59 protein-coding genes and 2 pseudogenes (1 of these 61 running past the window's edge) are annotated in these 55,601 nt (G+C 59.7%); 36 read left to right on the top strand and 25 right to left on the bottom strand.

The annotated features are described in order from the left end of the window. Positions 1-1,277: the 5' portion of a quinoprotein ethanol dehydrogenase gene (gene exaA / locus FBY01_RS28870; RefSeq protein ID WP_042932777.1), read on the bottom strand. 616 nt of this gene lie to the left of the window's left edge; 1,277 of the gene's 1,893 nt are visible here — the first part of the coding sequence; it begins with the start codon at positions 1,275-1,277; its stop codon lies beyond the left edge, outside the window. A 254-nt stretch (positions 1,278-1,531) separates the two neighbouring features. On the opposite strand from exaA, the gene pedF reads away from it, so the two are divergent. The 12 genes from pedF (at position 1,532) to FBY01_RS28805 (ending at position 14,833) form a co-directional block, all read left to right on the top strand. After that, on the top strand, positions 1,532-1,993 hold the full coding sequence (gene pedF / locus FBY01_RS28865; protein WP_010455137.1) for a cytochrome c-550 PedF: 462 nt from the start codon (positions 1,532-1,534) through the stop codon (positions 1,991-1,993). Positions 1,994-1,996: 3 nt separating this feature from the next. Next, positions 1,997-2,875, top strand: coding sequence for an ABC transporter substrate-binding protein (locus FBY01_RS28860; RefSeq protein ID WP_010455135.1), 879 nt, complete (start codon positions 1,997-1,999; stop codon positions 2,873-2,875). Further along, the gene (locus FBY01_RS28855) at positions 2,872-3,633 is read left to right on the top strand and encodes a quinoprotein dehydrogenase-associated SoxYZ-like carrier (protein WP_145310581.1); all 762 of its coding nucleotides are present in this window, start codon (positions 2,872-2,874) and stop codon (positions 3,631-3,633) included. Before FBY01_RS28860 ends, FBY01_RS28855 begins: the two co-directional genes overlap by 4 nt. A 16-nt stretch (positions 3,634-3,649) precedes the next feature. Further along, a complete protein-coding gene (locus tag FBY01_RS28850) occupies positions 3,650-4,588 on the top strand; it encodes a quinoprotein relay system zinc metallohydrolase 1 (RefSeq protein WP_145310583.1) in 939 nt (312 codons plus the stop codon). Between the two features lie 272 nt (positions 4,589-4,860). Further along, entirely contained in the window at positions 4,861-6,639 is a 1,779-nt protein-coding gene (locus tag FBY01_RS28840; RefSeq protein ID WP_010455128.1) for a PQQ-dependent methanol/ethanol family dehydrogenase, read from the top strand. A gap of 262 nt (positions 6,640-6,901) precedes the next feature. Then, entirely contained in the window at positions 6,902-8,422 is a 1,521-nt protein-coding gene (locus FBY01_RS28835; RefSeq protein ID WP_077749287.1) for an aldehyde dehydrogenase family protein, read from the top strand. A gap of 247 nt (positions 8,423-8,669) precedes the next feature. Beyond that, entirely contained in the window at positions 8,670-8,741 is a 72-nt protein-coding gene (gene pqqA, locus FBY01_RS28830) for a pyrroloquinoline quinone precursor peptide PqqA (RefSeq protein ID WP_010455123.1), read from the top strand. Positions 8,742-8,794: 53 nt separating this feature from the next. Then, entirely contained in the window at positions 8,795-9,709 is a 915-nt protein-coding gene (pqqB, locus tag FBY01_RS28825) for a pyrroloquinoline quinone biosynthesis protein PqqB (RefSeq protein ID WP_145310587.1), read from the top strand. Positions 9,710-9,848: 139 nt separating this feature from the next. Further along, complete coding sequence (gene pqqC / locus FBY01_RS28820) at positions 9,849-10,601, top strand: pyrroloquinoline-quinone synthase PqqC (RefSeq protein WP_145310589.1); 753 nt, start codon at positions 9,849-9,851, stop codon at positions 10,599-10,601. Beyond that, on the top strand, positions 10,598-11,731 hold the full coding sequence (gene pqqE, locus FBY01_RS28815) for a pyrroloquinoline quinone biosynthesis protein PqqE (protein WP_145310591.1): 1,134 nt from the start codon (positions 10,598-10,600) through the stop codon (positions 11,729-11,731). The genes pqqC and pqqE overlap by 4 nt, the downstream gene beginning before the upstream one ends. Positions 11,732-11,958: 227 nt before the next feature. Then, complete coding sequence (ercA, locus tag FBY01_RS28810; protein WP_010455114.1) at positions 11,959-13,122, top strand: alcohol dehydrogenase-like regulatory protein ErcA; 1,164 nt, start codon at positions 11,959-11,961, stop codon at positions 13,120-13,122. Continuing rightward, positions 13,106-14,833: a NahK/ErcS family hybrid sensor histidine kinase/response regulator gene (locus FBY01_RS28805; RefSeq protein WP_010455112.1), complete on the top strand. Its 1,728-nt coding sequence runs from the start codon at positions 13,106-13,108 to the stop codon at positions 14,831-14,833. Before ercA ends, FBY01_RS28805 begins: the two co-directional genes overlap by 17 nt. On the opposite strand, the gene FBY01_RS28800 is transcribed toward FBY01_RS28805, so the two are convergent. From FBY01_RS28800 to FBY01_RS28770, 7 genes are all read right to left on the bottom strand, one after another. Further along, the gene (locus FBY01_RS28800) at positions 14,818-15,702 is read right to left on the bottom strand and encodes an aldose 1-epimerase (RefSeq protein WP_145310593.1); all 885 of its coding nucleotides are present in this window, start codon (positions 15,700-15,702) and stop codon (positions 14,818-14,820) included. The genes FBY01_RS28805 and FBY01_RS28800 overlap by 16 nt on opposite strands. A gap of 125 nt (positions 15,703-15,827) precedes the next feature. Then, on the bottom strand, positions 15,828-17,108 hold the full coding sequence (locus FBY01_RS28795) for a TRAP transporter large permease (RefSeq protein ID WP_109630287.1): 1,281 nt from the start codon (positions 17,106-17,108) through the stop codon (positions 15,828-15,830). Next, positions 17,109-17,636: a TRAP transporter small permease gene (locus tag FBY01_RS28790; protein ID WP_010455106.1), complete on the bottom strand. Its 528-nt coding sequence runs from the start codon at positions 17,634-17,636 to the stop codon at positions 17,109-17,111. A 78-nt stretch (positions 17,637-17,714) separates the two neighbouring features. After that, a complete protein-coding gene (locus FBY01_RS28785) occupies positions 17,715-18,686 on the bottom strand; it encodes a TRAP transporter substrate-binding protein (RefSeq protein WP_010455104.1) in 972 nt (323 codons plus the stop codon). A gap of 61 nt (positions 18,687-18,747) precedes the next feature. Then, the gene (locus tag FBY01_RS28780; RefSeq protein ID WP_145310595.1) at positions 18,748-19,641 is read right to left on the bottom strand and encodes an SMP-30/gluconolactonase/LRE family protein; all 894 of its coding nucleotides are present in this window, start codon (positions 19,639-19,641) and stop codon (positions 18,748-18,750) included. A 53-nt stretch (positions 19,642-19,694) separates the two neighbouring features. Next, positions 19,695-20,513 carry an NAD(P)-dependent oxidoreductase gene (locus tag FBY01_RS28775; RefSeq protein ID WP_145310597.1) on the bottom strand — a complete coding sequence of 273 codons (819 nt, stop codon included), beginning with the start codon at positions 20,511-20,513 and terminating at the stop codon, positions 19,695-19,697. A gap of 185 nt (positions 20,514-20,698) precedes the next feature. Next, positions 20,699-21,994 carry an OprD family porin gene (locus FBY01_RS28770; protein ID WP_010455098.1) on the bottom strand — a complete coding sequence of 432 codons (1,296 nt, stop codon included), beginning with the start codon at positions 21,992-21,994 and terminating at the stop codon, positions 20,699-20,701. A 318-nt stretch (positions 21,995-22,312) separates the two neighbouring features. On the opposite strand from FBY01_RS28770, the gene FBY01_RS28765 reads away from it, so the two are divergent. After that, the gene (locus FBY01_RS28765; RefSeq protein ID WP_010455096.1) at positions 22,313-22,933 is read left to right on the top strand and encodes a TetR/AcrR family transcriptional regulator; all 621 of its coding nucleotides are present in this window, start codon (positions 22,313-22,315) and stop codon (positions 22,931-22,933) included. Between the two features lie 147 nt (positions 22,934-23,080). Here the strand turns inward: FBY01_RS28765 and preA are convergent, their stop codons facing one another. From preA to hydA, 3 genes are all read right to left on the bottom strand, one after another. Then, positions 23,081-24,355, bottom strand: coding sequence for an NAD-dependent dihydropyrimidine dehydrogenase subunit PreA (preA, locus tag FBY01_RS28760; protein ID WP_010455094.1), 1,275 nt, complete (start codon positions 24,353-24,355; stop codon positions 23,081-23,083). Continuing rightward, positions 24,356-25,723, bottom strand: a complete 1,368-nt coding sequence (locus tag FBY01_RS28755; protein WP_010455093.1) for an NAD(P)-dependent oxidoreductase — start codon at positions 25,721-25,723, stop codon at positions 24,356-24,358. A gap of 157 nt (positions 25,724-25,880) precedes the next feature. Further along, entirely contained in the window at positions 25,881-27,320 is a 1,440-nt protein-coding gene (gene hydA, locus FBY01_RS28750) for a dihydropyrimidinase (RefSeq protein WP_145310599.1), read from the bottom strand. Between the two features lie 554 nt (positions 27,321-27,874). Here hydA and FBY01_RS28745 point away from each other — a divergent pair. Both FBY01_RS28745 and FBY01_RS28740 read left to right on the top strand, forming a co-directional pair. Then, entirely contained in the window at positions 27,875-29,359 is a 1,485-nt protein-coding gene (locus tag FBY01_RS28745; RefSeq protein WP_145310601.1) for an NCS1 family nucleobase:cation symporter-1, read from the top strand. Between the two features lie 131 nt (positions 29,360-29,490). Continuing rightward, positions 29,491-30,774 carry a Zn-dependent hydrolase gene (locus FBY01_RS28740; RefSeq protein WP_145310603.1) on the top strand — a complete coding sequence of 428 codons (1,284 nt, stop codon included), beginning with the start codon at positions 29,491-29,493 and terminating at the stop codon, positions 30,772-30,774. 152 nt (positions 30,775-30,926) lie between these two features. On the opposite strand, the gene FBY01_RS28735 is transcribed toward FBY01_RS28740, so the two are convergent. The 4 genes and pseudogenes from FBY01_RS28735 to FBY01_RS28715 all read right to left on the bottom strand — a co-directional run bounded on the left by FBY01_RS28735 (position 30,927) and on the right by FBY01_RS28715 (position 33,165). Beyond that, positions 30,927-31,151, bottom strand: coding sequence for a hypothetical protein (locus tag FBY01_RS28735; protein WP_010455083.1), 225 nt, complete (start codon positions 31,149-31,151; stop codon positions 30,927-30,929). Positions 31,152-31,417: 266 nt separating this feature from the next. After that, on the bottom strand, positions 31,418-31,843 hold the full coding sequence (locus FBY01_RS28725; protein ID WP_145310604.1) for a hypothetical protein: 426 nt from the start codon (positions 31,841-31,843) through the stop codon (positions 31,418-31,420). Positions 31,844-32,060: 217 nt separating this feature from the next. Then, positions 32,061-32,402: pseudogene (locus FBY01_RS32030) on the bottom strand (two-component sensor histidine kinase); the annotation flags it as partial. A 22-nt stretch (positions 32,403-32,424) separates the two neighbouring features. Beyond that, positions 32,425-33,165: a response regulator gene (locus FBY01_RS28715; protein ID WP_077749277.1), complete on the bottom strand. Its 741-nt coding sequence runs from the start codon at positions 33,163-33,165 to the stop codon at positions 32,425-32,427. A 233-nt stretch (positions 33,166-33,398) separates the two neighbouring features. Here FBY01_RS28715 and FBY01_RS28710 point away from each other — a divergent pair. Beyond that, positions 33,399-33,545, top strand: a pseudogene (locus tag FBY01_RS28710) (DUF2790 domain-containing protein); the annotation flags it as partial. A 178-nt stretch (positions 33,546-33,723) separates the two neighbouring features. Here the strand turns inward: FBY01_RS28710 and ppnN are convergent. Then, positions 33,724-35,097 carry a nucleotide 5'-monophosphate nucleosidase PpnN gene (ppnN, locus tag FBY01_RS28705; RefSeq protein WP_010455076.1) on the bottom strand — a complete coding sequence of 458 codons (1,374 nt, stop codon included), beginning with the start codon at positions 35,095-35,097 and terminating at the stop codon, positions 33,724-33,726. A 226-nt stretch (positions 35,098-35,323) separates the two neighbouring features. Here ppnN and FBY01_RS28700 point away from each other — a divergent pair, with 226 nt between their 5' ends. Together FBY01_RS28700 and FBY01_RS28695 are read left to right on the top strand one after the other, a co-directional pair. Then, positions 35,324-35,851 carry a DUF3087 domain-containing protein gene (locus FBY01_RS28700; protein ID WP_077749275.1) on the top strand — a complete coding sequence of 176 codons (528 nt, stop codon included), beginning with the start codon at positions 35,324-35,326 and terminating at the stop codon, positions 35,849-35,851. Between the two features lie 165 nt (positions 35,852-36,016). Then, positions 36,017-37,594, top strand: a complete 1,578-nt coding sequence (locus FBY01_RS28695) for a sensor domain-containing diguanylate cyclase (RefSeq protein WP_077749274.1) — start codon at positions 36,017-36,019, stop codon at positions 37,592-37,594. A gap of 146 nt (positions 37,595-37,740) precedes the next feature. Here the strand turns inward: FBY01_RS28695 and FBY01_RS28685 are convergent, their stop codons facing one another. Continuing rightward, complete coding sequence (locus FBY01_RS28685; protein WP_010455070.1) at positions 37,741-38,115, bottom strand: DUF2784 domain-containing protein; 375 nt, start codon at positions 38,113-38,115, stop codon at positions 37,741-37,743. A 168-nt stretch (positions 38,116-38,283) separates the two neighbouring features. Between FBY01_RS28685 and FBY01_RS28680 the strand changes: the two genes are divergently transcribed. The 3 genes from FBY01_RS28680 to FBY01_RS31620 are packed head-to-tail and all read left to right on the top strand — an operon-like array spanning position 38,284 to position 39,511. After that, positions 38,284-38,982 (top strand): AzlC family ABC transporter permease, encoded by a 699-nt coding sequence (locus tag FBY01_RS28680; protein WP_042932778.1) that lies wholly within the window; start codon positions 38,284-38,286, stop codon positions 38,980-38,982. Further along, positions 38,982-39,293, top strand: a complete 312-nt coding sequence (locus FBY01_RS28675) for an AzlD domain-containing protein (protein ID WP_010455066.1) — start codon at positions 38,982-38,984, stop codon at positions 39,291-39,293. Before FBY01_RS28680 ends, FBY01_RS28675 begins: the two co-directional genes overlap by 1 nt. Before the next feature lie 59 nt (positions 39,294-39,352). Then, positions 39,353-39,511 (top strand): hypothetical protein, encoded by a 159-nt coding sequence (locus FBY01_RS31620; RefSeq protein WP_167362281.1) that lies wholly within the window; start codon positions 39,353-39,355, stop codon positions 39,509-39,511. Between the two features lie 124 nt (positions 39,512-39,635). Here FBY01_RS31620 and FBY01_RS28670 read toward each other — a convergent pair whose 3' ends face one another. From FBY01_RS28670 to FBY01_RS28660, 3 genes are all read right to left on the bottom strand, one after another. Next, positions 39,636-39,863, bottom strand: a complete 228-nt coding sequence (locus tag FBY01_RS28670; protein WP_077749272.1) for a DUF6555 family protein — start codon at positions 39,861-39,863, stop codon at positions 39,636-39,638. A gap of 181 nt (positions 39,864-40,044) precedes the next feature. Continuing rightward, entirely contained in the window at positions 40,045-40,317 is a 273-nt protein-coding gene (locus tag FBY01_RS28665; RefSeq protein WP_077749271.1) for a hypothetical protein, read from the bottom strand. A gap of 251 nt (positions 40,318-40,568) precedes the next feature. Then, entirely contained in the window at positions 40,569-41,249 is a 681-nt protein-coding gene (locus FBY01_RS28660; protein WP_010455060.1) for an SOS response-associated peptidase, read from the bottom strand. A gap of 279 nt (positions 41,250-41,528) precedes the next feature. On the opposite strand from FBY01_RS28660, the gene FBY01_RS28655 reads away from it, so the two are divergent. Together FBY01_RS28655 and FBY01_RS28650 are read left to right on the top strand one after the other, a co-directional pair. After that, complete coding sequence (locus FBY01_RS28655) at positions 41,529-42,428, top strand: polysaccharide deacetylase family protein (protein ID WP_145310610.1); 900 nt, start codon at positions 41,529-41,531, stop codon at positions 42,426-42,428. A gap of 118 nt (positions 42,429-42,546) precedes the next feature. Continuing rightward, positions 42,547-42,789, top strand: a complete 243-nt coding sequence (locus FBY01_RS28650; protein ID WP_145310612.1) for a DUF1652 domain-containing protein — start codon at positions 42,547-42,549, stop codon at positions 42,787-42,789. Here FBY01_RS28650 and FBY01_RS28645 read toward each other — a convergent pair. After that, positions 42,786-43,667 carry a LysR family transcriptional regulator gene (locus tag FBY01_RS28645; protein ID WP_145310614.1) on the bottom strand — a complete coding sequence of 294 codons (882 nt, stop codon included), beginning with the start codon at positions 43,665-43,667 and terminating at the stop codon, positions 42,786-42,788. The genes FBY01_RS28650 and FBY01_RS28645 overlap by 4 nt on opposite strands. A gap of 127 nt (positions 43,668-43,794) precedes the next feature. Between FBY01_RS28645 and FBY01_RS28640 the strand changes: the two genes are divergently transcribed. The 8 genes from FBY01_RS28640 (at position 43,795) to FBY01_RS28605 (ending at position 51,477) form a co-directional block, all read left to right on the top strand. Continuing rightward, a complete protein-coding gene (locus FBY01_RS28640) occupies positions 43,795-44,943 on the top strand; it encodes a muconate cycloisomerase family protein (protein ID WP_177346248.1) in 1,149 nt (382 codons plus the stop codon). Between the two features lie 10 nt (positions 44,944-44,953). Further along, on the top strand, positions 44,954-45,244 hold the full coding sequence (gene catC / locus FBY01_RS28635; RefSeq protein ID WP_010455050.1) for a muconolactone Delta-isomerase: 291 nt from the start codon (positions 44,954-44,956) through the stop codon (positions 45,242-45,244). A 55-nt stretch (positions 45,245-45,299) separates the two neighbouring features. Next, a complete protein-coding gene (gene catA, locus FBY01_RS28630) occupies positions 45,300-46,229 on the top strand; it encodes a catechol 1,2-dioxygenase (RefSeq protein WP_145310616.1) in 930 nt (309 codons plus the stop codon). A gap of 268 nt (positions 46,230-46,497) precedes the next feature. Continuing rightward, positions 46,498-47,457, top strand: a complete 960-nt coding sequence (locus FBY01_RS28625; RefSeq protein WP_145310618.1) for an AraC family transcriptional regulator — start codon at positions 46,498-46,500, stop codon at positions 47,455-47,457. A 283-nt stretch (positions 47,458-47,740) separates the two neighbouring features. Then, a complete protein-coding gene (benA, locus tag FBY01_RS28620) occupies positions 47,741-49,105 on the top strand; it encodes a benzoate 1,2-dioxygenase large subunit (RefSeq protein ID WP_145310620.1) in 1,365 nt (454 codons plus the stop codon). After that, positions 49,102-49,590 (top strand): benzoate 1,2-dioxygenase small subunit, encoded by a 489-nt coding sequence (benB, locus tag FBY01_RS28615; RefSeq protein WP_083376537.1) that lies wholly within the window; start codon positions 49,102-49,104, stop codon positions 49,588-49,590. Before benA ends, benB begins: the two co-directional genes overlap by 4 nt. A gap of 10 nt (positions 49,591-49,600) precedes the next feature. Continuing rightward, positions 49,601-50,614 carry a benzoate 1,2-dioxygenase electron transfer component BenC gene (gene benC / locus FBY01_RS28610; RefSeq protein ID WP_077749264.1) on the top strand — a complete coding sequence of 338 codons (1,014 nt, stop codon included), beginning with the start codon at positions 49,601-49,603 and terminating at the stop codon, positions 50,612-50,614. An 89-nt stretch (positions 50,615-50,703) separates the two neighbouring features. Next, on the top strand, positions 50,704-51,477 hold the full coding sequence (locus FBY01_RS28605; RefSeq protein WP_010455044.1) for a 1,6-dihydroxycyclohexa-2,4-diene-1-carboxylate dehydrogenase: 774 nt from the start codon (positions 50,704-50,706) through the stop codon (positions 51,475-51,477). Positions 51,478-51,492: 15 nt separating this feature from the next. Here FBY01_RS28605 and FBY01_RS28600 read toward each other — a convergent pair whose 3' ends face one another. After that, positions 51,493-51,855, bottom strand: coding sequence for an NUDIX hydrolase (locus FBY01_RS28600; RefSeq protein ID WP_077749263.1), 363 nt, complete (start codon positions 51,853-51,855; stop codon positions 51,493-51,495). Between the two features lie 212 nt (positions 51,856-52,067). Between FBY01_RS28600 and FBY01_RS28595 the strand changes: the two genes are divergently transcribed. Together FBY01_RS28595 and FBY01_RS28590 are read left to right on the top strand one after the other, a co-directional pair. Then, a complete protein-coding gene (locus FBY01_RS28595; protein ID WP_010455040.1) occupies positions 52,068-52,268 on the top strand; it encodes a hypothetical protein in 201 nt (66 codons plus the stop codon). A 118-nt stretch (positions 52,269-52,386) separates the two neighbouring features. After that, positions 52,387-52,734 carry a hypothetical protein gene (locus FBY01_RS28590; RefSeq protein WP_077749262.1) on the top strand — a complete coding sequence of 116 codons (348 nt, stop codon included), beginning with the start codon at positions 52,387-52,389 and terminating at the stop codon, positions 52,732-52,734. Between the two features lie 142 nt (positions 52,735-52,876). Here FBY01_RS28590 and FBY01_RS28585 read toward each other — a convergent pair whose 3' ends face one another. Further along, entirely contained in the window at positions 52,877-53,116 is a 240-nt protein-coding gene (locus FBY01_RS28585; protein WP_077749261.1) for a hypothetical protein, read from the bottom strand. 178 nt (positions 53,117-53,294) lie between these two features. On the opposite strand from FBY01_RS28585, the gene FBY01_RS28580 reads away from it, so the two are divergent. The 3 genes from FBY01_RS28580 (at position 53,295) to FBY01_RS28570 (ending at position 54,266) form a co-directional block, all read left to right on the top strand. Beyond that, entirely contained in the window at positions 53,295-53,504 is a 210-nt protein-coding gene (locus tag FBY01_RS28580) for a hypothetical protein (protein WP_042933086.1), read from the top strand. 72 nt (positions 53,505-53,576) lie between these two features. Continuing rightward, entirely contained in the window at positions 53,577-53,912 is a 336-nt protein-coding gene (locus FBY01_RS28575; protein ID WP_042932783.1) for a hypothetical protein, read from the top strand. 105 nt (positions 53,913-54,017) lie between these two features. Continuing rightward, complete coding sequence (locus FBY01_RS28570; RefSeq protein ID WP_010455032.1) at positions 54,018-54,266, top strand: hypothetical protein; 249 nt, start codon at positions 54,018-54,020, stop codon at positions 54,264-54,266. Here FBY01_RS28570 and FBY01_RS32385 read toward each other — a convergent pair. Both FBY01_RS32385 and FBY01_RS28555 read right to left on the bottom strand, forming a co-directional pair. Next, positions 54,258-54,488 carry a DUF6555 family protein gene (locus FBY01_RS32385; RefSeq protein WP_077749260.1) on the bottom strand — a complete coding sequence of 77 codons (231 nt, stop codon included), beginning with the start codon at positions 54,486-54,488 and terminating at the stop codon, positions 54,258-54,260. The genes FBY01_RS28570 and FBY01_RS32385 overlap by 9 nt on opposite strands. A gap of 486 nt (positions 54,489-54,974) precedes the next feature. Then, positions 54,975-55,163, bottom strand: a complete 189-nt coding sequence (locus tag FBY01_RS28555; RefSeq protein ID WP_010455030.1) for a hypothetical protein — start codon at positions 55,161-55,163, stop codon at positions 54,975-54,977. Positions 55,164-55,601 lie beyond the last annotated feature (438 nt).

Here is a 55,601-nt window from a genome sequence, read left to right as displayed (position 1 = left end):
GGATTCTCCACCGGTTTGCCGGTCTTGAGGTCGATGTGGCTGGCCCAGGTGATGTTGTCGACGAAGGGGAATGCGTTCTGCAATTTGCCGTTGTTGCGATCGACCACGTAGAAGAAACCGTTGCGGTCCGCGTGGCCGGTGGCCTTGATCGTTTTGCCGTCCTTGTCCTTGTAATCGAACAGCACCAGTTCGTTGTTGCCGGAGAAATCCCAGGCATCGTTTGGCGTGTGCTGGTAGAACCATTTCACCTCGCCGGTGCTCGGGTCGACGCCGACCTGGCCAGAAGTGTAGAGGCTGTCATAGTCGTGGGGATTGCCATCCTTGGCGGTGCGCGCCCAGGTATTCCACGGGCCGGGGTTGCCGGCGCCGACGATGATGGTGTTGGTGTCCGGATCGAAACTGGCGCTCTGCCAAGGGGCACCGCCGCCGTGGCTCCAGGCTTCGACCTTGCCGGTTTCGGTGGTCGGGTCATCCGGCCAGGACGGTGCCTTGACGTCGCCGGTGGTGGTGCTGTCCTTGCCGTTCAGCCGGCCCATGTGGCCTTCGACGAAGGGCCGCATCCAGACTTCTTCACCCGTATCGGGGTCGCGCGCAAACAGCTGGCCGACCACGCCGAACTCATCGCCGGAGCTGCCGTGAATCAGCAGCACCTTGCCGGTGGTCTTGTCTTTGATCAGCACCGGGGCGCCGGTCATGGTGTAGCCGGCGGCGTGATCGCCGAACTTCTTGTTCCACACCACTTTGCCGGTGTTCTTGTCCAGGGCGACCAGCCGCGCATCGAGGGTGCCGAAGTAGATCTTGTCGCCAAAGATCGCCGCCCCGCGATTGACCACATCGCAGCACGGACGAATGTTGTCCGGCAGGCGATGGTTGTAGGTCCACAAGCGTTTGCCGGTCTTGGCATCCAGAGCAAACACCCGCGAATAGGAACCGGTGACGTAGACCACGCCATCGCTGACGATGGCCTGGGATTCCTGGCCGCGCTGCTTCTCATCGCCGAACGAATAGGACCAGGCCGGCGTCAGCTTGAACACGTTCTTGTCGTTGACCTGCGCCAACGGGCTCCAGCGTTGAGCGTTGGTGCCCATACCGTATTGCAGCACGTCCTTGGTGGTCAGGTGATCGTTGGCAATGTCTTCCCACGTCACGTTGCGGGTGGGCGTGGCCGGAGCGGTTGCGGCGTGACTTGCAGCACTCAGGGACAGGCTGCCCACCAGCAGAAAAGCCTGCACGGCGATAGACAGAGGGGAAAGGGCGGGTAGCGATCTTATTGTCATGGTTGCGGTTCCCAGTGGAGGTTTTGGCCTGCACAGGGTGGTGCGCCCGGCCAGTTGCCGGATACGGAAAAAGTCCCGCTGTGACCGGGAAGACTTCCCGAACGGCACCTGATTTGGGTGTGCGTCACAAGCCCTACTACCAAGGGACTAGAAGGCGACCACCAAAGCAGCATGGGGATTGCGCGAGGCCGGTACCAATATGGGTGCCATAGCCTCTTCAAAGAGGTTTTGCGTGCAATCTTGAGGGCATAACAATGACAACAAAACGCAACGCCTTGCTCGTTGCCGGACTGCTGGCCGGCTTTATCAGTGCAGGCTCCGTCTGGGCCCACGGCAACGTGGTACCGCAGGCGATCGCCACCCCAGGCCTGACCCCGATCAAAGACGCCGGCGTGCAGGTGGATGCCGACGGTTGGGCGGCGGTGAATCCGTATCGCGCCTCCCCGGAACATGAGAAAGCCGTGGAAATCGGCTCCTCGGCCTATAACCAGAACTGCGCCGCCTGTCATGGCCTGGAAGCCAAGTCCGGCGGCATCGCCCCCGATTTGCGCATGCTCGACGTCGGTGAAGCGGGTGATGAATGGTTCGTCGAACGCGTGCGTCACGGCGCTGTGCGGGATGGCCGGGTCTACATGCCGAAAATGGCCGATTACCTGAGCCAGGAAGCTCTGTGGGCTGTGCGCACCTACCTGGACACCGTTCGCGTCGAGGAGTAACCCATGCGCCTGCTCGCTGTGTTGATCAGCGCTGTGTTGCTGTGCTGCCAGGTCGTGCAGGCGCAGGTCCGTACCTATGACGAAATGATCGCTGCCGGGGAGTTGAAAGTGGCGGTCTACAAGGACTTCGCCCCCTACAGTTTTGAAGACGCCGGCCAGCCGCGCGGGGTTGATGTCGAGCTCGCCGGAGCCTTGGCCAAAGCGCTGGGCGTGCGCCTGACGCTGATCTGGGCGCCCGCCGGCGAGAAGCTCGATGACGACCTGCGCGACTACATCTGGCGGGCCAGTCAGCTGCATGATCTGCAACTCGCCGACCTGATGATGCGCGTGCCGTATGACCGCGATTACGCACAAAAACGCAACGAACTGGGTGAGCTGGAAAACGGCCATGTGGTGATGTTCGGGCCGTACCAGAACGAACAATGGCAGGTCGCCTATGATCGCCGCCGTCTCGACAAGGTAGGCAGCGTCGCCGTGTTCGAACACCATCCGATTGGCGTCGAAGTCGACAGCGTGCCGTCGTTCTACCTGACGTCGGTATTTAACGGCATGCTCGCCGGCAAAACCCACCACTATCCCGGTGTACCGCAAGCCTTCGCCGCGATGAAGGCCGGTGAAGTCGATGCGGTGATGGCCATGCGTGGCGAGATCGACTGGCAAGTTCACCAAGCCAACGATCCACAAGTGGCGCTGGCGCAAAACGCTTACCCGAACATGGGCAAGCAACTCTGGGAGATCGGCATGGCGGTGCATGAAAGCAACCGGCAACTGGCCTATGCCGTGGAAGAGGCGCTGGAGGGCTTGATCCGTGAAGGGGCGGTCAACACCATTTACGGTCATTACGGCCTGCGCTATGACGTGCCCGAGATGTACCAACCGTGAACTGGCGAGCGAGTTGCCTGTTGCTCTGCTGGTTGCCCCTGGCGGCGCACGCTGCCGGTATCGAACCGGGCAAAGACCCGGTGCCCTCGGTGATGTGGGCCTTCTACCACAAGCAGATGCTCGGCAATGCATCGTTCGTGTTCGATGACCGGGTCAAGCTGCTGGCGCCGCCGTTCGCCGAAGATGCCCGGCAAGTGCCATTGGAAATCGACGCCCGGGCGTTTAAAGGCGAGGTGGTGAAAATCCTCGCTTGGGCGGAACTCAATCCGTTGCCGAAAATAGTCGATTTCCAACCGCTGGATCGTGTATTGCCGTGGCTGTCGATCCGCATCCGTATCGAACAAGCCACGCCGTTGCGCGCGGCGGTGCTGACCCGTGACGGCCTCTGGCATGTCGGCTCGACACTGATCGATGCGGCGGGCGGTGGTTGCACTGCGCCCAGCGTCGTGCGCACCGAGCCTGGCTGGGAAGAGCATATCGGCGAAGTACTGGGCGGTCGTTATCCGCGCGGTGAGTTCAGCCGGGTGCGCTTGCAAGTGGCGCATCCGATGGACAACGGCATGGTCAGCGGCATCCCTGAATTCTTTATCAACCATGCTGAACTGCGCGACGGGAACGATCAGCTGCTGGCCCGACTGGAGCTGTTTCCCGCCGTCAGCGAGAACCCCAACCTGGCCTTCGACATCGAAGGGGCAGGGCAGACGCGCCTGGTGCTGCGCGACAACAGCGGCAATCAATTCGATGCGGCCATACCCTGACCCCAAGGAGCGCGTGATGCGCTGGATGCTGCTGTTGTTCATGAGCCTGAGCCTGCCGGCCCTGGCGGACCTCGATTACGTACTCAAGCCCCGGCAAATCGCCGAAGACACCTGGCTGCTCGAAGGCAGCACCGACAATTTCGCCAAGGCCAACGGCGGCAACATCGTCAATACCGCGTTCATCGTCACTGACCGCGGGGTGGTGGTGATCGACACCGGGCCGTCCAGGCGCTACGGCGAAGCGATGCGCAAAGCCATCGCCGCGACCACTGATAAACCGGTGATTGAGGTGTTGCTGACCCATCACCACCCGGACCATGTGCTGGGCAACCAAGCCTTCAGCGACGTGCCAATCGGTGCGTTGGCCGGCACCACCGAGCTGTTGCATCGGCAGGGTGACGCCATGGCCGAAAATATGTATCGACTGGTGGGGGACTGGATGCGCGGCACCGAAGTGCTGCTGCCGACCCGGACGCTGGAGCCTGGCGTATTGAATTTTGGGAATCACGATCTGCGCCTGCTGAGCCTGGGTGGGCACACCGGTGCAGATCTGGCTATTCTCGACCAGAAAACCGGCGTGCTGTTTGCCGGGGACCTGGTGTTTTATCAAAGGGCGCTGACCACGCCCAACAGTCCGGGGCTGTCGGTGTGGCTGGCGGACATCGTCACGCTACAAGGCCTGCCGTGGACGCTGATCGTGCCCGGCCATGGACCGGTGGCCACGGACACAAAACCGTTCGAGCAAATGCGCGACTACCTCACCTGGCTCGATCAGCTCATGCGCGACGGCGCCGCCAATGGCAGTGACATGAGCGAGATGATCCGCAGCCCCATTCCCGAGCGGTTTGCTGGCATCAGCCTGAGTCGCTATGAGCTGATTCGCAGCGTCAGCCATCTGTATCCGCGCTATGAGCGCGCGCAGATGACCCGAGTCGATTCCACCGCAAACAAATGACCCACACACTTTTTTGTGGGAGCGAGCCTGCTCGCGAAAGCAGTGTGCCGATTGACAATAAGGTTGCCTGACACGGCGCCTTCGCGAGCAGGCTCGCTCCCACAGGGGCCGGTGTCGACCTACATAACCGGTGTTCATTTGCTCCGACCCGCTACTAAGGAACTAGCAATCTCCACACTGCGGGCAATTGTTGCGAGGGCGGCGGCGCCCAAGAATCTGCACCAGACCGGGAAAATTTCCCGGGTATAACAAAAACCGCAGAGGCAGCCGTCATGACCCAACCCGCACGTCGCCAACCCTTCGTCTTGAGCCTGTTGCTCAGTGCCATGCTGTTGTCCGGCCAGGCATTGGCCGGCGTCACCGACCAGGACATTCTCCAGGACCCCAAGAACCCGGAGCAGATCGTCACCAACGGTCTGGGCGTCCAGGGTCAGCGCTACAGCCCGCTGGACACCCTCAACGTCAGTAACGTGAAGGACTTGCGCCCGGTCTGGGCGTTCTCCTTTGGCGGGGAAAAACAGCGCGGTCAGCAAGCACAGCCGATGATCAAGGACGGCGTGATGTACATGACCGGTTCCTACTCGCGGGTGTTCGCCGTGGATGCACGCACCGGCAAGAAACTCTGGCAATACGATGCGCGCCTGCCCGATGACATCCGTCCTTGCTGTGATGTGATCAACCGTGGCGTTGCGCTGTACGGCGACCTGGTGTTCTTCGGCACCCTCGACGCCAAGCTTGTGGCCCTGAACAAGGACACCGGTAAAGTGGTCTGGAGCAAGAAAGTTGCCGACCACAAAGAAGGTTATTCGATCAGCGCCGCGCCGCTGGTCATCAACGGCAAACTGATCACGGGCGTGGCCGGTGGCGAATTCGGCGTGGTCGGCAAGATCGAAGCCTACGACCCGAAAAACGGCGATCTGCTGTGGACCCGACCTACCGTCGAAGGCCACATGGGTTACACCTACAAGGACGGCAAAGCGGTAGAGAACGGTATCTCCGGCGGTGAAGCCGGCAAGACCTGGCCCGGCGATCTCTGGAAAACCGGCGGCGCGGCGCCTTGGCTCGGCGGCTACTACGACCCGGAAACCAACCTGCTGCTGTTCGGCACCGGCAACCCGGCGCCATGGAACTCGCACCTGCGTCCTGGCGACAACCTCTACTCGTCGTCGCGCCTGGCGCTCAACCCGGACGACGGCACCATCAAATGGCACTTCCAGAGCACGCCTCACGACGGTTGGGACTATGACGGCGTGAACGAGCTGGTGTCGTTCAACTACACCGAAGGCGGCAAAGAAATCAAAGCCGCCGCCACCGCTGACCGTAACGGTTTCTTCTACGTGCTGGACCGCACCAACGGCAAATTCATCCGTGGCTTCCCGTTCGTGGACAAGATCACCTGGGCCACTGGCCTGGATAAAGAGGGCCGGCCGATCTACAACGAAGCCAGCCGCCCTGGCGCACCGGGCACCGAAGCCAAAGGCAGTTCGGTGTTCGTCGCCCCGGCGTTCCTCGGCGCGAAAAACTGGATGCCGATGGCCTACAACAAGGACACCGGACTGTTCTACGTGCCGTCCAACGAGTGGGGCATGGACATCTGGAACGAAGGGATCGCCTACAAGAAAGGCGCGGCGTTCCTCGGTGCAGGCTTCACCATCAAGCCGTTGAATGAAGACTACATCGGTGTGCTGCGTGCCATCGATCCGAAGACCGGCAAGGAAGTCTGGCGCCACAAGAACTTCGCGCCGCTGTGGGGCGGGGTGCTGACCACCAAGGGCAACCTGGTGTTCACCGGCACGCCGGAAGGTTTCCTCCAGGCGTTCAACGCCAAGACCGGCGAGAAAGTCTGGGAATTCCAGACCGGCTCCGGCGTTCTCGGCTCGCCTGTGACCTGGGAAATGGACGGCGAACAATACGTTTCGGTGCTGTCCGGCTGGGGTGGCGCCGTGCCGTTGTGGGGCGGCGAAGTAGCCAAGCGCATCAAGGACTTCAACCAGGGCGGGATGCTCTGGACCTTCAAGCTGCCCAAAGACCTCGTCGTGGCCAAACACTAACCCTGAATCCACCGCATTGATCGTTCCCACGCTCTGCGTGGGAATGCAGCCCGGGACGCTCTGAGTCCCAAGAGCCGAACGCGGAGCGTCCGTTGAGGCATTCCCACGCGGAGCGTAGGAACGATCAAGAACCGAAGCGTTTTCTACGACCAAATAACGAGAGTCCCCCTGCCAACGGCGCATTCGTCTGGCACGCGGGGCTCTCTACTATCGGTTCATCGCCTGTTTGCCCGACAGGCATCGACCCAGACAGAGGCCCACCATGATCTACGCACAACCCGGAACACCCGGCGCCGTCGTTTCCTTCAAAGCGCGCTACGGCAACTTCATCGGCGGCGAGTTCGTTGCCCCGGTCAATGGCGAGTACTTCACCAACACCTCGCCGGTCACCGGTGAAGTCATCGCCGAATTCCCGCGTTCCAACGCCGCCGACATCGAAAAAGCCCTCGACGCTGCCCATGCGGCGGCGGATGCCTGGGGCAAGACCTCGGCTCAGGATCGCTCGTTGGTGCTGCTGAAAATTGCCGACCGTATCGAACAGAACCTGGAAATCCTCGCTGTCACCGAAACCTGGGACAACGGCAAGGCCGTGCGCGAGACCCTGAACGCCGACGTGCCGCTGGCCGCCGACCATTTCCGTTATTTCGCCGGCTGCATCCGCGCCCAAGAGGGCGGCGCCGCCGAGATCAATGAGCTGACCACCGCCTATCACTTCCACGAGCCGCTGGGCGTGGTCGGGCAGATCATTCCGTGGAACTTCCCGCTGCTGATGGCCGCCTGGAAACTCGCCCCGGCCCTGGCTGCCGGCAACTGCGTGGTGCTCAAACCCGCCGAACAGACGCCGCTGTCGATCATGGTCTTCGCCGAGCTGATCGCCGACTTGCTGCCACCCGGCGTTTTGAACATCGTTCAGGGCTTCGGCCGTGAAGCGGGTGAGGCGCTGGCCACCAGCAAGCGCATCGCCAAGATTGCCTTCACCGGTTCCACGCCGATTGGCGCGCACATCATGAAATGCGCGGCCGAGAACATCATTCCGAGTACCGTCGAGCTGGGCGGCAAGTCGCCGAACATCTTCTTCGAAGACATCATGCAAGCCGAGCCGCAGTTCATCGAGAAGGCCGCTGAAGGCCTGGTGCTGGCGTTCTTCAACCAGGGTGAGGTCTGCACCTGTCCGTCCCGGGCCCTGGTGCAGGAGTCGATCTACGACGACTTCATGAAAGTGGTGATGACGAAGATCGTCAAGATCAAGCGCGGCAACCCGCTGGACACCGAAACCATGGTCGGCGCCCAGGCGTCCGAGCAGCAATACGACAAGATCCTCTCGTACCTGAAAATTGCCCAGGAGGAGGGTGCCGAACTGCTCACCGGCGGCGCGGCCGAGCGTCTGGAGGGCGACTTGTCCAGCGGCTATTACATCCAGCCGACCCTGCTCAAGGGCCACAACAAAATGCGCGTGTTCCAGGAAGAAATCTTTGGCCCGGTGGTGGGTATCACCACCTTCAAGGACGAGGCCGAAGCTTTGGCGATTGCCAACGACAGCGAGTTCGGTCTCGGCGCCGGCCTGTGGACCCGCGACATCAACCGCGCCTACCGCATGGGCCGGGCGATCAAGGCCGGGCGGGTCTGGACCAACTGCTACCACCTGTACCCGGCGCATGCGGCGTTCGGTGGCTACAAGAAGTCCGGTGTCGGCCGTGAAAACCACAAGATGATGCTCGACCATTATCAGCAGACCAAAAACCTGCTGGTGAGCTACGACATCAACCCGATGGGCTTTTTCTGATCCCCTAGGCACACCGCAATCCCCTGTGGGAGCGAGCCTGCTCGCGAAGGCGGCCTGACAGTCAACATCCATGTTGAATGTGCTGGCCTCTTCGCGAGCAGGCTCGCTCCCACATTGGTTTTTGTGCGCTTGAAGACCCCCTACCAACGCACGCCGCCACCTCGTTCGAAAGTAGCATTCGGTCGTCTCGCGCCCCGTGCATTAATGGCTTTACCGGAATGTCCCGGCACAAGAAGAGGATTGACCCATGTGGAATAAACCCGCGTTTACCGATCTGCGCATTGGTTTTGAAGTGACGATGTATTTCGCCAACCGTTGATTGTCCACCCGGCCAGCCGTCGCGTTGGCCGGGCCTGCCTTCTGGAGCCTCCCATGCACATCCGCGTTCTCGGTTCCGCCGCTGGTGGCGGTTTTCCGCAATGGAACTGCAACTGCCGCCAATGCGCCGGGATGCGCAATGGCAGCCTGCGGGCGCAACGGCGCACGCAGTCGTCGATTGCCCTGAGCGACAACGGTGTGGAGTGGGTGCTGTGCAATGCGTCACCGGACATTCGCGCGCAGCTTGAAGGTTTCCCGGAGCTACAACCGGCCCGCCGCTTGCGCGATACGGCGATCGCCGCAGTCGTCCTGCTGGACAGCCAGATCGACCATTGCACTGGTCTGTTGAGCCTGCGCGAAGGCTGCCCGCATTCGGTCTGGTGCACGGAACGCGTGCATCAAGACCTGAGCAGTGGTTTTCCCTTATTCACCATGCTTGAGCACTGGAACGGCGGGTTGCACTGGCAACCGGTCGGGCTGGACCGTGAACCATTCCGCATCAAAGCCTGCGAACACCTGCAATTTCGCGCGATTCCGCTGGTGAGCAACGCGCCGCCGTACTCGCCCAATCGTGGCCATCCGCAACCGGGCGACACCATCGGTTTGTTTATCGAAGACCAGCGCAGCGGCGCCAGCGTGTTCTACGCCCCGGGCCTTGGGCAAATCGACGACGAAGTGCTGAGCTGGATGCAGCGCGCCGATTGCCTGCTGCTGGACGGCACCCTGTGGCGCGACGACGAGATGCGCGTGTGTGAAGTCGGCCAGAGCCTGGGCAGTGAAATGGGGCATCTACCGCAAAGCGGTGCTGGCGGGATGCTTGAAGTGCTGGAAGGGTTTACCCGTCAACGCAAAGTGCTGATCCACATTAACAACACCAATCCGATCCTCGATGAAGACTCGGCTGAGCGCGCGTTGCTGGCGCGGCGGGGGATTGAGGTGGCTTTTGATGGCATGAGTATTGAGCTGTAGCTCATGGCCTCTTCGCGGGCGAGCCTCGCTCCTGCAAGTTTTGTGTCGTGCGCCACTTATGCCGTCGGCGAAACCTTGCAGGAGCGAGGCTTGCCCGCGAAGGTGTCAGCCGTAACACCGAGAAATCCGGAGAACCGCAATGACTGACCAACCCATGTCCCCCGCCGAGTTCGAGCAAGCCCTGCGCGCCAAAGGCGCCTATTACCACATCCACCACCCGTTCCACCAAGCCATGTACGCCGGCCGTGCTACCTGCGAGCAGATTCAGGGCTGGGTCGCCAATCGCTTCTACTACCAGGTGAACATCCCGCTCAAGGATGCCGCGATCCTCGCCAACTGCCCGGACCGCGACGTGCGCCGTGAATGGCTGCAACGCATCCTCGACCACGATGGCGTCCCCGGCAGCGAAGGCGGCATTGAAGCCTGGCTGCGTCTGGGTGAAGCGGTGGGGTTGGACCGTGAGCAAATCCTTTCTCAGGAATTGGTGCTGCCTGGCGTGCGCTTCGCGGTGGACGCCTACGTCAATTTCGCCCGTCGCGCCTGTTGGCAGGAAGCGGCCAGCAGTTCGCTCACCGAACTGTTCGCGCCGCAGATCCATCAGTCCCGACTCGACGCCTGGCCCACCCATTACCCGTGGATCGACCCGGCCGGTTACGACTATTTCCGCACGCGCCTGAGCCAGGCGCGGCGCGACGTCGAGCATGGTTTGCGCATCACCCTGGCGCACTACGTCACGGTCGAAGGCCAGCAACGCATGTTGGAGATTCTGCAGTTCAAGCTCGACGTGCTGTGGAGCATGCTCGATGCGATGAGCATGGCCTATGAGCTGGGTCGGCCGCCGTATCACACCGTCTCCAAGCAGAATGTCTGGCACCGGGGGATCGCCCTGTGAACCTGATCGAACAGCCACCCGGTCCGCCCTTGTGGTTATTGGCCGAGCTGACCTATCGCTGCCCGTTGCAATGCCCGTATTGCTCCAACCCGCTGGATTTCGCCCAGCAAGGCGAGGAATTGAGTACCGAAGAATGGATTCGGGTGTTCCGCGAAGCCCGGGAGATGGGCGCGGCGCAACTGGGTTTTTCTGGCGGTGAACCATTGGTGCGACAGGACCTGGCCGAGCTGATCAAAGCGGCGCGGGACATGGGTTATTACACCAACCTCATCACCTCGGGCATCGGCCTGACCGAGCAGAAAGTCCGCGACTTCAAGGTCGCCGGGCTGGACCACATCCAGATCAGCTTTCAGGCCGCCGACGAGCAGGTCAACAACATGCTCGCCGGCTCGCGCAAGGCCTTCGCCCAGAAGCTCGCCATGGCCCGAGCAGTCAAGGCCCAGGGTTACCCGATGGTGCTGAATTTCGTCACCCACCGGCACAACATCGACCAGATCGCGCAGATCATCGACCTGTGCCTGGAACTGGAAGCGGACTTCGTCGAGCTGGCCACCTGTCAGTTCTACGGCTGGGCCGAACTCAACCGCGTCGGCCTGTTGCCAACCCGCGAGCAATTGCAGCGTGCCGAGCGCATCACCAACGAATACCGCGAGCGACTCAAGGCCCAAGGGCATCCCTGCAAGCTGATCTTCGTCACCCCGGATTACTACGAAGAACGCCCCAAGACCTGCATGAACGGCTGGGCCAACCTGTTTCTCGACATCACCCCGGACGGCACGGCACTGCCTTGTCACAGCGCCCGCCAGTTACCGGTGGAGTTTCCCAACGTGCGCGAACATAGCGTCTCGCACATCTGGACCGAATCCTTCGGCTTCAATCGCTTTCGTGGCGATGACTGGATGAAAGAGCCGTGCCGCTCCTGCGATGAGAAGCACAAGGATTTGGGTGGGTGTCGCTGCCAGGCGTTCATGCTGACCGGTGATGCCGAAAACGCCGACCCGGTGTGCAGCAAGTCGGCGCACCACGGGGTGATCCTCAAGGCCCGCGACGAAGCGGAAGCGCCGGGGCAGGGCATGGAACACCTTACGTTGCGTAACGAGAAAGCATCGCGGCTGATCTATCGCGGATAAACCAAGGACAACACAAATCCCCTGTAGGCGTGAGCCTGCTCGCGAAGAGGCCTGCACATTCAACATCCACATTGCCTGACCCACCGCTTTCGCGAGCAGGCTCGCTCCCACAGGGGATTTACGGTGAATACAATATCGGCCTGCTTGCTACCCATTGGTCTGATTGCATTCGCGTCGGGATGGGTTAGTGTGGTTCTACCTTCAAAACAATAAAAACAGGCTTTCCAATGAGCCAGAGTCTCAGCCAGCTGCGTAAATTCGTTTCGCCTGAAATCATCTTCGGTGCCGGTTGCCGGCACAACGTCGGCAACTGCGCCAAAACCTTTGGTGCGCGCAAGGTGCTGGTGGTCAGCGACCCCGGTGTGATTGCCGCCGGTTGGGTGGCCGATGTCGAAGCCAGCCTGCAAGCCCAGGGCATCGATTACTTTCTCTATAGCGACGTGTCACCCAACCCGCGGGTCGAGGAAGTCATGCTCGGCGCCGAGTTGTACAAGGAAAACCACTGCGATGTGATCGTTGCGGTCGGCGGTGGCAGCCCGATGGATTGCGGCAAAGGCATCGGCATCGTCGTCGCCCACGGGCGCAACATCCTTGAATTTGAAGGCGTGGACACCATTCGTGTGCCCAGCCCGCCGTTGATCCTGATTCCGACCACCGCCGGCACCTCGGCCGATGTCTCGCAATTCGTGATCATTTCCAACCAGCAAGAACGCATGAAGTTCTCCATCGTCAGCAAGGCCGTGGTGCCGGACGTGTCGCTGATCGACCCGGAAACCACCCTGAGCATGGACCCGTTCCTGTCGGCCTGTACCGGCATTGATGCGCTGGTGCATGCCATCGAAGCGTTCGTCTCCACCGGCCACGGGCCACTGACCGACCCGCACGCCCTGGAAGCGATGCGCCTGATCAACGGCAACCTGGTGCAGATGATCGCCAACCCGGGCGACATCGCCCTGCGCGAAAAAATCATGCTGGGCAGCATGCAGGCCGGACTGGCGTTCTCCAACGCGATTCTGGGCGCGGTGCACGCGATGTCCCACAGCCTCGGCGGCTTCCTCGATTTGCCCCACGGCTTGTGTAACGCGGTATTGGTGGAACACGTGGTGGCGTTCAACTACAGCTCGGCGCCGGATCGCTTCAAGGTGATCGCCGAGACCCTCGGCATCGATTGCCGTGGCCTCAATCACCGGCAGATCAGCGGACGGCTGGTCGAGCACCTGATAGCCCTGAAACACGCGATCGGCTTCCATGAAACCCTGGGGTTGCACGGGGTCAGCACCGCGGACATTCCGTTCCTGTCGCAACACGCCATGCACGACCCCTGCATCCTCACCAACCCGCGCGAATCCAGTCAGCGTGATGTCGAGGTCGTCTATGGCGAAGCCCTCTGACGAGCAGCAACGCGCGCTCGCCGGGCTACTGGGATTAGGCAGCCACTCGGCGCGCAAGAGCCATTACCCGGAACTCGCCGCACGGCTGGACGAGTTGGAAGCCGAGCGCAACCGCTACAAGTGGCTGTTCGAAAACGCCGTGCACGGGATCTTCCAGGCCAGCCTGCTGCAAGGCATGCGCGCCGCCAACCCGGCGCTGGCACGAATGCTCGGCTATCAGGACCCGCAAGAAGTGTTGTTTTCGCTGGCGGACCTGGCGAGCAACCTGTTTGTCGGCGGTGCCCGGGAGCTGGAGAACATCGGCGAAATCCTCCGCCACCAAGGCAGCCTGCACGGTTATGAAACCCAATTGCGGCGCAAGGACGGCAGCAGCCTCGACGTGTTGATGAACCTGTTGCTCAAACCCGATCAGGAAGGGCTGGTAGAGGGCTTTGTCGCCGACATCACCGAACGCAAAATCGCCCAGCAGCGCCTGCAACAACTCAATGACGAATTGGAGCAGCGGGTGACCGCGCGCACCGACGAACTGCTCGAAGCCAATCGCAACCTGCAACAGCAGATCACCCAGCGTAAACAGATCGCAGAAGCGTTGCGCGACGCCCGGGACGCCGCCGAAGCCGCCAACCGCAGCAAGGACAAATACCTCGCTGCCGCCAGCCATGACTTGCTGCAACCGCTCAACGCCGCCCGTTTGCTGATCTCGACGTTACGCGAGCGCAAATTGCCGGATGTCGAGCAGGTGCTGGTGGAGCGCACGCACCAGGCCCTGGAAGGCGCTGAAGATTTGCTCACCGATTTGCTCGACATCTCCCGACTCGATCAGGCTGCCGTCAAGCCGGACGTCGCGTTGTACCGCCTCGACGAATTGCTCGCGCCGCTGGTCTCGGAGTTCCAGTCGGTGGCCGAGGCCGCCGGGTTGAACCTGCGGGTGCACATGGGCGACTACGCCATTCACACCGACTTGCGCTTGATGACCCGAATCCTGCGCAACTTTCTCAGCAACGCCTGCCGATATACCGATGAGGGCTGCATTCTGCTGGGGGCCAGACGGCGCGGCAACATGCTGCGCCTGGAAGTGTGGGACACCGGGCGCGGGATCGCGGCGGACCGGCTGGACTCGATCTTCCTCGAATTCAATCAACTGGACGTCGGGCGCGCCGCTGACCGTAAGGGCGTGGGGCTCGGACTTGCGATTGTCGAGCGTATCGCCAAGATCCTCGGCTATAAAATCGGCGTACATTCGCGCCCGGGACGCGGTTCGATGTTCAGCATTGACGTGCCGATTTCCCATGAGATTCCGCTACCGATCAGTCTGGCCGCGCCGCAGCCGGGTACGGGTAACCCGTTGCCGGGCCGGCGCCTGCTGGTGCTGGACAACGAAGTGAGCATTCTGGAGAGCATGAGCGCGTTGCTCGGGCAGTGGGGTTGCGAGGTGGTCATTGCCACGGATGAACACTCAGCGCTGGCGGCCTTGCAGGGGCGGGCGCCGGAACTGATTCTGGCGGACTACCACCTCGATCACGGGGTGGTGGGCTGTGATGTGGTGCGGCACTTGCGCGAGCATTTCAACCGGACGATTCCAGCGGTGATCATCACCGCCGACCGCACCGACCAATGTCGGCGCTCGTTGCAGCGACTCGACGCGCCGCTGCTGAACAAGCCAGTGAAACCCGGCAAGTTGCGTGCAGTGCTCAGTCAGATGTTGGGCTGATCAAGCCGGCGATAGTGCAGGCTGAAACCCAGTTCGGTGGATTGACCTTGCTCCAGCAGACGCAGCCCCGGCCGACCCGGCAAGTGGTGGGCGTTGACCGGATGGCTGACCGGTTCGATGCAGAAAAAACCCAGGCCCACCGGGCAGTAGAGCAGGTAGTTATCGCTGCCGGTGGCCTGGCATTCCAGTTCATAACCGAGCTCGGGTTGCTGGATCAGGCAATGACCGTCCCATTCGCAGAAACCGTTGTCGATCAGCGTGTCCGGCAGGGTTTTGAGCTGATGAAAGTCCCACTCGTCGGGCACGTCCATCCGTTCGGTCGGCAGTTTAGATTGATCGCATAACCAGACTTTTTCCGCTTGAGCCTGTAGTCGCGTGCCGGCGGTGCGCGGAAAGTACGGGTGCAGGCCGAGCCCATGCCACGCGGGGTGTTTGGCCAAGTGGGTGACGTGCAGATCGATACTCAATCGGCCCTCTTTCAGATGAAACCGCTGCCGGGCGCGATAGGCGAAGGGGGCAATGCTGTTGAGTTGCAGGACGACTTCGTCATGGGTCTGCGACATCACCTGCCACGGTTGTTGCCAGGCGCTGCCGTGAATCGGTAACGGATCGGTGAGGCTGTTGGGCGTCAAGGCGAGCCAGCCTTCGGGGCAGTCAAAACCTCCTTCGGCGATGCGGTTAGACCAGGGGACCAGGGGATAGCAGCCCAGCTTGCCCGGCAGGCCGGTGTTCAGCGCATGGGCGTCGTTGTGGCGCAGCAGCGGTTGCCCGGTACTGCGAACGGTCCAGTTGACAACGCTGCCGCCGAGTCCGGGGGCGAGGGTGAGGTGGGTGAGTTCGTCTTTGAGTTCGAGAATTTCTGGCGTCATGTTGACCCGCGATATTCAGGTTTTTCGGTAATGGGTGAACAGGCTGTTTGTAGGCGCCAGGCTTGCCGGCGAAGGCGCACTCAGGGACGCTTTCGCCGGCAAGCCTGGCGCCTGCAGAAAAAGTTTTACAACACCAAATGTGGCAACCACAGCGACAGCGCCGGAATGTAGGTCACGCCCAGCAGCACCAGGAACAGCACGGCATAGAACGGCAGCAGTGCCTTCACGGTTTTTTCGATACTGACTTTGCCCACGGCCGACCCCACAAACAATACCGCGCCCACCGGCGGCGTGATCAATCCGATCCCCAGGTTCACCAGCATGATCATGCCGAACTGCACCGGGTCCACGCCAATGCCCAGAATCACCGGCATCAGGATCGGCGTCAGGATCAGGATTAGCGGCGCCATGTCCATCACGGTGCCGAGCAACAGCAGCATGACGTTGATGCACATCAGAATCACGTAACGGTTGTCCGACAGGGTCAGGAACATCGTGGTGATCTTCGACGGAATCTGCATCAGCGTCATGATGTAGCCGAAGCTCGCCGCGAAGCCGATCAGGATCATCACGATCGAAATCGTCCGCACGGTGCGGTGCATCAGCTTCGGCAGTTCACTCCACTTGTAGTCGCGGTAGATGAACATGGTCACGAAGAACGACCACAGCACCGCAATCGCCGCCGATTCGGTAGCGGTGAAAATACCCGAGAGAATCCCGCCGAGGATGATGACCATCGCCATCAGGCCCCACATGGCTTCGCCGCAGATTTTCAGCGCCTGCTTCAAGGGGATGACTTCGCCCTTGGGGTAGTTGCGCTTTTTCGCGAAGATCAGGCACAGCACCATCAGGCACGCGCTCATCAGCAGGCCCGGGACGACGCCGGCCATGAACAGCGACGCAATCGACACCGTGCCGCCAGCGGCCAGGGAGTAGAGCACCGAGTTGTGGCTGGGCGGGGTCAGTAGCGCTTGCACCGAGCCGCTGACCGTGACGGCCGTGGCAAACTCCCGCGGGTAGCCGCGGCGTTCCATCTCAGGAATCAGCACCGAGCCGACCGAGGCGGTGTCCGCCACCGAAGAGCCGGAGATTGCGCCGAAAAAGGTCGACGCCATGATGTTGACCAGCGACAAGCCGCCACGGACAAACCCGACCAGCACACCGGCAAAGGCCACCAGCCTGCGGGACATGCCGCCCTCGGCCATGATCGCGCCGGCCAGTACGAAGAACGGAATCGCCAGCAACGAGAATTTGTTCACGCCGCCGGCGACCTGAATCATCAGCGCCTGGAACGGGATGTCGATCCACCACGCACCGATCAGGGCGGAAAGCCCCAGTGCGTAAGCGACCGGCATGCCGATCAGGATCAGTGCAATAAAACTGCCCAACAGAATCAACGCGTCCATTCAGGCAGCCCCTTCGCTTTCTTCAACCAGGTCGAAACGCACGACCCGACGGTTGCTCTGGTCACCGAGCAAGAGTTTTTCCAGGACAAAGATCAGCGTCAGCAACCCGCCAATCGGGATCGGCATGTAGGTGATGCCCACGCGCAGCGTCGGCATGGCGCTCATGAACTGGTTCCAGGTCGACAGGCAGAGCTTGGTGCCCCAGATAGTCATGAACAGGCAGATGGTCGCCATCAGCAGTTGCGAGACAATCGCCATCGCATTGCGCACTCCGGGGGGCATGCGGTCGGTGAGCATGGCCACGGCCATGTGCGCGCCGGCGCGGTAGCTGGCAGCGGCGCCGATGAAGGTGAAGACCATCATCAGCAAGATGGCGGTGGGCTCCGGCCAGCTTGAGCCGGTGCCGAGGACGTAACGGGCAAAGACGCCCCAGGGAATGATCAGGGAAATGGTCAGGACTGACAGACCGGCTACCCAGATGCAGGTCATGTAAATTTTGTCGTTGATGCGTAGCAGTAGATTCTTCATCGGGTTTCACCGTAACCGGGCGCGCACTGACATATACCCACGTCAATGGCGCCGGGCCTTTCATGAGGGCAAGGAGGGTTACTGAACGGCTTCGATGCGCTTGATCAGGTCGGCATAAGGTGCGCCGTATTTTTCGCGGATCGAGGCGGTTGCCTCATAGAAAGGTTTCTTGTCGACGGTGATGAACTTGACCCCGGCGGCCTTGAGTTTTTCTTCACTGCTGGCCGTCTTCGCGTCCCACAAGATGCGTTCTTGCGCCTGTGCGGCTTTGGCGGCTTTCTTCACCAGCGTCTGCTGCTCGGGGGTGAGTTTTTCCCAGGTGATTTTCGACATCACGATAGGCTCGGGCAGGATCAGGTGGCCGGTCAGGCTGTAGAACTTGGCGTTTTGATAGTGGTTGTGCTCAAGCAGCGTTGGCGGGTTGTTTTCTGCGCCATCGATCACACCGGTCTGCAAGGCACTGAAGATTTCGCCAGTGTCCATCGCGATACCGTTACCGCCCATGGCGTTGATGGTTTCGATGAACATGGGGTTGCCCATTACGCGGATCTTCATGCCTTTGAGATCCTCGGGGTTGTTGACCGGTTTTTTGGTGTAGATGTTGCGAGTACCGCCATCCATCCAGGCCAGGGCAACCAGGCCAAACTCGGAATCGGTGATTTTGGCCAGGATCTCGTCGCCGACTTCACCGTCAATGACCTTGCGCATGTGCGCCTGGTCGCGGAACACGAACGGCATGTTGAACACGTTCACGTCCGGCACCACCGGCCCGACGATACCGAGGCTGACCCGCGCCATCTGAATGGCGCCGACCTGGGCTTGTTCAACCACTTCTTTTTCCGAGCCGAGCACACCGCCGGCGAACATCTTGAAGGTCAGGGCGCCGTTGCTGTCGGCCACCAGAGTTTTGCCCAGTTGCTCCTCGGCCACCACGGTCGGATAACCAGTGGGGTGGATGTCGGCGAACTTGATTTCCAGCGCCTGAGCGGCACTGCTGAGGGTGAAGGCCAAAGGGAGTGCAGCGGCGAGCAAGGTGCGTTTGAAGTCCATGGGGGTGTCTCCAGTTTGTTATTTTTTTTGTATTCAAGGCGCAAGGGTGTAGCAGAAGCGGTTAAAGCAGATCGTTGAACAGCGGTTCCGGTAAACCTTTGACGCCGGGATTGAGCGCAAACACGCCGCCGGCCAGTGAGTGCGGGTCATCGTCGTCACCGGGGCGGATCGAGGTCACGAACAGCGTGTCCAGTCGACTGCCACCGAAGGCGCACATGGTGGGTTTTTTCACGGGTACGGCGAGGGAACGGTCCAGTCGGCCATCCGGGGTGAAGCGGTGAATCAGCCCGGCGTCGTTAGCGCAGATCCAGTAGCCGCCTTCGGCATCGACCGCAGCGCCGTCGGGGCGTCCGGGGAACTGATTCATGTCGACGAACAACCGCCGATTGGATGGCGTGCCGCTGTCGATGTCGTAATCGAAGGCCCAGATCTGCTGGACCAGGGGATGGGAATCAGACAGGTACATCGTCCGGCCGTCCGGGCTGAAGCCCAGGCCGTTGGGCACAATGAACCCGCCGAGTTGCGCTTCGAGCGGTCCGCGTTGCCCGGCGCTGTAGCGATACAACGTGCCATCGGCGGCGTTGGCGCCCATGTTCAGCACCATGCTGCCGGCCCAGAAACGGCCCTGAAGATCACAGCGACCGTCGTTCAGGCGCATGTCGACGCGGGCGTGATCGACGTGGGCCAGCAGTTCGCTGTCGAGGCTGCCGTCGTTGTGCGGCTGCAAATGGAAGAAGCCGCTTTCCATCCCGGCCACCCAACCGCCATTGCGGTGACGGGCGATGCAGGCGAGCATCTGCGGGGCTTTCCAGGCATTGACATGACCGCTGTCGGCGCTCCAGCGCTGCAATCCACCGGCAGGAATATCCACCCAGTACAGGGCGTTTTCCTCGGGGACCCAGACTGGGCTTTCTCCTACCGCGTTACGGGCATCAACAATCAATTCGGCTTGCATGGCAACTCATTCCCTTGGATTTTTGTTGTGGGGATCAAGTGAAGTCAGCGGTTTCAGTCACCGAACGGGCCGGACGCCACAAACGCGCCGCCCTGGTAAACCATGCCCGGGTCGTCCGCCGCAGGCATCTGCTGCGCTTCGACTTTTTCGCGGAACACTTCAGAGCTGTCCTGCGGTGCATAGCCCAAGGCGGTCGCGAAACGGTTGTCCCACCAGACGTTCTTGTTGTCGGACATGCCGTACACCACGGTGTGCCCGACGTTCGGCGCGTACAGCGCGCGTTCGAGCAAGTGGGTCAGGTCGCCGAAACTCAGCCAGGTGCTCATCATTCTGCGGTTCTGCGGTTCCGGGAACGAGGAGCCGATGCGGATGCTGACGGTCTCGATGCCGTAGCGATCGAAATAGAAACTGGCCATGTCTTCGCCGTAGGACTTGGACAAGCCGTAATAGCTATCCGGGCGGCGAGGGCAGTGGGCGTCGATGATTTCGCCTTGCTTGTAGAAGCCGATGACGTGGTTGGAACTGGCGAAAATCACCCGTTTCACGCCATGGCGGCGTGCGGCCTCGTAGATGTGGAAAACCCCACAGATGTTGGCACCGAGGATCTCTTCAAACGAGTGCTCCGTCGAGACGCCGCCAAAGTGCAGGATCGCGTCCACCCCTTCGACCAGTTGGTGGACGGCCTGCTTGTCCGCCAGGTCGCATTTGACGACTTCTTCGCGGTCATCGGTGGCGGGGGGCATGTCGGCGATGTCCGACAGGCGAATGACATTGGCATAAGGGCGCAGGCTTTCGCGTAGCACTTTACCGAGGCCACCGGCGGCACCGGTCAGCAACAGGCGATTGAAAGGGGCTGTGGAAGTGGTGGTCATGGGAGTCCCTTGGGGCGCTATTATTGTTGTAGGTTGTCGTATGACTTTGTTGAAGTATCGTAAGGCTTTCCGAGTCTTGTCAACGCGACTTTGGTTGAAAATGACGGAGGGTCATTTCACACATCCCTGTGATAAGAGGATCTTCTGACCACAGGATTGATGTGAGCCTGCAAGGGATGTCTGCCTTACAGCAACGAAATCGGGTAACTGATGAAAATGCGGTTTTCATCGAATTCGTTGGTGCTGAAGCTCTTGCGGATGGTCGCGTTGCGCCATTTGACGTTGAGGTTCTTCAGCGGGCCGCTTTGCACGGTGTAGGCCAGTTCCGACTCGCGGCCCCACTCCTTGCCATCGGTGATCGTCCCGGTGTGCACGTTATCGCCGCTGATGTAGCGGTTCATCATCGTCAGGCCCGGGACGCCGAGGGCGACGAAGTTATAGTCGTGACGCAACTGCCAGGATTTTTCCTTGGCGTTGTCGTAGCTGGAGTTGTAGCTGTCGTTGGCCAGGGTGCCGCCGCTGGTGCCGTTGACCCGCATCCAGACATCGTCGCCGCTGAGTTTTTGCAGGCCGACGTAGAAGGTGTTGCCGCCATATTTGGCCGAGAGCATGGCGAATGCGGTTTTGTTGTCGAGGTCGCCAGCGAAGGCGCTGCCGTCTTCCTTGCCGATGAAGTAACCGAGGTTGGCGCCCAGGGTCCAGTCGCCGATGGGCTGGCTGTGGCTCAGGTTGAAATATTGCTGCTGGTAAATGTCGCTGAGTTCCGAGTACCAGACGCCGACCTGGGTGCGCTTGTCGTTGAACGCGTATTCGCCGCCGCCGAAGTTGAAGCGGTCCGAGGTGAACGCGGCCTTGGTGTTCATGGACATGTCTTCCATGCTCGCATCGTTGCGCGGGCTGTTCTGGCGGAACTGGCCGCCGTAGAGCGTCAGGCCGCTGATCTCGGTGGACGTCACCTGGCCGCCACGGAAGGTTTGCGGCAGCGAGCGGCCGTCGTCGGAGCGCAGGATCGGCAGCACCGGCATCCATTCCCCGACCTTCACTTCGGTTTTGGAGATTTTGCCTTTGAGGGCCACGCCCATGCGGCCGAAATTGTCGGCCGGGCGGCCGTCGTCGTGGATCGGCAGCAGCTGGGTGCCGCCTGTGCCTTTGCCGCCGTCGAGTTTTTGCGAGTACAAGCCCAGCACATCCACACCGAAACCGACCGGGCCCGGGGTGAATCCGGACCTGGCGTCGAGGATGAAGTTTTGCGTCCATTCCTCAGCCTTGCCCTGGGGATAGGCCGGGTTGGTGTAATTGCGATTGATGTAGGCGTTACGCAGGTTCAACGTGGCTTTGGCGTCATCAACGAAACCTTCTGCATAGCTGGTCATCGGCAAGGCGAAGGCCAGGCCGCTGCAACCGATCAGGCTCAGGGTGGTGCGGCATACAAAGGTCGGGCGAGGGGTGCTGGCGAAGGAATTGCGGACGAGTTTGCTCACAGTGACGCTCCCTTGTTTCTTGTTGTTTTTATTTTTTGTCATACGTCGTCGTACAACATTGGGGCGATTATTTGCGGGGCTTTCAGGGATTGTCAATCAGAAGTTATACGATGACTTGCGCCGGTGTGCTCGAATCCCTGTGGGATCCGGTTCGGCTCACGATTGTCGGGGGCAAGGAGCCGAGGAGACACCGCTGCTGCCTCGGAGGCCGGTCGAAAGGAGCGCCAGTTTACCTGCGAGTGAAGTTTCGTTTTTCCCTTGTCGCCGCGAGCTAGAGCGGATGCTAGTCTTGGCCAACGCTGTTGTCAGGGAGCCCTCATGGGCAATCACAAGATCGAGATTCGTCGCAGTAACGTCGAGAAGATTTTGCTGGGGGCCGAAAAGGTCTTCGCCGAAAAAGGCTTCGGCGGCACCGCCATGGCCGACATTGCCGCCGAAGTGCAACTGCCGCGCTCCAACCTGCATTACTACTTCAGCACCAAAAGCGAGCTGTACAGCGCCGTGCTGTTGGGTTTGCTGGAAGTGTGGAAGCAGGACGCGCTGTGCTTCGAGATGTTCGACGATCCGCGCGTGGTGCTCAGCAGCTACATCCGCGCCAAGATGAACCACTCGCGCAGCCGGCCTTATGGGTCAAAAGTCTGGGCCAATGAAATCATCCACGGCGCCCCCACCCTGGGCGTAGCGCTGGACGCGAGCCTGTACGACTGGGCCAAGATGAAAGAAGCGAAAATCCGCCAGTGGGTGGACGACAAACGCATCCTGCCGGTGGAGCCTTCAAGCCTGCTGTACATGATCTGGGCGTCGACCCAGCATTACGCGGACTTTGATCATCAGGTGAATATCCTCAACGACCATCAGCCGCTGTCGGACATGCAGTTCGAACGGGCGGTGCAGACGGTGACGAGTGTGATTTTGCGGGGGATCGGGTTGGAGCCTTGAGGTTTGCGGTGGAGCTGACGGACTCTTCGCGGGCAAGCCTCGCGCCTACAGGGCCAGCGTCGATTAATTAATCGTGGATCGACACAAAACCTGTAGGAGCGAGGCTTGCCCGCGAAGACGCAGGCGAAGGCTCAGGCGACGCAGATCTCAAACGGCAACATGGTAGGGATTTCGTGGGTCATGATTCCAATCCAGAAACGGCTTGCCGTTCTCCATCGGCACCATCTCGATGCAATCCTCCACCGGGCAGGTGATCTGGCACAGGTTGCAGCCGACGCACTCATCATCAATCACTTCATACTTATGCGTTCCGTCCGCTTGCTTCAAACTGGCCACCGCCTGGTGCGAGGTATCTTCGCAAGCAATGTGGCAGCGTCCGCAGCCAATGCACGCGTCCTGATCAATCTTCGCAATCACTTGATAGTTGATGTCCAGGTACTTCCAGTCCGTGGTATTGCCCACTGCGCGACCGGAAAACTCCGGGATGCTGGCGTAACCCTGACTGTCCATCCAGCGTGACAGACCGTCCTTCATCTCCTCGACAATCCGGAAGCCATGCAGCATCGCCGCGGTGCACACCTGGACCGAGCCGCTGCCCAGGGCGATGAATTCCGCGGCATCACGCCAGCTGCCAATGCCGCCAATGCCAGAGATCGGCAAACCCTGAGTCTGCGGATCACGAGCGATTTCGGCGACCATGTTCAGCGCAATCGGCTTCACTGCCGAACCGCAATAACCACCGTGGGTGCTTTGGCTGCCCACGGCGGGATTGGCGACCATGCGCTCCAGATTGACGCTGGTGATCGAGTTGATGGTGTTGATCAGCGACACCGCATCGGCCCCGCCGCGATGGGCCGCACGGGCGGCGACGCGGATGTCGGTGATGTTCGGCGTGAGCTTGACGATCACCGGCAGCGAGCAATAGGTCTTGCACCAACGGGTGACCTGCTCGACGTACTCCGGCACCTGGCCGACCGCCGCGCCCATGCCGCGTTCCGGCATGCCGTGGGGACAACCGAAGTTCAATTCGATGCCGTCGGCGCCGGTGGCTTCCACCAGCGGCAGGATGAACTTCCACGACTCTTCGACGCAGGGCACCATCAGCGACACGATCAGCGCGCGGTCCGGCCAGTCCTTTTTGACCTGGGTGATTTCCCGCAGGTTGATCTCCAGTGAGCGGTCGGTGATCAGCTCGATATTGTTGAAGCCCACCACTTCACGGTTGGCACCGAAGAGCGCGGAGTAACGCGACGACACGTTCACCGCTGCCGGGTCTTCACCCAGGGTTTTCCAGACCACGCCGCCCCAGCCAGCCTCGAAGGCACGAACCACGTTGTAGGCCTTGTCGGTCGGCGGCGCGGAGGCCAGCCAGAACGGATTCGGCGATTTGATGCCGGCGAAGACAATCGAAAGATCGGCCATTTACGCAGCCTCCACGTTGAGCATCAGTTGAGCGTTGATGGCCTCGGCCGCCCGTTTGCCATGCTGCACGGCTTGCACGGTGAGGTCCTGATCGAGGCTGGTGCAGTCGCCACCGGCATACACGCCGGGAATGCTGGTACGCAGCTGTTCATCGACCTGGATTCGATCACCCTGGCGTCTGAGTTCGCGTGCCAGCGGATCGGCGAGGGCGCTGGCATCGAAGGCCTGGCCGATGGCTTTGAAGATCGCGTCGGCGGCCAGCTCGAAGGTTTCGCCGGTGGTTTGCAGACGACCGTCCACCAGGTGCGTGCGGGCGAAGCGCATGCCGCGCACGTTGCCTTGGTCATCGAGCAGCACTTCTTCGGGTTGCGCCCACGTCAATAAGCGCACCTGATTGGCCTTGGCAATGTCCTGCTCGTGACCGGTGGCGCCCATTTCCTCGACACCACGGCGGTACACCAGATTCACGTCGTGAGCGCCGAGGCGGGCCATTTGCACGGCCATGTCGATGGCCGTATTACCGGCGCCGAGGACGATGCAATGATCGGCCAGCGGCAATTGGCTCAGGTCATCGGCCTGACGCAGTTCGCGGATGTAATCGGTGGCAGCGAGCAGGCCGGGGGCGTCTTCGTGAGGCAAACCGAGTTGCTTGCTGGCGGCCAGGCCGAGGCCAAGGAACACCGCGTCGAATTGCTGATGCAGTTCGCTGAGGGTCAGGTTTTCGCCGAGTTTTTGGCCGTGACGGATTTCGATGCCGCCAATCTGCAGCAGGAACTCAAGCTCCTTCTGCGCATAGTCATCCACCAGTTTGTACTTGGCGATCCCGTATTCGTTGAGGCCGCCAGCCTTTTCCCGTGCTTCGAAAATCACCACGTCGTGGCCATGCATCGCACTGCGGTGAGCGCAGGACAACCCGGCCGGGCCGGCACCGACCACAGCGATGCGTTTGCCGGTGGTGGCGGCGCGCTGGAAGGGGTGTTCGCTGAAGTGCGCGTTGTCGACGGCGTAACGTTGCAACAGGCCGATCAATACCGGTGCGCACTCGTGGTCGTTGTTGCGCACGCAGGCTTGCTGGCAGAGGATTTCCGTCGGGCACACCCGTGCGCAGCTGCCGCCGAGGATGTTCGCCGAGAGGATTTTCTGCGCGGCGCCCTGGACGTTGTCCTGATGGATATTGCGGATGAATGACGGGATATCGATCTCGCTCGGGCAGGCATTCACGCACGGCGCGTCGTAGCAATACAGGCAGCGCGAAGCTTCCAGATGCGCCTGACGGTCGTTGAGTGGCGGTGCCAGGTCGGTGAAGTGGCCGGCGAGGGCGGCCGCATTCTCATAGGGATGCGGGAGGTGGTTCAGGGACTTGATCACGGTGTTGGCCTCACGGTTATTGAGGTACTGCCTCTGATGGGCATTGGTTTTGTGTTGTCGCTGCCGGCCTCTTTGCGGGCTAGCCTCGCTCCTGTTTTTTGGAATGCGTGCCACTGTAGGAGCGAGGCTTGCCCGCGAAGGCCGAAGGCCTCGATTTTCAGCGTTTCACGGCAGTCGGCTTATTCTGCTCAGCCCGCTTGCTCAGCAAGTCAAACACCGCCGGATACGCCGGCCGTTCGACATACCGCCCGGCACCACGCTCAGCGCGCAGATCACCATCGGCCCACACCACCCGGCCCTGGCTCACGGTATGGCTCGGCACACCGCGCACGGTCTTGCCTTCGAAGATGTTGAAGTCGACCTGCTGGTGGTGAGTCTTCGCCGAAATGGTCCGCGTGCCCTCCGGATCCCACAGCACCAGGTCCGCATCAGCGCCCACGCGGATCGCACCTTTACGCGGGTAGAGGTTGAAGATCTTCGCGGTGTTGGTGGAGGTCAGCGCCACGAAGTGCTGCATCGACAAACGGCCGGTGTTGACCCCTTCATCCCAGAGCACAGCCATGCGGTCTTCGATACCGGCAGTGCCATTGGGGATTTTGCTGAAGTCATCTCGCCCGGCGGCTTTTTGTTCGGCACAGAAGCAGCAGTGGTCAGTGGCGGTGGTGTGCAGGTTGCCTGATTGCAAACCGTGCCAAAGCGCTTCCTGGTGGCCGCGAGGACGGAAGGGCGGGCTCATTACGTAACCGGCGGCGGTCTGCCAGTCCGGGTGTTGGTAGACGCTGTCGTCCAGCAGCAGATGCCCGGCCAACACTTCGCCGTAGACCTGCTGGCCCTTGCTGCGGGCGTAGGTGATTTCGTCCAGCGCTTCCTTGGTCGAGACATGCACCAGGTACAGCGGCGTGCCCAGGGTTTCAGCAATGCGGATTGCCCTGCTCGCGGCTTCGCCTTCCACTTGAGAAGGTCGCGACAATGGATGCGCTTCGGGACCGGTGATGCCCTGGGCCATCAACTTGCGTTGCAGGTGATAGACCAGCTCACCGTTTTCCGCGTGCACGGTCGGAACCGCGCCCAACTCCAGGCAGCGCTCGAAACTTGCTACCAGGGTGTCGTCGGCGGCCATGATCGCGTTCTTGTACGCCATGAAATGCTTGAAGCTGTTGACCCCGTGCTGGCTGACCAGCTCCGCCATTTCCTCGCGCACCTGGTCACTCCACCAGGTAATGGCGACATGGAAACCGTAATCCGACGCCGACTTCTCGGCCCAGCCGCGCCACTGATGAAACGCCTCCATCAAGGATTGCTGTGGGTTGGGAATCACGAAGTCGATAATCGACGTGGTGCCACCGGCAAGGCCTGCCGCAGTACCACTGAAAAAGTCTTCACTGGCCACGGTGCCCATGAAGGGCAGTTGCATGTGCGTGTGCGGGTCGATGCCGCCGGGCATCAGGTATTGGCCGCTGCCGTCGAGCACTTCGGCGCCGGCCGGAACATCAAGATTGTCGCCGATGGCTTTTATCACGCCGTCGGCGCAATAGACGTCGGCGCGATAACTTTCATCATGGGTAATAACGGTGGCGCCACGGATCAACAGAGACATTCCGAGTTCCTCGCAGGCAATGACCGACTTATGTCAGTTCTAAATGTTTTATATGAAGCCGGCGCAAACAGGTGTATTCCTGTCAGCGCTGTCAGGAATAGAAACTAGTCTGAGTTTATGGAATGAGCAAGAATATTTTTTATAAGCTTATTGCTGTTTTAACATATTGATAAATAACGATTAAATTGTGAAATCACCAAAATGGTGTGGTCCTGAACCATTTTGACGCACTTGACAGGTTCTCAAAATGAACGAGATTTCTTATGTGAAATCAGCTGCTTGAGGATGGTCTATGGTTGATGCGCAACTTTGAAAAAAAAGACCCATGCACCAGATTGAGCCCTGACGGTTCGGACAACTTGCCCGGCATTCGGCCTGAGTGAACAGGCAAGTAACCGAGGGACTATTTGGACGGTATATAAAAACTGATAAACATCAGTTGGTTGCGAAGTTTTTGTGGAACTGCCCGATGCGCAAACGGGGTGCCCGGCACGCTTATTGATGCCAACAGCCCCTGATGAGCAAAAAATAATTCAAAGAACAGTGGAGCGGCCATGCAACAGATCAGATCGCAAGTGACCGAGCGCGACGGCTTGTTTGAGCTCGAAGCCGGCAGCGACGTCCTCGACAGTCCCCGTTACAACCACGACATGGCACCGACCAAGGTGCGTGAACGAACCTGGAACAAATGGCACATTACCGCCCTGTGGGTTGGCATGGCGATCTGCGTGCCGACCTACACCCTCGGCGGCGTACTCACCGCTTATTTCGGTCTGAGTGTCGGCGAAGCACTGCTGGCGATTCTGTTCGCCAATATCATCGTACTGATCCCGCTGACCCTGAACGCCTTCCCCGGTACCAAGTACGGCATTCCGTTTCCGGTGCTGCTGCGTTCGTCCTTCGGCATCCTCGGCTCCAACGTTCCTTGCCTGATTCGGGCGCTGGTGGCGTGCGGCTGGTTCGGCATTCAGACCATGTTTGGCGGACTGGCCATTCACCTGTTTCTCGGCTCGGTGTTCGACGGCTGGAAAGCCCTGGGCGGCACCGGCGAGGTGATTGGCTTCATGGTGTTCTGGGCCTTGAACCTGTGGGTGGTGATTCGCGGTGCGGACTCGATCAAATGGCTGGAAACCCTTTCGGCGCCGCTGTTGGTGCTGGTGGGTGCAGGGCTGCTGGTGTGGGCCATGCCGAACGTGTCGATGACCGAACTGATGGCGATCCCGCCCAAGCGCCCGGAAGGCGCCAGCGTGGTCAGTTACTTTGCCGCCGGGCTGACCGCGATGGTCGGGTTCTGGGCCACGTTGTCCCTGAACATTCCGGACTTCAGTCGTTATGCGAAAAGCCAGAAGGACCAGATCGTCGGGCAAATCATCGGACTGCCCCTGACCATGTTCCTGTTCGCCTCGCTGGGCGTGGTAATGACGGCGGCCTCGGTCAAACTGGTGGGCGTCAGCGTCTCCGATCCGGTCACCCTGATCGGTCACATTCAGAGCCCGGTCTGGGTCGCGGTGGCCATGGCGCTTATCATCATTGCCACGTTGTCCACCAACACGGCGGCCAACATCGTGTCGCCGACCAACGATTTCCAGAACGTCGCGCCCAAGCTCATCAACCGCACGAAGGCGGTGATCCTCACTGGCCTGGTCGGCCTGGCGCTGATGGCCCATGAGCTGTTGAAGAAGCTTGGATTGATCGTTTCGGACCTGAGCCTGGAGACGGTTTACTCCAACTGGTTGCTGGGTTATTCGAGCCTGTTGGGCCCGATCGCCGGGATCATGGTGGTGGACTATTTCCTGATCAAGAAACAGCAACTGGACTTGGCCGGTCTGTATCGCGATGACGTGTACCCGGCGTGGAACTGGTTCGGGTTTATCGCGTTTGGCGTGCCGGTGGCGTTGACGCTGCTGTCCCTGGGCAGCGATGCGTTCAGCTGGTTCTACAGTTATGGCTGGTTTACCGGCTCGGCGCTGGGGGGGCTGATTTATTACGGGTTGTGCTCAATGCGGCCTAGCGCGTCAATCGCGAAATCTGCGGTGTGAGCACTGGCCTCTTCGCGGGCAAGCCTCGCTCCTACAGGTTCGCGTATTCCTTGCAGGAGCGAAGCTTGCTCGCGAAGACGGCCTCAAAAACACCAAACAAATATTCATAAGAACTGCCTGAGGAGATCACCATGAACGCTGCTGTAGACGTTCTGCAGTCCACCCATCAGCACATCAACCGCGACCGCCTGTGGCAGTCGCTCATGGACCTGGCCAAACTCGGCGCCACGGTCAAGGGTGGCGTCTGTCGCCTCGCCCTGACCGACCTCGACCGCCAGGCCCGGGACATTTTCGTCAACTGGTGCGAGGAGGCCGGTTGCACCGTCAGCGTCGACGCCGTCGGCAACATCTTCGCTCGCCGCCCCGGCCGCAACCCGAACCTGCCCCCGGTGATGACCGGCAGCCACATCGACACCCAACCCACCGGCGGCAAGTTCGATGGCTGCTTCGGTGTGCTGGCCGGCGTCGAGGTGCTGCGTACCCTCAATGACCTCGGCGTTGAAACCGAGGCGCCGCTGGAAGTGGTGGTCTGGACCAACGAAGAAGGCTCGCGCTTCGCCCCGTGCATGATGGGCTCCGGCGTGTTCGCGGAAAAATTCACCCTCGAAGAAACCCTGGCCAAGGTCGATGCCGATGGCGTCACCGTTGGCGAAGCGTTGAATGCCATTGGTTACGCCGGCCCACGCACGGTCAGCGGCCATGCCGTCGGTGCCTATTTCGAGGCGCACATCGAGCAAGGCCCGATCCTCGAAGACGAACACAAAACCATCGGCATCGTCATGGGCGCCCTCGGCCAGAAATGGTTCGACCTGAAACTGCGCGGCGTTGAAGCCCACGCCGGCCCGACGCCGATGCACCTGCGCAAGGACGCCCTGGTCGGCGCTGCCGTGATTGTCGGCGCAGTGAACCGCGCCGCTCTCGGCCATCAACCTCATGCCTGCGGCACCGTCGGATGCCTGCAAGCCTATCCCGGCTCACGCAATGTCATCCCCGGCGAAGTGCGCATGACCCTGGATTTCCGTCATCTGGAACCGGCGCGCCTGGACTCGATGATCGTCGAAGTCCGTGAAGTCATCGAAACCACCTGCGAGGAGCACGGCCTGACCTTCGAACTGACACCCACCGCCGACTTCCCGCCGCTCTACTTCGACAAGGGTTGCGTCGAAGCGGTACGCGGGGCTGCGCAAGGTCTGGGGCTGTCGCACATGGACATCGTCAGCGGAGCAGGTCACGACGCGATCTTCCTCGCTGAACTCGGCCCGGCCGGGATGATCTTCGTGCCGTGCGAAGGCGGCATCAGCCACAACGAAATCGAAAATGCCGCGCCGGATGATCTGGCGGCAGGGTGTGCGGTGTTGTTGCGGGCGATGCTGGCCGCGTCGGCGGCGATTGCCAGCGGCCAGATGGCGGCCTGAAACGCGAACATGATCGTAGACTTTGGCAGCGCCTGCGCCGCTGGAGCCTACGATCTACAGTGATTCGGTTACACGCCTGCCCGGATACGAGAAACCCCGGGTAGATAGGATCTACCCGGGGTTTCCTGTTTCAAACGGCCCAAAGCCATTAATCAATAGCGCTGATACTTCGAACCAAACTCAGGGCGGTTTTCCGCGACGTAGAGTTTGCTGGCCTGACTGTCTTTGTGATCAACGCCGACAGTGTTCACGTTCAATGTTGCCGGTTGGCTGACTTTGGCTGCCGCAACGACTTGCGAGGTGGCATGTGGGGCGGCGATGGCGGATGTTGCGCCAAGAACCGACAGGGCGAAACCAAGACCAATGATGCTTTTCATGATGTTGCTCCAGTAGAGTGGGGAGAAGATGTGGCCACTGTAGTGCTGGAGCGTCGCGATGAGAAAACACCCTTGCGCATAGTTGATATCGAGCGCGTTGATCCACTGTCAGCGGGGGGTGGTGTCGCTGGGCCAACGCTGCCTGAGTCGTTCGAGACGTCCGTCGCGTCTCATTTCATCCAGCGCCTGTTACCAGCGCGCCACCACCACGCCGCCCGGGGCCGGCTCGCTTCCACATTTGATCTCTGGCGGTTTGCAGAGTTTGATCAGTAACGCTGATATTTGGAACCGAACTCAGGGCGATTCTCCGCGACGACAACACCCCCTTGTACGGCATTCTTCGGGCTGATCGACGCGACACGTTCGCGCAGTTCTTGCAGGCGATCCGCGCCGCCTTCAGCCACACGCTCACGAAGCTCTTGCAGGCGATCAGCACCGCCTTCGGCAACGCGGTTCTCGATCAGGCGATCGGAACCACCTTCAGCAACACGATTGTTTTGCAGGTTTTCAGAGCCATATTCAGCGACGCGATTCTGTTGCAACCGGTCCGAGCCACCTTCCACCAACAGTTGCTGGATCTGGCTGTGGGACGCAGCGCTTACGGTATTGGCCGACGCCAGGTTCGACAGGCCGAGGCCGCCAACCAATGCCAGACCGAGTACCAGGGACGAGACTTTCGGGAAGTTGAACATGGGTGATTCTCCGTGCGCTTGAATGTGTGTGGGTCGGTAGCTGCTGCTATCCGGTGAACACAGTTAAACGCCCGGGTGTATCGGTGATGTGTACTTGAACGCGCTGAAATCGGCTTATACGTATCCGTTCGGGGTTCTTATACAGACGGATACAAAACCCTTGCCTCAGAGTTGCTACAAGGGTTGTGCCGCGAGGGTGAGCTCGGCGCACAGGCCGCCGCCTTCGCATGGCGTTGAACGCCTTGGCGGAATGGGCGACTTCGGTCGGGCCTTTTTCGTCCAGATGCACCGCGTGGGTGTTCGGATCCAGGGTGTCCACTGCCTGGGCGAGGCGGGTGAGGGGGCGGATGGCGACCCTGACCGCCAGCCAGGTGCAGATCAATAAAAGGGTCAGTTGCACCAGCAGCACCATCGGCAGCCACGAGGACAACGGCATCACCGATGGCCGGACGTCGATGGTCAGCGGGCTGCCGTCGGCGAGTTTCAGGTGTGCCTGGAAGTGCTGTTGCGCACCTTGGATGCGAGTAAACGCCAAGGCATATTGCGCACCGACAGCGTCCGTGGCCAATGCAGGTAGCGTTTCATGATTCGGCGCCGAGCAATTCCACGGGATAGGAGAACACGTAGCCTTCGCTGCGCACGGTTTTGATGTAGGTCGACTCCCGGGAGTCATCCATCAGCCGTTGGCGCAGACGGCTCACCAGCAAGTCGATGGAGCGGTCGAACAGGTCGGCGTCGCGGCCCTGGGTGAGGTTGAGCAACTGGTCGCGACTGAGCACGCGCTGCGGGTGATCGAGGAATACCCGGAGCAAGCGGTACTCGGCGCCACTGAGTGCAACCATCGTGTCGTCTTCGTCCAGCAAGTGGCGGGCGGTGGTGTCCAGGCGCCAGCGGCCGAACCCCAGCAACCGGCCGCTTTCGGTGATGAGCAGGTTGGGCGGCAGCATCCGGGTGCGTCGCAGTACGGCGTTGATCCGCGCCAGCAGTTCGCGGGCGGAGAACGGTTTGGTCAGGTAATCGTCCGCGCCCATTTCCAGGCCGAGGATGCGGTCGGTTTCGTCGTTGCGGGCGGTGAGCATCAGGATCGGCGTGGCCTTGTGTTTGCCTGAGCGCAGTTCGCGGCACAGCAGCAGGCCGTCATCGCCGGGCATCATGATGTCGAGCACAATCAGGTCTACGGTGTTGGTTTCAAGAAAGCTGCGCATCTGCCGGCCATCGGCAACCACGGTGGTGCGCAGGCCGTTCTTTTTCAGGTAATTACCGACCAGTTCACGGATCTCGCGATCGTCATCGACGATCAGGATGTGGTTCACGTGTTCCATTGCTCAAACCTCTTGTTATTCGCACGTCGCGCATTCTAGGGAGCCACGCCGCACCTGCCTGCCGGCCTTTGTATCTCACTGTATCTGGAGATGACTTTGATACAGGGGCATACAAGTCGGTTTTTTTCAGGGGCGGGTGTATTGAACTGTATCGGTTGCCCTGTGTGACACCTTACGCCTTAGTAGTCCCGGTTTTACGACACATGGAAGATACCTCCGGCCGTTTAAATGGGGATATCAAGAAGGTGATTTCCACTGTAGAAGACGGCGGGGAAAATTGCGGGATTGTGAATGCGCGGATGACGTATCTGGATTCGAGCGGTACGCAGAAGGTGTTGGATTACAGCAAGTTTGCGGCGTGTGGCAATCAGGGTGGCTGATCTTGGCGGCCTTCGGGCCGAACAGATTCCCCGGATTTACCCGTTCAACCTGTAGGAGCGAGCCTGCTCGCGGATAGCGGTCGTACAGGCAACAGCACAGTTGGATGTACCGGCCTCATCGCGAGCAACCTCGCTCTCACAAGGCCGACTCGCGATGTTACAGCTCACATAAGCTTCGTTATGCAACCACCTGATAACACGGAACATAAGCCGCGCCACCCGGCAGTTTCATCCGGTGCTGCGCAACGAAGGCCTTGAGCAATTGATCAAGCGGATGCATGACCGCCGCATCGCCCCGGATCTGGTAAGGGCCGTGTTCTTCGATCAGGCGGATGCCCTTGTCCTTGACGTTGCCGGCGACGATGCCGGAGAACGCGCGGCGCAGATTGGCCGCCAGTTCGTGGGGTGGCAGGTCGCGGCTGAGTTTGAGGTTGGCCATGTTTTCGTGGGTCGGGTCGAACGGGCGCTGGAAGCCTTCGTCGATTTTCAGCAGCCAGTTGAAATGGAACGCGTCATTGCGCTCGCGGCGGAACTGTTTGACCGCTTTGAGGCCTTGGGTCATCTGGCGCGCGACTTCGGCCGGGTCGTCGATGATGATTTCGTAGTGTTGTTTCGCGGCGTCACCCAGCGTTGCGCCGACAAACGCGTCGAGTTGCTCCAGATACGGCGCCGCATGTTTCGGCCCGGTGAGCACCACGGGGAAGGGCAGGCCTGCGTTGTCCGGGTGCATGAGGATGCCGAGCAGGTACAGGAACTCTTCGGCTGTGCCGGCGCCGCCCGGGAAAATGATGATGCCGTGGCCCACGCGCACGAAGGCTTCCAGGCGTTTCTCGATGTCCGGCAGGATCACCAGTTCGTTGACGATCGGGTTCGGCGCTTCGGCGGCGATGATGCCGGGCTCGGTCAAACCGAGGTAGCGGCCACCGTGGATGCGTTGCTTGGCGTGGGCGATGGTCGCGCCTTTCATCGGGCCTTTCATCACGCCGGGGCCGCAACCGGTGCAGATGTCGAGGCTGCGCAGGCCCAGTTCATGGCCGACTTTCTTGGTGTATTTGTATTCTTCGGTGTTGATCGAGTGGCCACCCCAGCACACCACGATCTTCGGCTCGACACCGGGGCGCAGGGTGCGGGCGTTGCGCAGCAGGTGGAAGACGTAGTCGCTGATGCCCTGGGAGGTGCTCAGGTCGATGCGCTGGGCGTCGAGCTCGTTTTCGGTGTAGACGATGTCACGCAGGGCGCTGAACAGCATTTCCCGGGTGCTGGCGATCATTTCGCCGTCGACGAAGGCGTCAGCGGGGGCATTCAGCAGTTCCAGGCGGACGCCGCGGTCCTGCTGGTGGATGCGGATTTCGAAATCTTTGTAGGCTTCAAGGATGGTCTTGGCATTATCAACATGGGCGCCGGTATTGAGGATGGCCAGGGCGCACTGGCGGAATAAGGTGTAGGTGCTGCCGGATCCGGCTTCGCTCAGTTGCTGTACTTCACGTTGAGAAAGGGTTTCCAGGCTGCCTTTAGGGCTGACGGAGGCGTTGATTACTTGTCGTTGGGTCATTCAATGATCCTTAAAACGATGCCGTTCAAACAGGCAAATGGCATCCGAATAGTGTGTATCCAAGAAAGAAGATGGCACGAACTGCGCTGTATCGCCATGTTCCCCGTTTGACGATGAAAAGATGAAGAGGCGCCCAGCATAGCTAAATCCTGCACAGGGGCGATAATGCCCCGCAGTCTTTTCGCTCACCGAGCCTTTTACCATTGATGCAAGGAACCCCGTCACGATGTTCGAAATCCAGCCGATGAACGCCGAACTCTTTCGAAAGCAGACGCGGCGCAGCACGGTCATTATTGCGCTGATATTTCTGGCGCTGGCGATGGTGCTGTCCACTGCGGCGGTGGCGTTGTTTGGCGAGCCGGGGGGCGACAATCTGCGATTTAACGTCGGCGGCGTGTTTGTCGCGGTGCTGCTGATGGTGGCGCTGATGCGTGGCATGTTCTGGTCTCAGGCCTGGATGGCGCCGGCGGTGTACGGCTGGCAGCTCAAGCGCAGCCTGATGAGCATCACCAATGTGATGCATCAAGTGACGGCGGCGGTGGAGGCGGGTGATCCGACGGCCATGAAACTGCTGCGTTTCTACCATCTGGGCTTGAGCCAGATGCACGAACTGGACGGCAACTCCAGCGACCATGGGCAATTGAGCCGGGAAGTGGAGCAACACAAGGCGCGGATGGAAGCGCTGGGCCTCGATACCGAACAGACACAACTGAACCCGGCCTGGCTTGAAGCAGTGAAGCAGACACCGACGTAAATCCCGTGGGGTCGCATCCTCACCCCACACAAACCCGTCACAACGCGAGCAAATCGCCTATCTTGTTTCTGGTGGAGCATAGCGGTCCGAGTGTCAGGCACGACTGGATGGCGCTAAAAGGGCGAACGGGAAAAGTCGCCATGTCATAACGAGTCAGGGAGCGTCATGGGGCATCCGTCCATCAACGACCGAATTGAACACAGCCGGCCCGTCGCGCCTTGGGGGGCCGAGCAAATCGAGTCCCGGCGCAGGGTCCGCTACGCGGTTGTCCTGCTCGTGGCGGTGTGCCTGTCCTTGACGGCCATTGTGATCTGGGAAGCCTGGAACTCGCGCCAGTACCATTTGCATGACAAAGAAGTGGCAATGTCCAACCTTGCCCAGACCCTGACGTCGCAAGCGCAGTCGTCAATCAAACAGGCCGATACGCTGCTGTTTGCCTTGGTGGACCGCGTCGAAAACGAGGGCGTGGCCTCAGCGCAGCTGCCCAGATTCAGACGTTTGCTCGCCGCCCAACGCAGTGAGCTGACCCAGCTCCATGGTCTGTTCGTATTTGACGAAAAAGGGGGGTGGATCGCCAATTCCAACGGTGCGGATATACCCGGTGCGAACAATTCCGACCGTGAATACTTCATCTACCATCGTGATCATACTGACCGGGGACCTCATATCGGACCGTCGATCAAGAGTCGATCGACCCGCGAATGGATCATGACCGTGTCACGCAGGATCAATCATCCAGATGGCAGTTTCGCCGGTGTGGCGCTGGCAACGATCTACCTCGACCATTTTCTCGCGCTGTACGACAGCATCGACATGGGCCAAAACGGCGTGATCAACCTGATCGCCGACGATGGCAGCATCGTCGTTCGCCGGCCATTCAACGAAGCCGACGTCGGCACCAGCGTCGCCAAGGGGCCGCTGTTCATGCAGCTGTTGCCCAAGGGCAATTCCGGCACGGCCACCGTCAAGTCATATGTTGATGGTGTGGAGCGAGTGGTGGGGTTTCGGCGGGTTGATGGTTATCCGCTGATCGTCTTTGCCGGCCTGGACAAGCGAGACGTCCTGGCCGGCTGGCGCGAGGAGTCCATCCTCAGCGCTGGCATCGTGCTGTTGCTTTTGGTGTTTCTGGGAGGGCTCGGCTATCGCCTCATTCGCTTCATGAAGCAGCAGAATCATTTTCAGAGCGTGCTGCTTGATGCCCGGGAAAAGCTCATCGAGGTCAACCGCAGCCTTGAACTGCTGGCGCTCGAAGACGCACTCACCGGGCTCTCCAACCGGCGTCAGTTCGATCTGTTCATCCTCGCGGAAATGGGCCGGGCCCGGCGCACGGTGACCCACCTCGCCATGCTGATGATCGATGTCGATCACTTCAAGAGCTTCAATGATCGTTATGGGCACGTGGCGGGTGATGACTGTCTGCGCAAAATCAGCGCGATTATCAAGGACAACATCAAACGCCCCGGCGATCTGGCCGCCCGCTATGGCGGCGAGGAGTTCACGGTGGTGCTGCCCGGCACCGACTATGTGGGGGCGTTTCTGGTCGCCGAAAAAATTCGTCGCGGGGTGCAGCAGGCCGGCATCGTACACAGCGAATGCCCTGAGGGTATGGTGACGGTCAGCGTGGGGGTTTGCGCCTACAACCCGGCCTCGCAGGATCAGCCCGACGACCTGGTCACCGCTGCGGACAAAGCGTTGTACGTGGCCAAGGCCAGTGGGCGGAACATGAGCGTCATCGCCAACTGACTTGAAACGAAGCGGTCACTGCCCTGGACCGCAGGACACGGTAGAAGGCGCTTTGCCCAGGTCCGCGACAGGCTGCCGGTTTCGCGGATGGCTTGAAGCAACGTCAGGTCTTCAATCGACAGCATTTTCGATTCTCGGCGGGTATTTCAGGCTGCCCGGCGTAACTTCCACAACCTGATCAGCCGAAGATAGACCATGACGTTGATCACCAGCACCACGCTGCCCAGCGCCAGTTGAATCGCCGGTGTCAGCCCTGCGGGGTAAATGACCGGCCACACGTAGTGTTCGATGAAGCCACCGCCGTAACCGGTTTGCCCAGCGGCCTGGCGCATGACGTTTTCCCATTGAGTCAGGGGACACATCAGGTGGAAGACTTCCACACTCACGCCCCACACAGCAGCGGGCAGGTGCCACCAGATCAGCGGTCGCCATTTGAGCACCAGCAGCCCGCCGAATAGCACGAACAGAATGAACAGCAAATGAAACAGCACCAGCCCATCGGCGGCGATCCGGTAAAGCATGTCGACTCCCTGACGCGTTAGGCGAATGGCTCCATGGTACTCGGGTTCTGTTCCTTGCTGCTGCCCAGAGCCATTCGGCAAGTGCTGCCCGCAAGTGCGCAAGATTGTTCAAGCCATCGAACGCAACTGCTGGCACAGTCTGGCGTCTTCCCCTGGTTGTAGAGCTTTATGTCGAACTCACTCATGCCGCGCAGTGCCTTTCTTCGCGGCGCTGTAGCGATCATGCCGTTGTCCCTGGCGACCGCGCCCTGGGGCCTGCTGGCCGGGTCCATGGCCATCGAGGCCAATCTCACGCCGCTGCAAGGTCAAGGGTTGTCGAGCATCGTGTTTGCCGGTGCCGCGCAATTGGTCGCCATCGGCATGCTTAAGGGCGGTGCCGGGATCTTTTCGATTTTGCTGACCACGCTGTTACTGACCTCCCAGCATTTGCTGTACGGAATGAGTATGCGTTCGGTGATTTCACCGCTGCCGGGTCGCTGGCGCGTGGGGCTGGGGTTTTTGCTCACTGACGAGCTGTTCGCCCTGACCAGCCAGCATGACAAACAGCAGTTCAATCGCTGGTACGCCCTGGGCGTTGGCCTGACGTTTTACATCGCCTGGAACCTGTTCACGCTGGCCGGCATCGTCCTCGGCAGCAGCATTCCCGGCCTCGAACACCTGGGGCTGGACTTCTCCATCGCTGCGACCTTCATTGCCCTGATCACCCCGGTGGTACGCAACGTTCCGACGGTGGTCTGCGTCGCGGTTTCGCTGTTTTGTTCCGTGTTGTTCAGCTACTGGCAATGGGGCTCGGCGCTGGTGCTGTCGGGGTTGGCGGGCATGACTGCAGGCTTCATCTGCAACAAATTCCATGGGGGGCGCACATGATGGTCTGGGCTGTAATTATCGGGATGGGCGTGCTCGTCTTCCTGAACCGCTACGTATTCCTCGAACCACGACTGCCGCTGCGCTTGAGCAGTAATGCCCGGCAGTTCCTCGGTTTTGCCGTGCCGGGGATGTTGACCGCGATCTGCGGACCGATTGTGTTCATGCCGGACAAACAGCTGAATCTGCAGTGGGACAACCCGTACCTGATCAGTTCGCTGGTGGCAGTGGGATTGGTGCTGTACACCCGCAATACCTTGCTCAGCATGCTTTTGAGCATGGGGTTTTTCTTTTTGCTGCGCTGGTGGCTTTGAGTCGCGCTTCGGAAACTGTTCTACGCTTAAAGGGAATTCCTTCAGGAAGCGAGGCGCGTATGGCCAATGAACCAAAACGTCCTGATCTGGATGAAGATGAGGATGAACCGACTCAAGAAGAGCTTGAGCGACAGAGGCGTTCGACACCGGACTGGAAGCACCCCGACGATGGTAAAGAACTGTCAGATCGTGACCAAGAGCGTCCGCTGAAGCCCTGACGGGTCCGCATCCCCCACCGCTGATCTTCAGTCAAGCAAGCGCCCTCGCCACAAAAGCAGGTGTGTCTGAAGTACTTTGCTTGATTGAACAGTCATTCGCGATCAAGCGGGGCGGGTAAGGCCGTCAGATCGCCTCATTCCAACGTATCTGCGTGATACCCAGTTGTTGAGCGCTCAAACGCGCCGTTTCGGGGGAGGCGTGTGCGGCGATCTTTCCGTCGGATTGCGGAAAGGCATGCGCCGAGGCTGAACGAATTGCGTCAACATCGGAGAACTGTTCAGCCAGTTTGAAAAAGTGCTGACGAACGCCATCGAGCAAATAATGCACGGCATAGGGAACGAGTTCGCTCATGTATTCCTCCTTAAATTCGCCAGGGCTTTGATTCAGGCATCGAACGGGCAATTCGCAAAGTCTGGGGTGCAATCCTTGTGCGGATAAGAGCTGAAAAAAAGAGGCCTCGATGGGCCTCTTCTTCAGAGTGCAACAATGTCCGGTTCGTTCAGTCTTGTGCTGAACTCAGCAGCGCCTCACTTCAAATATCGTCCAGTGACGGAAAATCCGGGTGGGAGGCCCGGTAGCCCAACGTCTTGTCGATCCAGGCATTCAATTCGTTGACCATGACCGGCGGCTTGCCAGAGTAGGCTGCGAGGGTTGAGCGCAGGATGTCGTTGATATTGGGGATGGAACGCAGGTTTCGGGTCTTTATGTATTGCCCGATAAAGCAGTCAAGTTGATAGCGTTCTGTCAGCGACAGGTACACGCACTCCAGACCGCCGACTTGATTAATGACAAGATCTTCGCGCAACTTAGTTCTCTGCAGGCTCGTTGGATTTAGGGATTTCCTTGTTTATTGACTCTTTGGTCAATTAGGTACTGCCAGGGGAAATGCGGCGCGCATGCTATCTGTAGCACTACTAAATGTATGTACAACAATTCAATTGTCAGACAAGCGGTTAATGCATCGTTTTGCCGCATTCCTTTTAGTGTTTCTTGGATGAAACAGTCCGTGTAACGTTTATGCCGTTCGGCTATTCAGAAACCGGAAATGGATCCAATTCAAGTCAGCTTATCAATCAACATTGCACTCTGGTTCCTGACATTTCCCACTGCCTTATCGACTCTGTACCACTCGAACACTTCACTGACTTCACCTTGCATGAGCACCATCTGCTCGGCACGCTCTTTAGGCGTAGCCGGGTCCAGCCATTCATGTGCCAGTTGCACAGACAACACCACTGGCCGTCGGTCATGAATGTCGAGCATGCCGCCAGCGCTGTCCGCCGTGATGATGACGAAACCGTCGTCGCCGCGCGGCTCGCTGCCACCGTGGGGGAACTGGCCGATCGCCGCGCAGTAGATCGGCGCCCGATCCCGTCGACGAATCAGCCACGGCTGCCGCGTCGTGTCGCCGGCATCCACCCATTCGAACCAGTTGTCGATCGGCACAATCGCACGGTGCGGCCAGATCGCCCGGAAGAACGGGCCATGAGCGACTTTCTCGACCCGGGCATTGATTGGCGCCGCCCGGTCCTTCGCCCAGTGCGGCCGCCATCCCCAGCGCACCGAATCGGCGTGCAACCCGTCAGGCTCAAGGTGCAGCAGGGCGAGTTGAGTGGTGGGCGCGGCGTTGTAGCGGGCCAGCGGTTCATCACCGACATGGTTGATCAGCGCGTCGGGAATGCTCAGCACCGCGACAAAGTCGTGAATGCCACGGTACTGCGAGAGTCGTCCGCACATCGGTTAATCCTCAGGCTTGAGCTTTTAGTGTAGGAGCACGGGTACCGTCCTTCGCGAGGATGCTGTGGTTGAACGGCCAATTCCTGACGAATGTAGCTCTGGCGATGGTTCCAGCAGTCGTTGGCGCGGTAAGCCACGAGGGTGAGCGCTGGAACCAAACACTGTGTACCCTGATCCAACCTCGGCCTGCAGCGACCTGCGGGCTGACAAGGGATCAATGGGCGAAGGGTTTTTGCCGTTTTAACGTGATGACCATTACGGTCTGGCCCAAGGCAAACCATGAAACAGTTGTTCAAGGCTCTCACTACGCTAGCCATCGCTGTCGGGCTCGCTGGCTGCATCGCTTCACCGATCGACCTGACCCCGCAGACCGAACAGCGTCTGCGCGCGCAGCCACCGATCCGCTTTGTGCTGACCTTCGACGACGGTCCCAGCGCATCAAGTTTCTGGAACCCGAGCATGACGGTGCTCGACAGCCTCGCGCAGAACCCGGTGCAACCGGGGATCAAAGCGGTGTTCTTCGTGCAGACCGGCGCGCCACGGGCCGGCGACAGCGACATCGGGCGCGGGGTCATGCACCGGGAGCAGGCTGAAGGGCATGTGCTGGCTTTCCACACGGCGACCCACTCGCACACCAATCACCGCTCGCTGAGCCCGCAAGAGCTGGAGCAATCATTGAGCAAGGGCAGTGCCGACATTGCCGCAATCACCGGCGCACCGCCCACCCTGGTGCGTCCGCCGTTCTGGAGCTATGACAAACGCGTGTTCGCCGCCTATCAGCGACATGGCCTGCACCTGCTGCTGACCGACCTGAGCGCCAACGACGGCAAGATCTGGGGCTTCAACGCCAGCCCGCGGCGACGGGCCAACATGTTGCGGCAACTGTCCGAAGTGCGTGAACGCATTGCACTGGGCGAATTGCCGACGGTGGACGGTGTGATTCCGGTGGTGGTGACCTTCCACGACCTGAATCGCTACACCGCCCGGCATGCCCGCGAATACCTGCAAATCCTCCTCGACAGCGCCCGTGCCACGGGGGTGACGGTGGCGCAGAAGCCGTTTTACGACGACAGGGCGGCGCTGCAACGGGCGGCTTTGGCGCGCACCGTCAGAAGCGGTTCAGAGGCAGTGAAGTTGCCGGGAATCTGGAATTGGTTGTGGGACGGGGATTCTCATTAGAACTTCAGCAAAATGAGAAACAGCTAACACTTAATGTGAGGCCGGCGGGCGCAGACGGGCGAAAATGGATCTATCCTCAGCGGGTCGAATCCGATGAGCCGCCAAGGAGGCGTCAGTCATGGTTTCTATTTCAGTCCTTTGCATCATTATAGAGTCCGGTTTTAAGCCGCTTTCCTGCGAGTGCACAGTGAATCCCAATGGATTGTTGCGGATCAAAGTGTACGACCGGGCCACCGGGCGCATCGATTTGCTGATTCCCTGTGTAACGCCCGCCAGGCTGACCACCGTTCGCGCGATCTCCGACCTTATTGGCGAATTACGCACCGAACTGCGTGCCGGGCGCCGGGCCTTCGCCGGTTAGCGGGGCAGCAGTTCATCAATTATCTTCAAGCAATGATTCAACCCCTGCGTCACATCGCCCACGCGCCGACTGAGAATGATCGGTGACGTCGCGTTGTCTTCCAGCAACGGGGTGAAACCAATGTCGTCGCGGTGCAGCAACTGCACCGACGCGGGCACCAGTGTGACCCCGATACCGGCCCCTACCAGACCGATTGCTGTTTGCAGTTCGTTGGTCCATTGCGCCACGTGGATGCTCACGCCGTAGGATTCGAACAGCGCAATAACGTGGTCGGCGTAGCTGGGGCGTGGATTGCCGGGGTACAGCACAAAAGGCTCTTTCGCCAGTTGGCGCAGACTGATCGGCCCGGCCAGCAGCGGGTGGCCGGCAGGCAGGGCGGCGACCAGCCGGTCTTCGGTCAATACCGTCTGGATGATCGCCGGGTCGTCGATGCGGATCCGCCCGAAACCGATGTCTATGCGCCCGGCCTTGAGCGCCTGCACCTGTTGCAGCGTGGTCATTTCCGAAAGCCCGAGCTCAAGCTCCAGAGGCTCGCCACTGCGCAAGCGACGAATCAGTTCCGGCAGCACGCCATACAGCGTCGATGGCGCAAAACCGATGCCCAGCCAGGTCTTTTCCCCCAGGCCGATGCGCTTGGTGTTGTCGCAGACCTTGGCCAGCTGTTCGAGCAAGGCGGTGGAGTGTTCATGGAAGAAGCGCCCGGCGTCGGTCAGCTTCAGCGGACGGCCACGCTCGAGCAATAACACCCCGAGTTCATCTTCCAGTTGCTGGATCTGTCGGCTCAACGGGGGCTGGGCAATGTGCAGCAGTTCGGCGGCGCGGGTGAAATTGAGGGTTTGAGCCAACACCTGAAAATACCGCAGGTGACGCAATTCCATGGTGCCTCCAGGCATTGAGCGGCTGAATACCTTTAAGGTATCGATCCAGACCAATTCTATATTGGCCGTCGGCAAAAAGCCGTATGAGAATCCATTTCAGAACTTAAAGAACCTGACGGGTATCGACATGCGTGCAACTGCCATTGAATCGATCGAGACGATCATCGTCGATCTGCCGACCATTCGCCCGCACAAACTGGCCATGCACACCATGCAGAACCAGACTCTGGTGATCATCCGCGTGCGCTGCGCCGATGGCATCGAAGGCATTGGTGAGTCCACCACCATCGGTGGCCTGGCCTATGGCAATGAAAGCCCGGACAGCATCAAGACCAATATCGACAAACACTTCGCGCCACTGCTGATCGGTGAGAACAGCGGCAACATCAATGCGGCGATGTTGCGCCTGGAGCGCAGCATTCGAGGTAACACGTTTGCCAAATCAGGTATCGAAAGCGCCTTGCTCGACGCCCAGGGCAAACGCCTTGGCCTGCCGGTCAGTGAGTTGCTGGGCGGTCGCGTTCGTGATGCGCTGCCGGTGGCCTGGACCCTGGCCAGCGGCGACACCGACAAGGACATCGCCGAAGCGGAAAAAATGCTCGACCTGCGGCGCCACCGGATCTTCAAACTGAAAATCGGTGCCGGAGAAGTCAATCATGACCTGGCCCACGTTATTGCCATCAAGAAAGCCCTGGGCGATCGCGCCAGCGTGCGGGTCGATGTCAATCAGGCCTGGGACGAGGCGGTCGCACTGCGCGCCTGCCGGATACTGGGCAGCAACGGCATCGACTTGATCGAACAGCCGATCTCACGCACCAACCGCGCGGGCATGGTGCGACTGAACGCCATGAGCCCGGCGCCGATCATGGCCGATGAATCGATCGAGTGCGTGGAAGACGCTTTCAATCTGGCACGCGAAGGGGCCGCTTCGGTGTTCGCCCTGAAAATCGCCAAGAACGGCGGGCCACGGGCCGTGCTGCGGACCGCCGCCATCGCCGAAGCTGCCGGTATCGGTCTGTACGGCGGCACTATGCTTGAAGGAGGGGTCGGCACGCTGGCCTCGGCCCATGCCTTTATCACCCTGAATAAACTGGCCTGGGACACCGAGCTGTTCGGCCCGTTGCTGCTGACGGAAGACGTGCTCAGCGAGCCGCTGGTCTATCGCGACTTTGCGCTGCACGTGCCGCAAACACCAGGCCTTGGCCTGAGCCTGGATGAGGAACGCCTGGCGTTTTTCCGGCGCGACAAAACATCCACTTCCGTTCATCAAGCCTGAGGAGAGCATCATGCTATTTCACGTAAAAATGACCGTGAATCTGCCGGTCGACATCAACCCGGATCTCGCCACCCAGCTCAAGTCCGATGAAAAAGCCCTGGCCCAGCGCCTGCAAGAGCAAGGCAAATGGCGTCACCTGTGGCGCATCGCCGGGCACTATGCCAATTACAGCGTTTTCGACGTCGATAGCGTTCAGGAACTGCACGACCTGCTGATGCAATTGCCGCTGTTTCCGTACATGGCGATCGAGGTCGATGCGATGTGCCGGCATCCTTCTTCCATTCGCGAGGATGACCGCTGAACCCAGCCTGTTCAGTTCGCTACGCCCATAATTACAAGATGAGGAACCCCAAAAAATGAACGTCAAGATTTCCCACACTGCCAGTGCCCAGAAGTTTCTCGAAGACGCCAGCGGCTTGCTCAACGACGCTGGCGACCCGCGGGTCAAAGCCTTGGTTTACCGTATTTTGCGTGATTCGGTAAACATCATCGAAGACCTCGCCGTGACCCCGGAAGAGTTCTGGAAAGCGGTCAATTACCTTAACGTGCTGGGCGCGCGCCAGGAAGCCGGTTTGCTGGTGGCCGGCCTCGGCCTGGAACACTACCTGGACTTGCTGATGGACGCCGAAGACGAGCAGGCGGGGAAGGCGGGCGGTACGCCGCGGACCATCGAAGGCCCGTTGTATGTGGCGGGCGCGCCGTTGTCCGAGGCTGAGGCACGACTGGACGATGGCGTCGATCCGGGCGTGGTTCTGTTCATGCAGGGCCAGGTACGCAACACCGCTGGCGAACCTTTGGCCGGCGCAGTGGTGGATGTCTGGCACGCCAACACGGGCGGCACGTATTCCTACTTCGATACCACGCAATCGGAGTTCAACCTGCGCCGCCGCATCGTCACCGATGCCGAGGGCCGCTACCGTTTCCGCAGCATCGTGCCGTCGGGCTACGGTTGCCCGCCGGACGGTCCGACCCAGCAATTGCTCGATCAACTGGGCCGTCATGGCCAGCGTCCGGCGCACATTCACTTCTTTATCTCCGCGCCGGACCATCGTCACCTGACCACCCAGATCAACCTCGATGGCGATCAGTACCTGCATGACGATTTTGCCTACGCCACCCGCGACGAACTGATTGCCCACATCATCTTCAGCGACGACCCGCAGCGCGCGGCGGCCCATGGTGTCAGCGGCCGGTTTGCCGAGATCGACTTCGATTTTACCTTGCAGACCTCCGCGCAACCTGACGAGCAGCAGCGCCACGAACGGGTTCGTGCGCTCGAGGATTGATCGCCTCGATCGTCGAATCTTTGTGGGTGCGAGTCTGCTTGCGAATGCGGGGTGTCCGTCAACGTTGATGTTGAGACTGATGGCCCTATCGCGAGCTGACTCGCTCCCACATTGACCAAGTTACATCAGGGCGAACGCGGTCAACTGTGGGAGCGAGCCAGCTCGCGATAGGGCCAGAACCTTCCACAGGTCAGCCCACTGACACACCGCTGCAAATATGGCCTTAGAATGACCCGACGCAATCAATAACAACAACGAGAGTAACCCGATGATGCAGGCGCAACTGTTGAGTCCGCGCAGCAGAGTATTCGACCACGCCGACCCTTACGCGGTGTCGGGTTACGTCAATCAGCATGTCGGCAATCATTGCATCCTCATGCCCAGGGCCGGCCGTCCTCTGGCCAGCCTCGATCATCGCAAATTCGCCAGCCTTGACCTGTGCCGCATCAGCTACGGCGCCAGCGTGCGGGTGACCTCGGGCGCACTGGAAACGATCTATCACCTGCAAGTGCTACTGCGCGGCAACTGCCTGTGGCGCGGTTACGGTCAGGAGCATTACTTTGCGCCAGGTGAATTGCTGCTGATCAACCCCGACGACCCGGTGGACTTGACGTACTCCGACGATTGCGAAAAATTCATCCTCAAAGTACCTACCCGGCTGTTCGAGTCGGTGTGTGAGGAGCAGCGCTGGCGCTATCCGGGGCAGGGCGTGCGGTTTCTGGAGAATCGTTATCAGCTTGATGAGCTGGAAGGCTTTGTCGGCCTGCTGGCGATGATTTGCCAGGAAGCCGAGGCCATCCAGCAGATTCCCCGGGTTCAGGAACACTACGCGCAGATCATCGTCAGCAAGATGCTCAGCCTGATGAAAACCAACGTCATCCGCAGCAGCCTTGGCTCGCCGGCGACGACGTTCGAGGGGATTGCCGATTACATCGCGCGCAACCTCAAGCAGGACATCGACAGTGAAGAACTGGCGCGTCAGGCGCGGATGAGCCTGCGTTCGCTGTATGGTTTGTTCGAACGCAACGCAGGGACTTCGCCGCAAAACTACATCCGGCAGAAGAAACTCGAACGCATCAACCAGTGCCTGAGCGACCCGACCTGCAACGTGCGAAACGTCACGGAAGTGGCCATGGATTACGGCTTCCTGCACCTGGGGCGGTTCTCCGACAACTACCGCAAACAGTTCGGCGAGTTACCGTCCGACACCCTCAAGCGCCGGCACTGACCCCAGGCGACATGCAACTTGCTCCCGCTCCACTGCGCAGCAGTCGCAAACCTGTGACCCCCGGTTTTGCAGAATAATCGCGGTCGCAGGTTTTGGGGCTGCTTCGCAGCCCGGCGGGAGCAAGCTCCCTCGCCACAGGTTCCTGTCGGTCCTGATGGGTGGGCATCAATGATTCACCGCACGTTGCAGTAAACGGATACACGTCTGCACCCATCGGATAGTCCCTCGCATCCCCCCGTCCTAGCATGGCCCTGCCTGAATAAAAACAATGGAGGCGGCGGCCATGTCCCTGCGACCCGAATACCTTCACTCCCTGCTTGAAGATGACAAAGAACAGGGCATCTACCGCTGCAAGCGCGAGATGTTCACTGATCCACGGCTGTTCGACCTGGAGATGAAACACATCTTCGAAGGCAACTGGCTGTACCTGGCGCACGAAAGCCAGATCCCCAACATCAACGATTTCTACACCACCACCATGGGGCGCCAGTCGATCTTCATCGCGCGCAACAAGGAAGGTGTGCTCAACGCCTTCATCAACGCCTGCAGCCATCGCGGCGCGACGCTGTGCCGGCACAAGACCGGCAACAAGAGCTCCTACACTTGCCCATTCCACGGCTGGACCTTCAACAACTCCGGCAAACTGCTCAAAGTCAAAGACCCGGCGGCTGCGGGTTACCCGGCGAGCTTCAACTGCGAAGGCTCCCACGACCTGACCAAAGTCGCGAGATTCGAGTCGTACCGCGGCTTCCTGTTCGGCAGCCTCAACGCCGATGTGGTGCCGCTGGTCGAGCACCTGGGCGAGTCGGCAAAGATCATCGACATGATCGTCGACCAGTCCGCCGATGGCCTCGAAGTGCTGCGCGGTTCCTCAAGTTATATCTATGAAGGCAACTGGAAACTCACCGCCGAAAACGGCGCCGACGGCTACCACGTCAGCTCCGTGCACTGGAACTACGCCGCCACCCAGAACCAGCGCAAACAGCGTGAAGCCGGTGACAGCAACCCGACCATGAGCGCCGGGGCCTGGGCCAAGCAGGGCGGGGGGTTCTACTCGTTCGACAAGGGCCACATGCTGCTCTGGACCCGCTGGTCCAACCCCGAGGATCGCCCGCTCTACGAACGCCGCGACGAGCTGTCCCGGGACTTCGGCCAGGCCCGTGCCGACTGGATGATCGAGAATTCGCGCAACCTGTGCCTGTACCCGAACGTCTACCTGATGGACCAGTTCAGCTCGCAGATCCGCATCGCCCGCCCGATCTCGGTCGACCGCACGGAAATCACCATCTATTGCATCGCCCCCAAAGGCGAAAGCGACCACGCCCGTTCGAGCCGGATTCGTCAGTACGAGGATTTCTTCAACGTCAGCGGCATGGCCACCCCGGATGATCTGGAAGAGTTTCGCTCGTGCCAGACCAGCTATCAGGGCAGCGTCACGACGTGGAATGACATGTCCCGCGGTGCCGAACACTGGGTCGAGGGCGCCGATGAGGCGGCCAGGGAAATCGGCCTGCATCCCTTGCTCAGCGGCGTGCGCACCGAAGACGAAGGCCTGTTCGTGCTGCAACACAAGTACTGGCAGCAAACCATGCTCAAGGCCCTGGCTGCCGAACAGCCGGAATTGATTGCTGTGGAGGCCGTGCAATGACCCTCACTTATGATGCAGTGCGCGATTTCCTCTACCGCGAAGCACGCTACCTCGACGACAAGCAATGGGACGACTGGCTGGAGATGTACGCCGCCGATGCCTCATTCTGGATGCCTTCCTGGGACGACAACGACGAGTTGACCGAAGACCCGCAGCGGGAAATTTCGCTGATCTGGTACGGCAACCGCACCGGCCTGGAAGACCGCATCTTCCGCATCAAGACCGAGCGCTCCAGCGCCAGTGTTCCGGACACCCGCACATCGCACAACATCAGCAACATCGAACTGCTTGAGCAGGCCGACGGCCTGTGCAAGGTGCGCTTCAACTGGCACACCCTGAGCTTTCGCTACAAGACCGTCGACAGCTATTTCGGCAGCAGTTTCTACACCCTTGATGGGCGCGGTGAAAACCTGCTGATCAAGGCCAAGAAAGTGATCCTGAAGAACGATTACGTTCGCCAGGTCATCGATGTCTACCACCTCTGAGGCGGCCGTCATGACTCATTCCATTGCATTCAATTTCGAAGACGGCGTCACCCGGTTCATCGACGCCAACGTGGGCGAAACCGTGGCCGATGCCGCGTACCGTCAAGGCATCAATATTCCGCTCGATTGCCGCGACGGCGCGTGCGGCACCTGCAAGTGTTTCGCCGAGGCCGGTCGTTATGACTTGGGCGAGGAATACATCGAAGACGCGCTCAGCGCCGATGAAGCGCAGCAGGGTTTTGTCCTGACCTGCCAGATGCGCGCCCAGAGCGATTGCGTGGTGCGCGTGCCGACTTCATCGCAGGTTTGCCGTACCCATCAGGCCAGTTACGACGCCACCATCAGCGCCGTGCGGCAGTTGTCCGACAGCACCATCGCGCTGTCTATCAAGGGCGAAGCGCTGAGCAAACTGGCGTTTCTGCCGGGTCAGTATGTGAACCTGGGAGTTCCCGGCAGCGAGCAGACCCGCGCTTACTCCTTCAGCTCGTTGCAGCGTGACGGCGAAGTGAGTTTCCTGATCCGCAACGTGCCCGGCGGCTTGATGAGCAGCTTCCTCACCGGCATGGCCAAGGCCGGCGATAGCATGTGTCTGGCCGGGCCGTTGGGCAGCTTTTATCTGCGCGACATTCGCCGGCCGTTGTTGCTGCTGGCGGGTGGAACCGGTCTGGCGCCGTTCACCGCGATGCTGGAGAAAATAGCCGAGCAGGGCAGCGAGCATCCGCTGCATCTGATCTATGGCGTGACCAACGATTTTGACTTGGTGGAAATGGACCGGCTCGAAGCGTTTGCCGCGCGCATCCCGAATTTCAGCTTCAGTGCCTGCGTCGCCAACCCCGACAGCCAGCATCCGCTCAAAGGCTACGTGACCCAGCATATCGAGCCACGACATTTGAACGAGGGCGACGTCGACATCTACCTGTGCGGCCCGCCGCCGATGGTCGAAGCGGTCAGTCAATTCATTCGCGAGCAAGGCGTCGCGCCTGCGAACTTCTATTACGAGAAATTCGCTGCCAGCGCGGCTTGAGTCCAGCCGTAGCGTGATCACTGATTCCACAGGTCAGTGTTTTGTCTGGGACGTTTTCACTGCATGGCATCCTTCGTCACGAGGTCCACATGAACAGATTTCACGAAAAAGTCGCGCTGATCACCGGCGCGGCGCAAGGCATTGGTCGGCGGGTGGCGGAGCGCATGGCCGCTGAGGGTGCGCGATTGATTCTGGTTGATCGCTCGGACCTGGTGTTCGAGGTGCAGCAACAATTGGGGCAGGGCAGCCAGGTGCTTGCCCTGACCGCCGACCTTGAGCAATACAGCGAATGCAGCCGCGTGATGCGCACCGCCGTCGAGCGCTTTGGGCGTCTGGATGTGCTGGTCAACAACGTAGGCGGCACGATCTGGGCGAAGCCTTTCGAACACTACGAAGAGCAGCAGATCGAAGCCGAAGTCCGTCGTTCGTTGTTTCCGACCTTGTGGTGCTGCCACGCCGCGCTGCCGTTCATGCTTGAACAGGGCAGCGGCGCGATCGTCAATGTTTCGTCCATCGCCACCCGCAGCATCAATCGTGTGCCGTATGGCGCGGCGAAGGGCGGTGTCAATGCGCTGACTGCTTGCCTGGCGTTTGAAACCGCCGGTCGCGGAGTCCGGGTCAATGCCACCGCGCCCGGCGGCACCGAAGCACCGCCGCGGGTCATCCCGCGAAACAGCGCAGAGCAGAGCGCCGAAGAGAAAGTCTGGTATCAGCAACTTGTCGGCCAGACGCTCGACAGCAGTTTGATGAAGCGCTACGGCACGCTGGATGAGCAGGCTGGCGCTATTCTGTTTCTGGCCAGCGACGAGGCTTCGTACATCACCGGCATGGTCATGCCGGTGGGCGGCGGCGATCAGGGCTGAGGCGGCTGCGCAAACTTACAAGCGACGCTGGAAGGCTTTGACGATCTTGAGCGTGGCGTCGCTTGTGTTCAGATTCTGGACTGAGTCCAGCGGAAACCACATGCAATCGAAGATTTCATTTTGGGGCCGGGCTTCGTCCGAGTTTAGGACCGACGCCTCGAACACATGGTGGCGGGTGCTGCTCGTTTCCAGTTCCATCAAGTACAACAAGCCGTCGACTCCAAGCCCGGTTTCTTCCTGGAGTTCGCGCATGGCGGCGCACGCAGTGGTTTCGCCGCGCTCGACTTTTCCTCCGGGCAAGGTCCAGCGACACCTGGGTTTGCGCACCAGGAGAACATGCCGATCCTGCTCGCAAATGACTGTTGCCCGTACTTTCATGTGTTACTAAACCGCCGATTGTCATAAAACAGTCATGAAAATGCAATATTCAGGCCCATGCCTCTGTTTCAAAGGGTTGGAGTGAGGGAAGCGGTAGAAAGTGCAAAGGAATGTCGAAAACCTGACACGACGTCTGGTCGGCACTTGGGCAAAGGGCGGGTGTAAGGTAGCCAAGTCAATCGTGGCTTATCACTGCCGAAAAGGAGGTGACTATGAGCGTTCCGATGCTGAATAAAATGCACATGAACGGTTATGACGTACTCAGCGTAAACAACGGCCCCTGGCGGGTGTGCACCAAAGGCGACCGTCTCGGGGCTTTTGGCAGCAAAGAGGAGGCACTGGCGTTTGCGGCAGCGCTTCCTGCCTACAGAGCAAGAGCGGTTCGATCGACGCCAAGCCAGAAATCAGAATGAGCGCAAGTTTGAAGCCCTGGGATGCCGGGGCTTTTTTTGTCTTGAAATCAGGAGTTGGAAGATTTTAAACGTGACATTTGGATGATAGGGTGGCCGCTTTTAATTCAAGGAAGAAAGCATGTTGAAAGGTCGCTTCACTGCTCTGGCATTGTTATCTGCTGTTTACCTTGCTGGTGTTGGTCAGGTTCTAGCCCAGACTCAAGGCGAAATCCACACCAATCAAAAGGTCTGCGATGTTTTTCGTACATTGGCCGGATCGATCATGCAGTCTCGGCAAAATAACGAAACGAAAGAAAGCCTGCTGGCCGTGAAGTCGGGTAATCCTGATCATGACAAGTTGGGTGCCATGTTGATCAACGAAGCGTACAACCAGCCCGTCCTCGATTCTCCAGAACTCAAAAGCCAAGCCATTAACAGGTTCGCGGATAAATGGCGGGACACTTGTAATAAACCCGCTTCCAGCTAGCTTGCCACCCCATGTTGGCTAGTAACCATGCTTGGCGACCAGCGGCTGGTCCCGATAAACGTATGAATCAATGCTGCAGCCACCCGTCGCTGCCAGCATGACATCTAGCGCGAATAGAGGCGTGTTCATGACAGCGCTCCCGTTATTGGGCTTTCGCCCGGCTGATGATTTTGGCTTTCACTTCATCGGCATAGCCCATCAGTCGCTGTTCATCACCCTGAAATAACTCGCACAGCCTTTTAGTTGCTTGCGCATCGACATCATTGCCGGCCAGGCGTAGCTGCTCTGCGATGCGCAAGAGCTCCACTGCCGACCACCTCAGGTCCGACGCAACTCCTTGCAGATCACGCCGAAGTTCGTTTTCATTTTCGTTGAGCCACATGATGACCTCCTGCTGATACCCCGCTACAAAAGAGTAGTCCCAATTAACGGGCGGGGCGTTTGCTCGCCTGCTGCTCAGGGGATGGAAGGTGCGCCGCTTGTCGGGAGAGTGAGCGCGAACGAACCCGCGTGATGTCGTACTGAAGTGGCGAATGTTCGCTAGGGCGAGGCAACTTCAAATGACCAGCACCGATGATTTCAGATTCCATGCGCATGAGCTGATGGTTGACCTGGACGCCGCAACTGCGGAGATGATGAAGCTGATTTCGGCCCATCAGTTAAGTGGGCCGGAGTGGGAGCGGGTCACTCAATGGCAGCATGAAGCGTATGAGCGATGGATGACGTATTTGAACAAACGGTCGTATCCCGATCACAACGTAACGCCCTGAGGGCTGATTCTATAGATGGATGTCTGGTTCGCTACGCGCTACATTTCCCGTTTTTCAGGATAAGGAAGCGTCATGCGGATGTTGATTGGGGGAATAGCGATGGCGATGCTGGCGGGTTGTTCATTGCCGGCATCCCTGGTTCCAGGTGAACCTAACGTCAGCAAGTACAGTAACAAGGCGCCCAAAGAATACGCCGCGTGTCTTTTGCCACTATGGCAGCAGGAAGTCCCCAAGACGACTCAGACCGGTATTTCCAATGGCTACCGGATCAACGCGCCCAGCATTATTACGGCTGACGAGATTCTGGACATCGTGAAATACAAGGACGGCAGTCGAGTCTCGCTGTATCAGGGCCCGCCATGGGCCAAGTCGGGCGCGATGCGCAAGGCCGTTCGTAGCTGCTTGTAAGACTCAATGCATGTGAGTTTCGGTTGTAAGCGCCGTATGTCGGAACTGAGGAACGGTCATTCGCTGGATAACATCCAAGTGAAAACTGTCCCTGGGAGTTTGGCGATGAATGATGATCAAAAGAAGCAAGCCCTGGCGGCCTGGTACAAGCTTCTGAAAGAACCGGAAATTCACATGGATGTTGAAGAACAGTACGACGAGTTGCTCAAGGCCGCCGACGAGATGGAACGTACCGGGCTGATCAGCGGCGTGGAATGGCGCAAGTTGGTGAAAGAGGCGAGCACTGCATTTGCAACGGCAACAGAGGGCGTGGACGGCGGCACCTCAGCGGCCGCACACGGTCATTTACGGTAACTCCTCCCAACTCACCTGCCTCAAGCCATTTTCCTGTGCATGGCTTCGTAGCGCATCAAAGTCTTGTTGATCGTGATTGTCCCCATACGAAAGCCCGATCCCCGAATGCAGGCAGGCGTAGTACCAAGCGTCTGCCTCAGACATATGGGAGTCGGGTTGAATAAAAATATGCCGAGTCTTGTTGAAGCCATACGTGATTTGAAAATATCGAGGGCGGTTCATCCGAATCTCCAGGTGCTGCCACTACGACATTAATGGCGTAGTGCCAGTTCCTTCTGTTTTCGGACTTTTGTCTGCTTCAATAAATGAGCATTGTTTTGCCCTCATTCAGTCTTGCGCGTGCTCAGGGCACGTTGACGCGGGGGGAGCGCTCAGACAGCGTGCATTGAAGACATTCGTTATTGAGCTGCAAACATTCTTCCTCGGCTTCTGTCCGTGTCGGATAGGTTGTGGGCAGCCTGCGCTTTTCTTCATTGTCATAGAGGTTGAACCCTATGGGGGCGGTTTTGCAGTAGAAGCGCGTTCCGTTGCGCGTTGACCCCGTTTCCGTGGGAATGGCGGGAACCACAACGAATCTTGGAATCATCCTCGCGTACTCCTTCTGAATTCACCTTAATGGATAGCGGCTACTAGCCACTACCGCAAGGGAGCATTTGAAGTATCCGATGAAGAGTCCGGTCTGCTGAGCGGTTGCTGGCAGGGAAGTCATCAGGAACTGGAGCGACGGCGATCGACGCCAGACGGGTTGCCGGTGTTTATCAGCCTTCGCTCTGTCAGGATGTTATGAAGTGCCTGGCGGGCGTCAGCGTCCAGCTGGTGCTCTCTTTCCTTGAGTTCAAGGAGGATGGGTGTGGACCAGGTGCGATAGGTTTTCTCGGTTTTGTGAATAGACGTCATTTATCCTCCTTGATCACGCGCCCGCTGGGGTATCAGGGTCACTCGATTCGGTAGAAACCCTAGTCGAGGAAACGGCTTTGCGCCAGTGAATCGCACTGCAATGGTGCGTCTGTTGGCGCATGACAGATCAAATGGGTCTCTGAGATCTCGATTGCCGCTCGCTTGATGAAGAAAAGCAGAATTTTTGGAAGAGGGGGTTGACCACGTATTTCAATGCTGTACTATTCGCCTCCCGCTAACGAGCATATTGATGTTTGTTCTAGCGTAAGTAGTTGATTTGGCTAGTAAAATCAGAAACTTTTTAGGTTGCAATTTGAAAAGGGTGCTGTAGAATGCGCACCTTGGTTGAGACGAAAGATCTTAACCAACCGCTCTTTAACAACTGAATCAAGCAATTCGTGTGGGTGCTTGTGGAGTCAGACTGATAGTCAACAAGAT

The sequence above is a fragment of the Pseudomonas sp. SJZ077 genome, assembly GCF_007993905.1.
GTDB classification, from domain to species: domain Bacteria; phylum Pseudomonadota; class Gammaproteobacteria; order Pseudomonadales; family Pseudomonadaceae; genus Aquipseudomonas; species Aquipseudomonas mandelii.
This window is presented reverse-complemented; position numbering and strand designations above follow the sequence as displayed.

Bases quoted from the DNA above. Each gene is read 5' to 3' on its own strand.
- FBY01_RS28805 (WP_010455112.1), top strand. From the start codon at position 13,106: ATGGCGAAGCCCTCTGACGAGCAGCAACGCGCGCTCGCCGGGCTACTG.
- FBY01_RS28835 (WP_077749287.1), top strand. From the start codon at position 6,902: ATGATCTACGCACAACCCGGAACACCCGGCGCCGTCGTTTCCTTCAAA.
- benB (WP_083376537.1), top strand. From the start codon at position 49,102: ATGACCCTCACTTATGATGCAGTGCGCGATTTCCTCTACCGCGAAGCA.
- FBY01_RS28570 (WP_010455032.1), top strand. From the start codon at position 54,018: ATGAATGATGATCAAAAGAAGCAAGCCCTGGCGGCCTGGTACAAGCTT.
- FBY01_RS28800 (WP_145310593.1), bottom strand. From the start codon at position 15,702: ATGACGCCAGAAATTCTCGAACTCAAAGACGAACTCACCCACCTCACC.
- FBY01_RS28625 (WP_145310618.1), top strand. From the start codon at position 46,498: ATGATGCAGGCGCAACTGTTGAGTCCGCGCAGCAGAGTATTCGACCAC.
- pedF (WP_010455137.1), top strand. From the start codon at position 1,532: ATGACAACAAAACGCAACGCCTTGCTCGTTGCCGGACTGCTGGCCGGC.
- FBY01_RS28850 (WP_145310583.1), top strand. From the start codon at position 3,650: ATGCGCTGGATGCTGCTGTTGTTCATGAGCCTGAGCCTGCCGGCCCTG.
- catC (WP_010455050.1), top strand. From the start codon at position 44,954: ATGCTATTTCACGTAAAAATGACCGTGAATCTGCCGGTCGACATCAAC.
- FBY01_RS28585 (WP_077749261.1), bottom strand. From the start codon at position 53,116: ATGTGGCTCAACGAAAATGAAAACGAACTTCGGCGTGATCTGCAAGGA.
- hydA (WP_145310599.1), bottom strand. From the start codon at position 27,320: ATGTCTCTGTTGATCCGTGGCGCCACCGTTATTACCCATGATGAAAGT.
- FBY01_RS28725 (WP_145310604.1), bottom strand. From the start codon at position 31,843: ATGTTCAACTTCCCGAAAGTCTCGTCCCTGGTACTCGGTCTGGCATTG.
- pqqC (WP_145310589.1), top strand. From the start codon at position 9,849: ATGACTGACCAACCCATGTCCCCCGCCGAGTTCGAGCAAGCCCTGCGC.
- FBY01_RS28670 (WP_077749272.1), bottom strand. From the start codon at position 39,863: ATGAGCGAACTCGTTCCCTATGCCGTGCATTATTTGCTCGATGGCGTT.
- FBY01_RS28785 (WP_010455104.1), bottom strand. From the start codon at position 18,686: ATGGACTTCAAACGCACCTTGCTCGCCGCTGCACTCCCTTTGGCCTTC.
- FBY01_RS28655 (WP_145310610.1), top strand. From the start codon at position 41,529: ATGAAACAGTTGTTCAAGGCTCTCACTACGCTAGCCATCGCTGTCGGG.
- FBY01_RS28680 (WP_042932778.1), top strand. From the start codon at position 38,284: ATGTCGAACTCACTCATGCCGCGCAGTGCCTTTCTTCGCGGCGCTGTA.
- FBY01_RS28575 (WP_042932783.1), top strand. From the start codon at position 53,577: ATGCGGATGTTGATTGGGGGAATAGCGATGGCGATGCTGGCGGGTTGT.
- FBY01_RS28790 (WP_010455106.1), bottom strand. From the start codon at position 17,636: ATGAAGAATCTACTGCTACGCATCAACGACAAAATTTACATGACCTGC.
- FBY01_RS28660 (WP_010455060.1), bottom strand. From the start codon at position 41,249: ATGTGCGGACGACTCTCGCAGTACCGTGGCATTCACGACTTTGTCGCG.
- FBY01_RS28840 (WP_010455128.1), top strand. From the start codon at position 4,861: ATGACCCAACCCGCACGTCGCCAACCCTTCGTCTTGAGCCTGTTGCTC.
- FBY01_RS28745 (WP_145310601.1), top strand. From the start codon at position 27,875: ATGCAACAGATCAGATCGCAAGTGACCGAGCGCGACGGCTTGTTTGAG.
- FBY01_RS28775 (WP_145310597.1), bottom strand. From the start codon at position 20,513: ATGACCACCACTTCCACAGCCCCTTTCAATCGCCTGTTGCTGACCGGT.
- FBY01_RS28555 (WP_010455030.1), bottom strand. From the start codon at position 55,163: ATGACGTCTATTCACAAAACCGAGAAAACCTATCGCACCTGGTCCACA.
- FBY01_RS28590 (WP_077749262.1), top strand. From the start codon at position 52,387: ATGTTGAAAGGTCGCTTCACTGCTCTGGCATTGTTATCTGCTGTTTAC.
- FBY01_RS31620 (WP_167362281.1), top strand. From the start codon at position 39,353: ATGGCCAATGAACCAAAACGTCCTGATCTGGATGAAGATGAGGATGAA.
- ercA (WP_010455114.1), top strand. From the start codon at position 11,959: ATGAGCCAGAGTCTCAGCCAGCTGCGTAAATTCGTTTCGCCTGAAATC.
- ppnN (WP_010455076.1), bottom strand. From the start codon at position 35,097: ATGACCCAACGACAAGTAATCAACGCCTCCGTCAGCCCTAAAGGCAGC.
- FBY01_RS28685 (WP_010455070.1), bottom strand. From the start codon at position 38,115: ATGCTTTACCGGATCGCCGCCGATGGGCTGGTGCTGTTTCATTTGCTG.
- pqqB (WP_145310587.1), top strand. From the start codon at position 8,795: ATGCACATCCGCGTTCTCGGTTCCGCCGCTGGTGGCGGTTTTCCGCAA.
- FBY01_RS28675 (WP_010455066.1), top strand. From the start codon at position 38,982: ATGGTCTGGGCTGTAATTATCGGGATGGGCGTGCTCGTCTTCCTGAAC.
- FBY01_RS28740 (WP_145310603.1), top strand. From the start codon at position 29,491: ATGAACGCTGCTGTAGACGTTCTGCAGTCCACCCATCAGCACATCAAC.
- FBY01_RS28600 (WP_077749263.1), bottom strand. From the start codon at position 51,855: ATGAAAGTACGGGCAACAGTCATTTGCGAGCAGGATCGGCATGTTCTC.
- FBY01_RS28580 (WP_042933086.1), top strand. From the start codon at position 53,295: ATGACCAGCACCGATGATTTCAGATTCCATGCGCATGAGCTGATGGTT.
- FBY01_RS28780 (WP_145310595.1), bottom strand. From the start codon at position 19,641: ATGCAAGCCGAATTGATTGTTGATGCCCGTAACGCGGTAGGAGAAAGC.
- FBY01_RS28645 (WP_145310614.1), bottom strand. From the start codon at position 43,667: ATGGAATTGCGTCACCTGCGGTATTTTCAGGTGTTGGCTCAAACCCTC.
- FBY01_RS28605 (WP_010455044.1), top strand. From the start codon at position 50,704: ATGAACAGATTTCACGAAAAAGTCGCGCTGATCACCGGCGCGGCGCAA.
- benA (WP_145310620.1), top strand. From the start codon at position 47,741: ATGTCCCTGCGACCCGAATACCTTCACTCCCTGCTTGAAGATGACAAA.
- benC (WP_077749264.1), top strand. From the start codon at position 49,601: ATGACTCATTCCATTGCATTCAATTTCGAAGACGGCGTCACCCGGTTC.
- FBY01_RS28700 (WP_077749275.1), top strand. From the start codon at position 35,324: ATGTTCGAAATCCAGCCGATGAACGCCGAACTCTTTCGAAAGCAGACG.
- FBY01_RS28695 (WP_077749274.1), top strand. From the start codon at position 36,017: ATGGGGCATCCGTCCATCAACGACCGAATTGAACACAGCCGGCCCGTC.
- FBY01_RS28715 (WP_077749277.1), bottom strand. From the start codon at position 33,165: ATGGAACACGTGAACCACATCCTGATCGTCGATGACGATCGCGAGATC.
- FBY01_RS28595 (WP_010455040.1), top strand. From the start codon at position 52,068: ATGAGCGTTCCGATGCTGAATAAAATGCACATGAACGGTTATGACGTA.
- FBY01_RS28795 (WP_109630287.1), bottom strand. From the start codon at position 17,108: ATGGACGCGTTGATTCTGTTGGGCAGTTTTATTGCACTGATCCTGATC.
- FBY01_RS28640 (WP_177346248.1), top strand. From the start codon at position 43,795: ATGCGTGCAACTGCCATTGAATCGATCGAGACGATCATCGTCGATCTG.
- FBY01_RS28650 (WP_145310612.1), top strand. From the start codon at position 42,547: ATGGTTTCTATTTCAGTCCTTTGCATCATTATAGAGTCCGGTTTTAAG.
- FBY01_RS32385 (WP_077749260.1), bottom strand. From the start codon at position 54,488: ATGAACCGCCCTCGATATTTTCAAATCACGTATGGCTTCAACAAGACT.
- FBY01_RS28735 (WP_010455083.1), bottom strand. From the start codon at position 31,151: ATGAAAAGCATCATTGGTCTTGGTTTCGCCCTGTCGGTTCTTGGCGCA.
- FBY01_RS28860 (WP_010455135.1), top strand. From the start codon at position 1,997: ATGCGCCTGCTCGCTGTGTTGATCAGCGCTGTGTTGCTGTGCTGCCAG.
- FBY01_RS28765 (WP_010455096.1), top strand. From the start codon at position 22,313: ATGGGCAATCACAAGATCGAGATTCGTCGCAGTAACGTCGAGAAGATT.
- preA (WP_010455094.1), bottom strand. From the start codon at position 24,355: ATGGCCGATCTTTCGATTGTCTTCGCCGGCATCAAATCGCCGAATCCG.
- catA (WP_145310616.1), top strand. From the start codon at position 45,300: ATGAACGTCAAGATTTCCCACACTGCCAGTGCCCAGAAGTTTCTCGAA.